A 57,429-nucleotide genomic window follows, 5' to 3' on the forward strand; every position below is an offset into this window, starting at 1 on the left:
CTGAAAATATCAAAAGGCAGTTGAAGAAGAAAAAGAAAATTACCTATACAGACATTTTAGGCATAAAAAACACCGTAGCCGGCGGCGATATCATTCAAGCCCTGGAACCCGCCTTGGACCACTTAACTAAAAGCATAGCAGAGGAAATAATAAGGCTAAACGGGGGTAAACCGCCCAAAACAGTCTTTTGTATAGGCGGAGGTGCTCAATCGCCCCAGTTAAGCGATAAACTGGCCCAATTGTTAAACCTGCCTAAAATGAGGGTGGCCGTTCGGGGCAGGGATATGCTGAGCAAGGTGCTGAAAGTTGAAAAAGACCCCATTGGTGGGCCGGAAGGGGTAACAGTTTTGGGTATAGCCAATATGGCACTTAAAAAGGTATCCCGTGATTTTATCACTGTTAAGGTTAATGGGCAGGACTTTAGTTTATTTAATTTTAAGGATATGACGGTGGCCAACGTACTGGGTTTGGTTGATTTTAACCCCCGTGACCTAATTGCTTCTAACGGCAAAAACCTTACCTTTACGCTGAACGGACAAAAAAAGCAAATATACGGGGCTTTAGGCACACCCGCCCGTATAACCGTTAATAACAAAGCCGCCAATATTCAGACCTTGGTCAAAGACGGGGACCGCATCCAAATTATTAAAGCAAAACCCGGTGCCAATGCAAAACTGACGCTGGGTGAATTGATATCCTCACAAAATTTGCCTAAGGGAAGTTATAAAATAACAGTTAACGGCAAACCGGAAAGTGAAGACTATCAAGTGCAAAATGATGATGCCGTTGAAATTATTGAAGAACAAGAAAGTAGCCGGCCAAATACCCGGCAGGAAAGGGGAATAACCGTAACTGTAAACGGTGAACAGGTAAAATTGGTGGGTGTAGAAAAACCGGTCTTTGTAGATATATTTAACTTTATTGACTTTGATGTGCGGCGCATTAGCGGCCCCGTGAAGATAACGGTGAACGGAAAAGCGGCTGAGTATACCCAACCGCTTATGGAAGGCGATGTGATCCAAATTGACTGACAAAAAACGGAAGGAAATCAAGTCAAGGGCATATGCTTTACCTTGACACTGCGGTCATTCCAGAGCAGCCGTACCACCTGTTCCACCGTTTCTTGAGAAGCACTGGTATAAAATAATTCCTTACCCGGTTTAGTAGTGTCATGGCAGCTGAGCTTCATTTGTTTCAGTAAGCGTGCCGTTTGCCTGGCCACCGCTTTACCGGTGTCGATTATTGTAATATTTGGTCCCACTATGTTTTCAATCAGGGGCCTTAAAAAAGGATAGTGGGTACAACCTAAAACAATGGTATCGGCATTTTGCTCCAATAAAGGATTAAGATATTTTACTAGGAGCTGCTCTGCTTCGTTACCCTGTATTTTTCCTTTCTCCACCAACTCCACTAAACCCGGTGCCGGTTGAGTTATCACAGCGGTCTTGTGGCAATACCTGGCCACCAATGATGAAAACCGGTCACCGGACAAGGTTACTCCCGTTGCCAACACTCCTATGGTGCCTGATTTGGTGGCGGCCACCGCAGGCTTCACCGCAGGCTCCACACCAACCACCGGTACCTGGTAACGCTGTCGGATATCATCCAGCGATACTATTGAAGCGGTGTTGCAGGCTACCACCAAGAGTTTTGCCCCTTGGGAGAGCAAAAAATCACACAAAGAAAAAACCCTTTTTTTGATATCTGCAGGCGGCTTTTCACCGTAAGGGCAATAGGCAGAATCGGCATAATACAGCATATCTTCATTGGGTAATAGATTGCGTATTTCCCTGGCTATGGACAGCCCTCCAACACCGGAGTCAAAAATACCGATGGGTGATTGCTGGGGCATTGATTATACACCTCTTAATTTTCCAGATATTTTATATTATAACCCGGTGCCAGTGTTGTAGCAACTTTAAGCCCTCCTTGCTGAAATTAATCAAAAGATACCAGTTATGGTGATTTAAGATTATGAAGATAATAAATATTGAAAGGAGGCAAAAAATGTACAGCACAAAGGAATTGGGTATCAGAGTAAGGGAAGCCAGGCGGCAGCGCAGCAAAAAAAGCGGAGAAGATTTTTCCCAAAGAAAATTGGCTTATAAAATAGGAGAGACAACCAAGTGGGTAAGAAGGTTAGAAAGCGGTGAATTTTATCCCGACTGGGATGCCTTAAATTTTATTGCAGACGTATGTGGGGTAGATATAGAGTACTTAACCGGAGAAAGTTTCGAAGATGAGATTGAATACGAAGAGGCTACCCAAGGCGGCAGGGTGGCCGGCAGAATAAGCGAGGACCAACTAAGGGTGTAAAAACAGCGAGCTCATGGCTCGCTGTTTTACGCACACACCGCTTTATTATTTCTTAGCTGCAGTTAAACGTTTATTAACATCCTCCCAGTTAATTAAATTCCACCAGGCCTCCACAAAGGCGGCGCGCTTATTTTGATACTTCAAGTAGTAGGCATGTTCCCATACATCGCAGGCCAGCAGGGGCACTACCCCCCACTGGGTAAGGTTTTGGTGTTTTTCTGCGGTTAGTATTTCCAGCTTACCAAACTGTGGATTCCAGCACAGCAGAGCCCAGCCGGACCCTTCCACTGCCACCGCCGCTGCAGAGAACTGCTTTTTAAAAATTTCAAAACTTCCGAAATCTTTATTGATTTGCTCTGCAACAGAGCCCACTGCCGGTCCACCGGCCTGGGGTGCCATGTTTTCCCAAAAGAGGCTGTGCAGAAGGTGCCCCGAGCCGTGAAAGGCTAACTCCCTTTCCCAATGCTTTATTAGGGCAAAATCACCTTTTTCGCGAGCTTCAGCTAATTTTGCCTCTGCATTGTTTAAACCGTCAACGTAGGCTTTATGGTGGACATCATGGTGCAGGCGTACCGTTTGTTCATCGTAGTAAGGCTCCAGCCCGTCGTAGGCGTAAGGTAAAGGTGGCAGTTGATGTTTCATAAAATCACTCCTTATTGGCATGTAATTCCATTCCAACATATTATATAATAAAATCGGTTTATTCTCCACCGCTGACCTTGCTAATAGGAAAATAAACAGTAAGGGTGAATAGGTGACAGTATAACTCTCAATAATGGTGGTGTAAATAATGGTTGTTATCCTTGCCGGCGGACCTATAAAGGATTACCAAAGGATAAAAAAATTAATAAAAGAGGGCTGCCGTATAATTTGCGCTGACGGCGGCGCAGTGCATGCCAAAGCAATGGGTGTAAAACCGGACCTAATAATTGGTGATATGGATTCTGTGTCGGAAGAAGTATTGCAGCACTATCGATTGAACGGTGTGGAGACTTGCCCTTTTCCCCGGGAAAAGGATGAAGTGGACACCGAACTGGCGATAGAAAAGGCAGTCAAGCTGGGCTGCCGGGAAATACTTTTATTAGGCGCCACAGGGGGAAGAATTGACCATACCCTGGGCAATATCCATCTCTTGGTGAAGGCGGCTAATCTAGGGGTTAAGGCCACCATGGTTGATGAGCGGCATCGCATATCCCTGGCCACAGCCCAGCAGGGGGTGAAAATATGCGGCCCCATAGGTGGCCTGGTATCACTGCTGCCCCTCACCACTGAGGTGACCGGTGTGACCAGCACCGGTTTGAAGTGGGAACTAAATGACGGCAGTTTTAGGATAGGCAAACCCTTTGGTATCAGCAATGAGCTTGTGGATACCGCTGCCCTTGTCAGTGTAAAGGAAGGGATACTGGCGGTGATAGAGGTATTGAATGAAGAAAAATAATCTAGATGCATGATCCGGCGGACTTTGTGTCCGCTTTTTTTATCTCCTTTTTTTCTGTGCCCTTTGGGCCTCCCGGCATATGCCATCCCCAACATTCCCCTGTCTAAAGAATGTGTAAAGCAGTCCTCTGCGGTAACTACCCAATCATTGGAAATTTAATACAGGATATAGCAACATTTACAACCTTCGCAAATATACTACAGAAAACCCCAATTTACATCAGTACCTAGAAAAGACTAAATCGGTTCAATACTTATAAAAATTTAAAGTGGTGATTAAATGATTGGTATTGCATTAATAGGTTGTGGCGCTTGGGGCAGTGCATACCTGCGCACCCTTACTAAAATCAAGGGCGCTAACTTGCTTTATGTTTGTGACAAAAACCTTGCAACTTTAGAGGCTGTGGCCCAAAGACATCCCCGGGTAATAACAACCGATAATTACAAATTGATATTGCGAGACCCCAAGGTGCAGGCGGTGATTGTGGCCACCCCTGCTGTCACCCACTACAGTATTGCAGCGGATTGCCTAGCCAATGACAAGGCGGTTTTGGTGGAAAAACCCATAACCGATAATGTCAAGGACGCAAAGGATTTGGTGCGGTTATCCGTGGCAAAGGATCAAATTCTTATGATCGGGCATTTAATGGAATACCACCCTGCGGTGGAAAGGCTTAAGGAGTATGTAAGGGCTGGCGCCTTTGGCAGCCTAAAATATATACACTGTGAGCGCACCAATTGCAATGTGAGCCGGCAGGATATAAATGTAATATCAGATTTGGCGGTACATGACTTTACCGTATTGCTTTATCTTTTAGACAGCCGGCCAAGATGGGTATCTGCCAGGGGCAGAAAATGGCTTGATGGCTCACCCTTAGCCACTGTACTGATTGATATGGGTTTTCCCAATGACCTGCTGGTACACCTTCATACCAATTGGCATTACCCCCTGAAGACAAGGAAGATCAGCATTATTGGCGACAAAATGATGGCTTTATTTGATGACACCCGCAGGGAAAATGAGAAGTTGACAATTCTAAGGGAGGGCAAAAAGGAACTTGAAAATATAATTCTACCAAGGGAAACGCCCTTATATCGCCAATGTACCCACTTTGTGGACTGTGTTATTGAGCACAGGCAACCCCGCACCTGCGGCAGTGATGCAATAAGGGTAATGGAATTAATAGAGGCCATCGAGCAGGCCATTGAGACAAATAGCACAGTGTATTTGTAAAGGAGAAGCCATGGAGGTTAGATATTTTCAAGCGGAGGATACCGGCCTTTGGGAGCGTTTTGTGCGTGATGCCAGAAACGGCACCATTATGCAGCAGCGAAAATTTTTAACCTATCATCCCCGGGAACGTTTTCAAGACTGTTCACTGTTAGTATTTAACAAGAAAAACCACCTATTGGCAGTTGTGCCGGCGGCAATTAAAGCCGAACAAAAGGGGAACAAGATACTCTGCTCGCACCCGGGAAGCTCCCACGGTGGTCTTATTGTGGGTCATAACACAAAAACGGCTTGTATGTTGGAAATAGTGAGAAACATTAAAGAGTTTTGCCGGCACCGGGGCTTTCAAGCCATTGAGTTAAAGATGGTTCCGAGGATATATCACAGGTGGCCCTGTGATGATGTGGACTTTGCCCTGAGGTATATGGGAGCAAAAATATATAAGACTGAGTTGGCCACAGTACTGCCATTACAGTCTTACCATCATAAAAAGGCCAACAGCACAACGATGCGCAATGTGCGCAAGGCACTAAAAAACAACCTAAAGTTCAAAGAGTCCGCCGACCTAAAAAGCTATTGGTCAATCCTCTGTAATAATCTTAAAGTTCGCCATAACACCTCACCAACCCATAGCTATGACGAAATGGTGGATTTAATGAAAAGATTTAAAAACAAAATCAAACTTTTTGCTGTTTACTTGGGTGAAAGATTAATTGCCGGGTCGGTTGTTTTCATACTCAATGAAAGGGCGGTTAATTGTTTTTATATTGCCCACGATGAAGGTTACCAACAATACCGACCCCTTAACCTGCTCTTTTATCAACTAATCCATTGGGGTAAACAGGAAAACTTTCAATACCTTGATTGGGGAATTTCCACCGAACAGGGGGGAAGCAAAATAAATGAGGGTTTGTTTAATTTTAAGGAAGGCTTTGGGGGCAGGGGAATGCTGCGAGAGACCTACAGGATTGATTTGAAATAGAGAACATTTGGATGAACGGAGGTCGCCCTATGCGCATATTGTTTGTGGATTGTGACCCCCAGTATGTCAATGGTTTGCCAAGCGGCTTAAGGCAGCTGGGGTGCGACGTAATGGTTTTAAGTTCATTGGAGAAAGATGACTTTAAATTGACATTTGACTTGTTTCAACCCCATGTATTGTTTACGGCAGGTTGGACCAAGCTCCACACCCGTACCAACTTAGAAATGCTTGGTGAATACACCGTTAATAAAAATATCATTCACGCCTATTGGGCCACCGAAGACCCCCGGTGGACAGAAAAATGGTCCGTGCCCTTTGTGAAAAGGGCTAAACCGACCCATGTCTTTACCATCGACCCTGATTCGGTATCCCTATATCAAAAAATGGGCTTGGTGGCCTCATATTTGCCCTGGGCTTGTAATCCGGAATACCACCGTCCCGTTCCGCCTAAGGAAGAATATAAATGCGACCTTGCGGTGGTGGCCACCGCAGGGATAACCTGGCAAGGCTTTAGGCGTAAGGCAGTGAAATTGCTCATTAAGCCCTTGGTGGAAAGAGAATACAACATAAAAATATGGGGTGCCCGCTGGGAACAATTGAACAGTGACATAGTGGGCTTTAGTGTGCCGGATAAATACCTGTGCGGCAAACTTCCTTACCATGAAACCAATGCCGTATATAGCTCGGCCAAAATTGTGCTGGGTATACAAAACCGTACCGACGAGCTTAATTCCCGCACCTTTGAAATAATGGCAGCCGGAGGTTTTATGCTGGCCCCGGATACTGAAGCCATTAGGGCTCACTTTACCCCTGGGCAGCACCTGGCGGTTTCGGGCTCTGAAGAGCAGACAATTGAAACGGTGGACTACTACTTAAATAATGATGCCTTACGGCATAAAGTTGCCCGGCAGGGCCGGCAGAAGGTCATTACAGAGCATAACTACCGCAACCGCGCCAAAGAGGTGCTGGCAGTTTTAACCGGAGGGTAATAAGGTGCAAACCACACTGAAGAAGCCTGTGTGCTGTGAGGGTATAGATATTACCGGCACCACCTGGGCAAGTGTAACCCTTAAACCTGCGCCTCCGGATCACGGAATAGTTTTTTATCGCGATGACCTTCCGGCCAGCCCCCCGGTGCACTGCAATGCCCGCAATGCCACAGTGGACAGCCGCTGGACCTCCCTGGAGGAAAAGGGTGTCAGGGTGGAGCATACCGAGCACCTGCTTGCGGCAATTGGGGGTTTAGGTATAGATAACCTGGAAGTGAGGATGAATTGTGCCAGCATCCCGGTGGTTGACGGTTACAGTTGCAGTGATTTTGTGCGGAGCATACTAAAGGCCGGCCTAAGAAAACAGCGGGGATCTGAGCGCTGCATAGAAATTAAGGGACGTTACCTGCTGCAGGGCCAATTTAGCTACAATGGCAAAAATTACGACCGCTACCTGGCGGTATTGCCGGCAAAGCATTTGGAGTTGACCTATATACTGGACTACCCCGACCGCTCCCTGCCCACCCAGCTGGCCCACAGTATAATCACCCCAGAGGTCTTTACCGAGGAACTGGCCAATGCCCGCTCCTTTATCAGTGAGAGGGAGTACCGAGAGGTGTCGGCAATGATTGGTAAGGGCACCGAATCCTTGCTGGTTTTTTCTGCCAGGGATGGCGGTCTTGGCAGCTTAAGGTGGCCCAATGAGCCTGCAAGACATAAGTTGGTTGACCTGTTAGGTGATTTAAGGGTTGCCGGTCAAAGGATTAAAGGAAAATTCATTGCCTTTCGCAGTGGTCACCAATTAAACATTGAAATGGTGAAAGAAATTATAAAGAATGAAGGTGGTAACATATGATTCCCATTGCACAACCTCAATTGGGTGTAGAGGAAATGCTAAAGGTGGTTGAAGTTATTAACAGTGGCATGCTGGCCGCAGGCTCGTATGTAAAAGAGTTTGAAAGGGAATTTGCCCGCTACCATAATATCAAACATGCGGTGGCCACTTCCTCGGGAACGGCCGCACTGCATGCCATTTTGCAGGCCCTTGGCATATCTAAAGGTGATAAAGTCTTAACCACACCTTTTTCTTTTGTGGCATCTGCTAACTCAATAATATACTGCGGTGCCAGGCCAGTTTTTGTGGATATCGATGCCGAAAGCTACAGTATTTCCCCTCAAGCCCTGGCCCAGGCCATAAAGGATAACCCGGATGCCAAAGCCCTTTTATTGGTGCATATTTTCGGTCAGCCGGCAGAGATGGATGAAATCGTACAACTGGCAAAAGGCAACAAGCTTCTTCTCATTGAAGACTGCGCCCAGGCCCACGGTGCCAGCTATGAGGGAAAAAAGGTGGGCACCTTTGGGGATGCCGCAGCATTTAGTTTTTATCCCACCAAAAACATCACCTGCGGTGAAGGGGGCATGGTGATAACTGACAGGGAGGATGTTGCCCATAGGGTGCGCATGTTTATAAACCATGGTCAGCGGGAGCGTTACCACCATGAAAGCTTGGGCTATAATTTTCGCATGACCAATATCCATGCTGCCATTGGCATAGAGCAGCTTAAAAAACTGAACCATTTTAATCAAAAGAGAATTGAAAATGCTGAGTATTACTTAAAAGAAATAAAAAATCCTGAAATAAAATTGCCCAGCCCATCGGTAAAGGGCACCCATGTGTATCACCAGTTTACCATACAAGTAAATCAGCGGGATGCCTTTATTGCCTACTTGAAAAATCAAGGCATAGGCTGTGCTGTGCATTATCCTATTATTATACCCAAACAAAAACTGTATCGGGAAAAACTTGCCTATACCGGGAGCTGGCCGGTGGCAGAGCAGTTGGCTAAACGGTGCGTATCTATTCCTATCCATCCCGGGGTAAGCCCACAGCAAAGAAAATATATTGCGGAGGTTGTTGATAATTATGGCTAAAATCTTTGCTATCCATCAACCAAACTATTTACCCTGGATAGGGTTTTTTCATAAAATGATGAGCTGTGATTTATTTGTCTATGCCGATGATGTGCTAATGTCCTCAAAATCGGTAACCCATCGCAACAAGATTAAAGGGGCTAACGGTATCTTGTTGCTAAGTGTACCCTTATCCTTGAAAAAGGTTGAAATAAATAGGGTATTGATATGCAATACAGAAAATTGGGCAGAGCGGCATTACCAGACCATGCAGCACAGTTATGCCCGTTCTCCTTACTGGAACGACTACAAAGAACGGTTTAGGGATATTTACAGTAAAAAATGGCTTAGGCTGGTTGACCTAAATGTGGCCTTAATAGATTTGATTAGAAATATATTGGATATCGATACCCCCACAGTGTTTTCATCACAACTGCCCGATTTACAGGGGAAGAAAAGCGAGAGAATAGTAAATATCAGTAATATATTGGGGGTAAAGACTTATTTATCCGGCCAAGGGGCCAAGGTGTATAATGACGAAGAAATTTTCAAACGACATGGCCTTGAGTTAGTATATCAGCAATTTAATCATCCCATTTACCCCCAATTGTGGGGAGATTTTGTTGATAAACTGTCGGTGGTGGATTTAATCTTTAATTGCGGGCCTGGCAGTAGGGAGATAGTGGAGATGAGTACCAATGGGTAAAGTTAATATACTGGTTACCGGTTCGGGTTCTTTATACGGGGTGGCCATTATTAAATCCTTGCTGGATGGGCCCCTTCAATGCAAAGTTATAGGCTGTGACACAAACCCGATGACACTGGGTTTGTATCTGGCTCACCGGGGCTACTTGGTTCCCCTGGCTAAGGAGGAAGAGTCCTGGCTGAAAAGAATTATTGAGATCTGCAAAAAAGAATCCATTGACGGCATTTTTATCGGCTCCTCCCACGAAATTAAATTATTTGCCCGCCATAGGGATATAATTAAAGAGGCAACCGGGGCAACGGTGTTTGTTCATCCGCCGCAAATGGTGGATACCTGCAGTGATAAATGGCATACCGTTTTATTCTTAAAAAACAAGGGTTTCTATTATCCCCAAACAATACCTTACCCTGACCACCAAGCAAAACTGGCTGATTTTATTAAAAGAGTGGGTTTTCCCCTGGTGGTTAAACCAAGGACCGGCGCCGGCTCCCTTGGAGTGGAAGTGGTAAAGACACCTCGACAATTGGCAGAAGCAATTGCCGGAAAAGAAAATTACATCATCCAAGAGTATTTGCCGGATCAGCAGGGTGAATATACTGTGGGTGTATGTATAAATAAAAAGGGTGATGTTCTTTCCAGCATAGCATTAAAACGCAATTTACAAGATGGCATGAGTGTTTCTGCATTGGCGGAGGATTACAGTGATATCTGCGGTTATTGTGAGCAGGTGGCCCGGGTGCTGGGGGCATTTGGCTCCTGTAATTTACAGTTAAGAATAAAAAACGGTTTACCATATATTTTTGAAATCAATCCCCGGTTTAGCAGTTCCACCGGGATGCGTATAGCCCTGGGGGTAAATGAGGCTGAGCTCTTGATTAAATCTGATTTAATGGGCCAACAAACGGAAAAGCCGGCGATCCCCAAGGCAGGGGTGATACGTCAATACATTGATTTTGTCATACCCATAGAAGATATTAACAGAATTACCTCCTCATAGGTGTTTTGAATGTTGTTTACCAGGGTAGACTAACATTATAAAATGTATGGCTCTTAAGATGAGGGGGATGCATATGGATTCTTTCCAATGTGAATATTTAACTGCCTATGTGGCGATGGATAACGAAGATATACTGCTTAACGAAATGAAAAAGTTTAAGGAGATGGCCCAGCGGGCCAGGGAAAGGGGAATGTTGAGCGCAACGGAATTTGAGTTTAAACTGCTGAAAAAAGCCCTGGAGGAAGGACCGGAAAAATTGGTGCAGACCATTAAACACATTACTCCGGAACCGGTACAGCAGAAAATGATGCGCCTAGGGGAACAGGCCCAAAAATTTTTACCCTTTGTTGTACCGGATGCAGTCTTGTCTGATTGGGCAATAAAACAAATCAACAGGTACTACGTAAAGGGACTGCTGCGGGGGGAATGCGAGATAAAATTGCAAAACATGGTGCAGGCCATGACTGACTCTTTTGTGGTCAATGCCATGATTGAATCCACCAAAGAGCAAGATGACTGGAATAACATGGTGGAGCACATAAAGAAAAACTTCAACAAGTTTAGTTTATTAAGAAATTGCAGGAGCAGAATTGGCTCTCACAGGAACTAAAAAAACAAGAGTGAGCAAATCTTATTGTAAATAATGCTGAAAAAATAGATATATTGTCGATAATACTATTTTTTGCGAAAATACCGGACGAAACCAAGGATGACATTATTGCGGAAACAATGTTACAATTTTCGAGGAAATTTTTATAGCATGGAGGTAAAAATGGAACATCCTACACACACTGAAATAATTTTTGCAGACAATGCAGAGGAGGCTGCCAAAAAGTATTTATCGCTGGGAATAGAGCCGGATCGTGATGAAAATCCCAGATTAGAGGTATTAAAGGCCTTAGAGGAAGAAGATTTTGATCTTGAATCGGACATTAATTTAATTGGTGAAGTGTCAGTGGGACCGCCAATTATGGAAAGGATCAGAACCAATCCGGAAAAGGCATATGTTGTTTATTACATGGAAAAACATTAATAAGGAAAGCTCGCCAGGTTACGGTGAGCTTTCAGTATTTTTAGGAAACTTTTTTAGGCCCCATTTTTTTCGAATGGTGGGGGACAAGCGATAAAAGGCGGCCATGTAAGATACTTGTATCACTGGCATAATTGCGGTCACCAATACTGTTTGCGGATTAAAAAACACTGTGGCCAGCGCCAAGGTAACGGCGATATTTTTCCCCGTCACGCTGTAGGAAACTGCTGCCAAGTCAGGGTAATCAAGACCGCCAAGCCGGCACACTGCCGCTGCGGCTAAAAACAAGGTTGGGTAGAATATCAAAGAGGGTATGAGCATTGCCTTTATGTATTCAGGGTGATTAATTAATTGATGTGCTCCACTGGAAAGGGCGATGAAAAACAATAGGTACATACAAAATGACGATATGGCCGGCAGGGTAACTTTAATTCGATCAAACTTTGCTTGCCCCCACCTTTTTGTTAGGTACAGCCGCAATAAATTGCCAACGGCCAGGGGCAGGGCAATAATAAGCACTACGCTCTTTACCATCCCGTAGGGGCTAACGGTTACATATTGGCCGGCCAGGATTAACACCCAAAAGGGGATTAAAAAAATGCCAAACAGATAACTCATCGCCATAACAACAACGGATATGGGAGCATTTCCCCTTGCCATGGCGGTCCAGGCCACCGTCATTCCTGCACAGGGTACTGTGCCCAATAATATTAGCCCCACTGCAAAGTCCGGGTGGTGGGATAAAAAGTAATATGCCAATATACCTGCCAGCACCGGGGATAATAAAAAGTTGATTATCAAGACAATACTTAAGAGCTTAATACGTTTAACTGTGTGAACTAATTCTTCTAACTTAATGCCCATCATCATGGGTACCAACATGAAGAACAAACAAAAGGGAGCTAAGGGCTGCAGTCGGTGGCCCACATCAGGAAAATAGTAACCAAAGGCCAAGGAAAACAAAATAACACAAACCAGCAGTTGTAAAACATGCCGGTTTATAAACCCTGTGATGGAGAAAAACACCTTTTCTCCCTCCTAAACAAATTGATATATTTATTTTACAGCTGCAGTTAGTAACTGGCAACCCGCCCAAAACCTCTCTCTTACCCACAGGTACAGCCGGGCAAAAAAAATGACCAGCGTTTTCGCTTGGTCCAAGTAAATTAATGCAGGCGCGGTGTATATTATACACCACCTTAATAGTAGCATATTTCGCTAGAAAATAATAGAACCTTGTCAATATTTCGCAATAGGAAAAAAATAAAAAATTTTCACTATAGTCAAAAAAGGGTTTTCAGGCAGGAGCATGGCACTTTTAATCGAATGTTGTTTTGTGGAATAATATATATAATGTATAAAAATTCATTCAAGGAGCATTGGTATGCCTGCGATTTTGGGTAAAAAAATAATAGTTGTGGGCGGCGGAGCCGCCGGTTTAATGGCAGCCCTGGCTGCAGCCAATAACGGAGCCCAGGTTAAGGTGCTGGAACGTATGAATAGAGTGGGCAAAAAAATACTGGCCACCGGAAATGGGCGTTGCAATTTTACTAATATAAGCTCTAACATAGAGCGTTATTATCACGGAAAAAATCCCAGGTTTGTTTACGGAGCACTAAACAAGTTTAATGTGCAGCAAACAATGGAGTATTTTGAGTACCTGGGAATAGCGGCCAAAGTTGAGGAAGGCGGTAAAGTTTACCCCATGTCAGATCAGTCTTCCAGTGTATTAGATGTTCTGCGCTACCAACTGGAAAAACTGCATGTAACCACCGTTACCGATGCTGAGGTTGAAAATATCCATGTCAGTGAGGGTGAATTTATCGTAGACACCAAAGAAAAGGGAAGGTTTATTTCCCAGCGCCTAATATTGGCAACGGGCGGCAAAAGTTATCCCAACTTAGGGTCAAACGGCAGCGGCTACCAACTGGCAAAAAATCTGGGGCATCGCCTTGTGGAACCATTTCCTGCACTGGTGCAAGTGAAGCTGGCAGAAAAATTCTATAAACAAATTAAAGGCATAAAGTTTGTAGGAGACCTTGAAGTGGTGGTCAACGAAAAAACTATAATTAAGGCCACCGGGGAAATTTTATTTACCGAATATGGTATTTCCGGCCCGCCGGTACTGGCGGTGAGCAGAAAAGTTAATGAGATGCTGCGGAGCAATAAAAAGGTATATTTAAAACCGGTTATTTTAAAACAATTTACTCCTGGGCAGTTAGAACAAATGCTGCTTTATCGCTTTCAAACCCAGCCCCAGAAAACCTTGGCATTTAGTTTTGTGGGCCTGATTAATAAGCAGTTGGCCCCTGTGCTCTTGAAAGAGGCAGGTATAAAAGATATTAATAAACCGGCAGGGGACGTCACTGCCTCCGAAATTAAACAAATAGTATCAATATTGCAGGACTGGAGGCTTAAAGCCACCGGAACCAAAGGTTGGAATTCTGCCCAAGTTACTGCAGGGGGTGTTGATGTTCAGGATGTAAACCCAAAGACAATGGAATCTAAACTTGTACCCGGTTTATTTTTTGCCGGTGAACTGTTGGATATAGACGGAGATTGTGGTGGATTTAATTTGCAATGGGCCTGGTCATCGGGATATGTGGCAGGTGAAAATGCGGCCGTTTTATAGAGTTAACAAAAGTAAAATAAAAATTGAATATTATAAAAGGAATTCTTTGTTTTTTGGTGTAATATGTAAATATTTGATTATCCTGATGGGGGGGTAGTAAAATGGGAGAAAAGGGAGATTTGCGACAGTTAATTCTTAACGAGCTGAAAGACCTCAAAGAGTATCAAGAAAAAGTTAAGGACCACAAATATTTTAGTGCCAATGAAATAGATTATTTGCACTTTTATGATCAGTTTATTAAACAATTTTCAAAGGAGCAAATACTTGAGCAGTTAAACAAGCTGTACGATGAAGGGATTATTTCTGCGGTAAGAAACCCTAGGGGTGAGTTATTTGATATTCGCCTAAAGTAAAAAAAGCCGGGTGATTAAACCGGGCTTTAGTTTGCGTTCAGCATATGCCTTATGGCTAATTTTAAGTCCGCCAGCTCATGGTCGCTTAACGAACAACTGCAATGGGGGCAACCAATTAAATCTTCTTTTAGAATATCATGGGGGTTAAGACTAAATTGCATTTGGCAATTGGGGCAAGTAAAGTCAACCTTTATTTCCTTCAAAAGCAGCACCTCCTAAGTGTTATTATACACTTATATGCTAAAAGGAAAACTCCTTCCCCAAAACGAAGAATATTATTTAATAATTGAGGTAGCAATGAATGGATTATTAAGGGATGAAGTAATTAAATACATTAGAGACTTGATGCCCCCAAGGGATGAACTGTTGGTAAATATGGAATTGGAAGCAGCCCAAAAGATGGTGCCTATTGTTGAGCCGGAAGTGGCACAAATGCTTTATTGGCTGGCCTTGTCCCACAATGTTACCCGGGTGCTGGAAGTTGGCACTGCCATAGGTTACTCTACCCTTTGGCTGGCCAAAGCCGTTTTACCCAGGGGTGGTAGCATTACAACCATAGAAATTAATAAACCCCGTTATGAATCGGCCAAAAGCAACTTTAAAAGAGCGGGAGTAGAAGATGATATTAATTTAATCTTCGGTGATGCCAGAGAGTTAATTTATGAAATGACCGGTCCCTATGATTTTATATTTTTGGATGCTGCTAAAGGGAAGTATTTAGATTTTTTAGAGCAGTGCATAAACATTTTAACTCCCGGCGGTTTGTTGGTGGCTGATGATGTCTTTATGCGGGGAATGGTAATATCAGGGGAGGTGGATAAAAAAAGAAACAAAACAGCAGTTAAAAGGCTGCGGGATTATTTAAAGGCAGTGACAGGGCATCCGCAATTGGAAACGGTGATCATTCCCTTTAGCGACGGGTTGGCGTTGAGTTATAAAAAATAAAAGGGGCTAAAATGCTTTACTGATGGGAACTAGATGATTTTACAAACATGTTATCGGTTTCTTATATGTTGATTAATTAAATAAACTAAATTATAATTATTGTCGAATACCTATTTAAAGTGTCGTTTTTAGGTATTATTCCGGCAAGAACAGACACTGCCGGGAAAAATAACAAAATATAGTATTTTAAGGGGGGTATCTTAGTTGTTTTTGACGGTCTTTATTTATCTATCCATTATTGCATTTGTAGGCTTATCTTTATACAAAGCCTACCAGTTTTCTAAAATGCCTATGCATGGGCGCTGGGAACTGTATCCGGTGCCAAAGGAGCCTGACGGAAAAGGTCATTATGGCGGTTCTTACTATGAGGATTTAGAGTGGTGGAATAAGCCCAGGAGAGTTTCCTATGTTGGCGAACTAGTGGACATGGCCAAAGAAATGCTCTTCATCAAAAACTTGTTTGTTAACCAAAGGCGTCAATGGTGGATTTGCTATGCAATGCACCTAGGTATTTACCTGCTGGTTTTATGGGCAGTTATGCTCTTGGTGGGTGCCATTACCATACTGTCCGGCGGTGCTGTGGCAGCCGATGCCGGTAGCTGGGGTGCCCTGGTATACTACGTAACATTTCTTTCCGGTGCTGCCGGTGCTATTTTATTGGCGGTGGGCTCCATCGGTATGTACCTGAAGAGAAGCTTTAGTGAAACCTTAAACAAATACACCACTCCACTGGAGTATTTTAACCTGTTCTTCCTGTTTGTTGTGGCACTGTCCGGTATAATAGTATGGGCCGGAGATATTGGTTTCAATTATGGTAGGGAAATTATGGTGGCACTGCTCACATTCTCTCCCATCCAGGCTGATCTTGCACTGACTGTTCATATTTTGCTGTTAGGTGCAGTAATGATTTACATTCCGCAAACCAAGATGAGCCATTATGTGGGCAAATACTTTGCTTTCCACAAGGTGCTGTGGGAAAATGAACCTAACTTGAGAAACTCTAAGATGGAACGTATCGTTAAAGAGGCTCTTAGCTATAAGCCCAAGGCATCCTGGTCTGCACCGCACATAAACCCGGGTGCTGCTGCTAAAAAAGATTAATTATACTATCTGGATTGGAGGATAGATACTAAATGAAACCACAAGATTTTGGTAAGCCCTCTGAGCAGTTGTTTAAGCTGGACAAGCTGATGCCACTGCCGGCACCTTACGATAAACCGGGAATGGAACCGGACTTTAAAGAGTTAAGGGATTCATGGAAAGAAGGATATTGCTCTACCTTAGATGGTTTTGTAGGAAACGATACACTGGTGAGGCCGAAAACCAAAGAGGAAGAGGATGAAATGGTGAAGAAGTTTCTCAGCGGCCTTGAGAAGCTGTTTTCTGATGAAACTAACCGTGTTTACTTACAACCTTTGGCCTTGTCCTTTGAATACTGTGCTAAGTGCAATACCTGCTCTGAAGCCTGTCATGTTTTCAAGGCCAGCGGTGGTGTAGAAGCCTACAGGCCAATTTTCCGTTCAGAGGTATTGCGCAGCATTTATAGAAAGCATAAGCAGGGTGGAAGTCTTATCAGCAGGTTTATTGGCGGAGATATTGACATTAACTATGAGACCGTTATGCGTTTGGGCGAACTGGCATACCGCTGTAACCTCTGCCGTCGTTGTGCTCAAACCTGTCCACTGGGATTGGATAATGGTTTATTAACAAGGGAAATCAGAAAAATATTCAGTATGGAAATGGGTATTGCTCCTAAACCGCTTCATGAGAGTGGTACAGTAAAACAACTAGAGACCGGCTCCAGCACAGGCATTACCAAAGAGGCATTTATGGACCTAATTGAATTCATGGAAGAAGATATTGAAGAAAGAACCGGCAAGAAATATAAGGTACCGGTGGACAAAAAGGGTGCAGATATTCTCTTGGTACACAACGCCGGTGAGTACATGGCATGGCCGGAAAACCCAGCAGCCTTTACCATCATTTTTGAAGAAGCCGGCTTAGATTGGACGCTAAGCAGTGACATGATCGGCTATGACAACGTTAACTACGGTCTCTTTTACGATGATGCCCAAGGAAGAAAAATTGGGGCGGCTCAATTAAAAGCTGCTAAGGAGCTTGGGGTTAGAAGAATAGTTCAAGCTGAATGTGGACACGCCCACAAAGCTTCCTTGGTAAGTATGGACCGCATTATGGTTGGGGAGGACAACATCCCCCGCGAAAGTTTCTTGCCGCTATTGGCTGACTTAATTAAGAAAAATGTGTTTAAATTGGACCCCACGAGAAATAACTTCCCTGTTACCTTGCACGACCCTTGTAACATGGCGCGTATGATGGGAATTATAAAGCCCCAGCGGGAAATATTAAAGGCTATAGCTCCCCAGTTTAGGGAAATGACTCCTCATGGGGTAAACAATTATTGCTGTGGTGGTGGCAGTGGTTTTGCCATCATGAACTCCTTTAACTTCACAGATTTTAGAAACAAGGTATCCAGCAGAATGAAATTTAAGCAAATACTGGAGGCATTCCAGGATTCCATTGAAGATGTGGAAACTCCCAAATATGTGGTTGCACCTTGTTCGAACTGTAAAGGTGCCATCAGGGACATCCTGGCATATTACCAAGCCACTGCTAAATTCAATGTGCATTACGGTGGCCTGGTTGAGCTAGTGGTAAATGCCATGGTAGACCTGGATAAGCCATTCTTGGAATTCTTACTGGACGATGAAGATATGATGTTTTAAAATTAACTGACTATTTTACAAATGTGCCCGGGCTTAATGCCTGGGCCTTTTATTGCTTATTGCAGTATGGCCCCTGGATTTTCTACGGCTGATGTAAGATTATGGGCCAGTTCCAGCAGCTCTTGGGCAGAGTCAAGCAAAGGGAATGCCTTATTGTGGCCAAGGGCTGTACAAATAAAAGGAAAAGCAGAAAAGTAAATGTCTGCCAGCCGCACCAGTAGCATAGAGGCTGCCACCAATTCTTCTTCATCTAATGCTGAATAGATGGTCTCAATTAGTTCGCCCATGGCTACAAAATAAGTGTGGTACCTTAAATGCAGTTGATTGACTGACATATCCGGGTTTATATTAAAGAAGTTCATTAGGTGATAAATATAGTCATGATAGTACCTTTCGCCCATGGCTATATATCGTATTCTGGGGTTGGCTCTATGGCCGGCAATGGCCAGGGCATCACTGAGGTGGTAATATGCTTCCCTGTTTTCTTTGGGATCCTTTATACTAAGGTTTTCAGCTATAATTAAACTGGCCTTGATTTCAAAGTCGGCTTGTTTATCAATAGTATCATATTCCTCCTGACAGATGCTTTGGCTGCAGCTATAGCTTGTTGTTTTGATACCGAATTGTCTTTCCCTTTCTTTTTTTACAGCTAAATCCATGGCTTCGGAATTATAAAACTTCTCAATACGTTCAGTTACTTCTTTATAAGGAAGCTGAAATTGCTGCAGATATAAAAACTCCATCCCGCTTATAACGGCATTTTCAAATCGTTCTCCGGACTTATCCAGTTTGTTAGACAAGTGTATGTTTAAAGAAATGGTTTTTTGTTCTCGCCAGCCGGGGTTTGTTTTTTCCAGTATTTTGTAAACATATTCTTGGGTTAAGAGCCAAAAGGCAGCTTTTCGCGTAACATCAACTACAATTAAAAATACCGGTATTTTAACTTCATGGTAGTAATATGACAGTAAGTTTGTTTCCATTGGAATACTTAAATAATCACGACCGTACGATGGTTTCTTTGTACCTTTAACATTTACTCCGAAAAACACCCCGGTGGATTTGTTGTTTTTCATAATTTCAATATTATAATCAATGGCGTAATCTGGGCATTTTTCCCGTGGAACCCATGAGTTAGGGAGAGCACCAAGAAAAATCCTGTGTGCCAGGGTAGAAGTTAATTGTGCATTTCCTGAGGGTTCACCTGTCATTTGGTCTGCATAATCCACAATACGACACGTCACATCGCAACCCCCCTTGGATATAGCGAATGGTAAAAGAAATAGATTTACGCTAAAACTATAATGCGATATCGCTATACCTATCTTGTAGCAATAATAACAAAGTATAGTGGTAATTGTAAAGTGTTTTCTGAATAATATTATAATTTTTTAAACTACCTCAATGTGACATGTGTATTATTGTGGCAAAAGAAACTTATAACTAACTTAATGAACTATCACCATGAAGCCATTTTCAAACTCTTTACTAATCCTATTCATAATATCGTTGGGAAGCAGAATACAACTGTAGGCCCTGGGCAGCGATAACCGGCGGTGGTTATCTTCCTGGGAATGGGTTGTGGCGTGTAACAGTATATCGGTATTCAGTTTCACCCAGGGTAAACTTTCTTTATTATCATGGGCAATGGCTCTTCCCCGGCCGCTTTCGTACATGGTTACCCGGGGTAATTTATCAAGCTCCCCGGTGAACCAAGCTTCTGCCTGGCCTAACTCTTTCTTACCTTCCATCAACCAGACCAAACAGGGGTTACCTGCCTTTATCTCTAACCACCGCTGGTTTCCGATGTTGGTGGTTTTAAAAGATAAATGAAAATCAATTTTTTCCTGGTAAATAGAGGTGATGCGGGCTTTAATTTGATACTGGGTATTTGGCGAAAGAATTCTCCGTGGCTTATACTGCAGGGTGTACTTATCTATTTGTATTTCCCCGTCTAAATTGCCGGTTACTGCTGCTTCTTTAATGGGTTGGTTGGTGGTGATTTTTATGGTCCTGCTTAACCATAGGCTATTGTCCCCTCCCCTGGGATAGGTTTCGGTCACTTTAAACTGTGGTGCAGTGGTAAAGGATGCTTGATATTCTTTATTGCTGGTTAGACGGTATTTGCTTTTTATACCCGGTTTAACAGTAATCTTGTAAATTTTTTGATATTGCAGCTGCTCATCCGGTATAAACTGCCAACGGGAGCTGTCATTTTCTAAAGGATAAAATTTACCTTCAGCATCTATGGTAACCATTTCGTTAAGGCTCTTTTGTTCTATTGGGGTATTAAAGGTGAGTGTAATCGGTCCCTTGGTAGGTGCATTTTTCTCCGGATATATTGACACCAATTCAGGTATAACTTCGCTCAATACAGTTCCCTTTTTTGTAACGGTAAAGGGCGGTATTAAAGCTTTGGCCTTTTTAAATGAGTAATGGTATTTTATTCCCCGCGGATAATCTTCATTAATTAGAACCTTTAAATGAAAGGGTGATTGCCAGCTGTATGAGTAATTAACCCCTTTGCCCGGTATTTCAGAGGTAATGGTGAAGCCTTCCATTGCCTTGCTGCCCATGGGTGATAAAAAATAGTATTCTAGACTAATTTGATCAGCACTGACCCGCTCAGTCTTTACCCAAACCAAATGGCCCATTATTAGCCATAGGGTAAGCATTGATACTATAGCAAGGGCATATAGTTTCATTTGCCTAAAGGTAATATGTAAAGCCATTTTTAACCCCCAATTGTTACACCATAAGGGCACACCGTCCCGTATTGACAACCGGCGGGTACGGTCATCTGCCCAAGAAAAAACGGTGTCACAGGCTTTTATATTTTTATTTTTTACTAAGCTTATGACAAGTGGGGTGCTAAAATTACCATGAGAAAAAATGACAAAAGGGCGGTAAATAAATGAAGCCACTTTGATAATGGCGGTTTTACAACATTTGTTAAAATATGACGCTTATTGTCGCCTGCATGACTTAAATACCTTATTAGTATATGTTATCATTATTAGTATATGTTATCATTTAACTGCTATCAGAGATGTTCTCGACTTGTGATTTTTTTCCATACCAAGGGGCAAAAGGGGAGAAAAAAGATTGGAAAATCCTAAAATGACCGGCGTGAGGCAAATTTGGGGCAGTCTTAAGTTCAGGTTGATTTTTACCTTTTTAGCGGTGGCTTTAATACCTTTAATTGGAGCCTCATACTACAGCGTAACTAAATCTGAAGAAGTTTTGCAACAGCAGTTCGAAGCTCAAACCCAACGCCTATTGGAAACAAACTTAAGGGATGTTCTTACCGCCGAGCGAAATTTAATAGTGGAATTGTCTAAAAACCCATACATTACAGCAATGGACTACACCTTATCTGAGCCATATTTCCAGGGTTTTTTAAAAGACAACCCACAATACTCACACCTGCTGATTTGTGATTCAGAAGGCGTTGAAATAGCTCACTCTGAAGGGGAAGAGCATCACGGGGTTAGTATAGCGGACCGTGACTATTTTTATGTGCCCTGGGAGACCGGTGAACCGGTAATATCCGAGGCCACCTTTTCCCGAAGCACCGGCAGAAAAATTATTGGCTTGGGTGTACCGATATTCAATAATGACAATGAAAAGGTTGGCGTGCTGGTAGGATTTATTAAATTGGGGCATATTTCAGCAAGCATCAGCCAAAACAGTGTTACAGAGTCCGGTTATTCATTTATGGTTAACAAAGAAGGGTTTTATATCAGTCACCCCGATGAAAATAAGCTCTTGGTGGAAAATCCTTTCACCGATGCCAGTGATGACCGATTCAGAGAAGTGGCTGAAAAAATGATTGATCAGCAAACCGGTTTAGATCAAGTGCTTATCGACGGTGAAGAGATGGTAATTGCTTACGGCCCTGCCGGGTTAAACAACTGGTCCTTGGCCATGGTCAGCCCCGCAAGTGAAGTGTACGCAGTGGCCAACGGGTTAAAGGTGGATACATATAAAATACTGGCTTTAATTGCAGTATTGGTATTGGCGGTTGTAATGGTAGTTACCGGCAGAATAATGAAGCCAATTAATAGTTATATGCATTTAATTAATCAACGGGATTTTTCAAAGAGTATCCATGGCAGCGATGAATTGGGCCAGGCCTTTAATAAAATGGCGACTGAAATTAAAGGTTTGCTATCTAATATTAGCGGCGGCATTGACAATTTAAACACAGCATCTAACCAATTTAAAGAAGTATCGGTGCACTCTGCAGACGCCGCCAATGATGTTGCCTCTAAAGTTCAACAAATTGCTGAAGCTTCATTAACACAGCAGGAAAAAGTGCAAGAGGTATATACCTTTATTCATAATCTTAATGAACAGATTGTTAAAATTAAGGATGATTTAGATCTTACCAAAGATAATTCGGAGCATGCCTATTCATCTGCCCGTGATGGCCAGCAGTTGGTGGAAGCGATGGCTGTTTCCATTGATACCTTAGGGCGCAAAACCAATGAAATCAACAGTATTGTTGAAACCATCAGTAACATTGCAGAGCAGACAAACCTGTTGGCACTGAATGCAGCCATAGAAGCTGCCCGTGCCGGAGACCAGGGCAGAGGTTTTGCGGTGGTTGCTGAAGAGGTGAGGAAACTGGCTTCCCAAAGTGCTGAAGCCACCACTGAAATAAGTTCACTTTTACAAGAGATTAAAGCAGACGTTGGTAATGTGGTTAAGTTGGCAACCGCCGACAGCAGTGCAAATAACGTAGTAAAAGCCTTTGAAGAAATTCTGGATAAAACTCGGCTGGTATCTGATAATGTTCTTTCGGTGGTATCCGAGGCCCACGCCATTGAAAGGGAAAGCGAAGCCATTAAGTCAGAAATTAGTGCCGTTGCGGAATTGGCAGCAAACACCGCAGAGAGCGTGGAGGGCATAGCGGCCTATACCGAGGAACAGTCGGCCACCGTTGAAGAATTGTCCAGCTCTGCCGAGGAACTAAATGTCATGGCAGATAAGATGAAAAGTGTGGTTGATAAATTCAAATATTAAATCAGTAGAAAATAGAAATATATACTTGACACTAAGGTTGCCGTGCACATTTTTCTTGTATGACTGTGAGGGTTAAGAGCTGCTCTTAACCCTTTTTTACGCTTATTACTAGCTGGTTTAGTATATTTGCCGCTTATCTTATTGTCAGTTTTTAATACTTATAAAAGCAATTAAGAAAATAGACACTAGCAATAACACAGCTAAGCTATAAATAATAAGCCGGGTGTAAGCTGTAAGAATTTACAAATTTTGTATAATTCCCTTGACTTGCATTTTTAAAGGTAATACAATGTAAAATGAATTGCATGAAAACAATTGTATCAGTGACAATGAAAGGTGGTGGTCTTTTGCATATTAAAGGTACAGCAAGGCTTGATAGAAGAACTAAAAATCTGGTAAAGCGTCTGCAGCCCGGTGATATTGCAGTGATAAACCACCATGAGCTGGATAAGGTAGCTGCGCAGTCATTGGCCGGTGTTAAGGTTAAAGCTGTAATTAACGCTGCGCCCTCATTAAGTGCAGACTATCCCAACTTAGGTCCTTTAACCCTATTAGATTCTGGGATCCCTTTGATAGATGATGTAGGAGAAGACTTGTTCGAACTATTGGCCGAGGGCGATAAGATTGAGATAATAAATGATGAGATTTACCACGGCGGCAAGCTGATTGCTAAAGGAAAATTGTTAGATAGGGAATATGTTTGTAATGTAATGGAGCAATCTAAAAAGAATGTTAATGCAACACTATATAAATTTGTCCAAAATACGCTTGATTATGCACATAATGAAATAGATTTGATATGTAAAGACTTGCCGATACCCAAGGTTAATGTTGATTTTAATAACCGTCATACGCTAATTGTTGTGCGAGGGCATAATTATAAAGAAGATTTGGCGGCAATTAAATCATATATAGATGAAGTGAAACCCGTTTTAATAGGTGTTGATGGTGGTGCGGATGCACTGCTGGAGTTTGGCCATCAGCCTGACATTATTATTGGCGATATGGACAGCATTAGTAATTCCGCCCTTAAGTGTGGTGCAGAGCTAATTGTTCATGGCTACCCTGATGGACGCGCACCTGGCTTAGAACGGGTTCAAAATTTGGGTTTAAAGGCCCAGGTCTTTGCTGCCCGCGGTACCAGTGAAGATATTGCAATGCTGCTTGCTTACGAAAAGGGAACAGATTTAATAGTTGCTGTGGGTACACATTCAAACATGCTTGAGTTTCTGGAAAAGGGCCGTAAAGGTATGGCCAGTACCTTTTTAGTACGTCTAAAGGTGGGATCAATTCTTGTTGATGCCAAGGGCGTAAATAAATTATATAAAAACCCGTTAAAGGCCAGGTATCTTGCTCAAGTTGTACTGGCAGCCATGGTTCCCTTGGCTGTGGTAATGGTTATTGCCCCTCCCACAAGAGAACTATTAAGACTTATATATATCCAGTTCAGAATTTTATTAGGAATCTAGGGGGCGTTTTAAGTGATAATAGATTTCCGCTATCACGTGGTTACCCTTGTGGCGGTATTTTTAGCACTGGGCATAGGCATTATTATAGGTAGTGCTTTGTTAGGCAGCGAAGCTATTGTGCAACAACAAAGGGAAATGACTGACCGATTAGAAGCACAGCTGCAAGAAATACGCATGGAAAACAAAACGGTGCAGGCCCGTATTAATGAACTTGAGGTTGACGGGACCATACAAAAACAATTTGAAAAACAGGTGCTTCCGGTGCTTGTTTCCGGAAAACTTGCTGAGCAGAATGTGGTAATTATTGAAACCAATAATTATGGAATGAGGGATGAACTGTTAAGTACCTTGGAGATGGCCGGAGCCCAGGTATCATCCGTCACAACCCTGTTAAACGGCTTAAATCCCGGTGCCCAAGGTGATGAATTAAGGTCAAGTCTGGGATTGGAAGAAGGGGATGAAGGCCGGATCACTGAGCAATTGGCCCGGCTCATTGCCGAAGGAATAGTGACAGGGGATAAACAAGCAGCCTTTAATACTTTAGCCCAGTCGGATATGATAAAGAATGTCGGTGAATACGGGGTACCCCTTAATGCGGTGATAATTATCGGCGGAAGCCACGATGAATCCTTGGTAAAAACAGATGTAATAGATAATGTAATGATAAGTTACTTTTTAGACAAGGGCATCCCTGTGTTTGGCTTGGAAGATTCAAATGCAACCATTTCATATATGGAAGAGTATCAAAAGTTTAACATTAGCACCGTTGACAACATAGATACTGTACCTGGCCAACTGGCGCTGGTGATGGCAATGTCCGGAAAATCCGGACACTATGGGGTAAAACCCACAGCCCAGAGGCTGCTGCCCACACTGGAATAACGGGGAGTATTTGTTATGATGGATACAAAAGTTGTGTCGGTGGTTATACCGGCTTATAATGAAGGGACGCGCATTTACCAAACAGTCTTAGGTGCTATCAAAATACCGGAAGTTAATGAAGTGGTGGTTGTGGATGATGCCTCCCAGGATGATACCGCTGTAAAGGCCCAGCAGGCCGGCGCCCGGGTGATTAGGCTAAAGAAGAATCTGGGCAAGGGCGGAGCCTTAACCCGGGGTGTTCAGGAGGCAAGCGGAGATATTATTTTGCTCTTAGACGGTGATTTAGGGGAAACCTCTTATTATGGCCGGGAGCTGCTGCTTCCGGTATTAGAAGGGGCAGCTGATATGACGGTGGCAAAATTTCCGCCGTCAAATAAAAAGGCAGGCTTTGGCTTAGTAAAGGGCCTGGCCCGGAGGGGAATTAAACATTTTGCCGCTTTAGAGGTGGAAGCACCCCTGTCCGGCCAACGGGCCATGACCCGGGCGGTGGTTAATGATGTTGTCCCCTTTGCCTCCGGTTACGGGGTTGAGGTTGGCTTGACCATAAAGGTGGCCCGCCTGGGTTACCGGGTGATTGAGGTTCCGGTGCCCATGGCCCATGCTGAGACAGGACGAAACTGGGCGGGTTTTAAACACCGGGGCAAGCAGTTTATTCATGTGGCAAAAGAGTTGGCCATATGCATGTTCCGTTATTCTAAAATGCCCGGCGGCTAAAAAGGGAAGGTGTATTATTTGTACCCGGTTACCGATGTGGATTTCAGTATTCTTTTCATGCTCAACATGGTGGTTGGTGCTCTGATAACTTGGTTAGTAACCGCACCGGTGGTGGAAATGATTAGCCATTCCGGTTTTGTAAGGCCTAATTTCAAGGGTGAGTCTATACCCGTTGGAGTGGGCTTTATTTTTCTGCTGGTGGTCATAGGGGGTTTAACAATAGATTATCTCTTCTTGCCGGGCCTGTTGGGGCAAGGGGCAATGTTAATGTTGATGGGCCTTGCCGTGATCACCTTTTTAGGGTTGGTTGATGACTTTCTGGGCTCCAGGGACTATTCCGGTTTGAGGGGCCACCTAAAGGCGCTGCTAAAGGGTAAACTTACCACCGGCGGCCTGAAGGCAGTGGGGGGCGGTGTGCTGGCCTTGCTGATTACCTTGGCATATCTTCGCCCGGAAACATGGACCTTTTCAGTGGCCCTAGATATTATCGTCAGCACCTTGATAATGGCACTGTCAATTAATACCATCAATTTATTAGATTTGCGTCCGGGGCGGGCCGCAAAAGGTTTTTTACTGCTGGCGGTTATTTTTTCAGCCCTCTTGTGGGGCAGCGATAATATACTGCCCTTGGCTTTAATAATGGGCAGCCTTGTGCTTTATTTGCCCTGGGATTTAAAGGCAAGGGTGATGATGGGGGATACCGGTTCAAATGCCCTGGGTTTGGTGATAGGTATGGTGGCGGCCTTATCGCTGCAAGGTGCCGTTAAATTATTCTACCTATTGTTTCTGGTTTTGTTTCATGTTCTTACCGAAAAATATTCCTTAACCCAGCTTATAGCTAACAATAAAATACTAAACTATTTAGATCAACTGGGCCGGAAATAGTGTTCGGATGTGTCAGACATTCGGACATTTTTTTACTGTCAAAATAAAAAGGTATTTTCTGAATAAATGTCGAAGTACTATTAGCTGTGCAATAAGGGGCTAAATAATTACTATATTAACCCTATGTTTCCTTGAATTGTAGGGGCGCCATTTATGGCGGCCAATATGGGTGTTATGTTATAAGGCCGATTTTTTAGCATATGGAAGTGGGTGTAGTTTAATGCTGGATGTACCTACCCGTCCGGTCACAATCTTCACCGGTAACCTGGGAAGCGGTAAGACCGAGATTTCAATTAATTTTGCTGTTAACCTATCCAAAGGGGGTAACAAAGTATCCCTGGTGGATTTAGATATAATAAACCCTTATTTTCGCACCCGGCTGGCCAGGGATTGCTTGGCAGACAGTGGATTAAAGTTGGTAATACCACCGCCGGATTTGGCCAATGCTGATGTGCCGGCACTTTCTCCGGCTATTCGAGGGGCTTTGCAGATGGAAGACGGTTATTGTGTTTGTGATGTTGGCGGAGATGATGTGGGCGCCATTGCCCTGGGCAGGTTTAAACCTTTTTTGCCGCCGGAGCGATTTAATTTATATTTTGTGGTTAATGCTTGCCGCCCGCTCACAGGTACAGTTGACGGTATATTAGACATGCTGCAGGGCATTGAAAGGAACTCCCGCTTGAAAGCCACTGCCTTGGTAAACAATACCAATTTGGGCGCTGAAACTGATGTCACTACCGTGCTTGCCGGTGAAAAAATTGTCAGTGATGCAGCCGATGCCTTGGGCCTGGAGCTGGTGTTTACCGCTGCTCGCAGGGAAATAATTCCACAGTTAATTGAATCAGGCTTAAAAACCCCTGTGCTGCCACTTAACTTTTATATGTTGCCGCCGTGGAAAAGAGAAGATTAAGTCTTTAAAAACAGAGGAGGTTGAAAATGGGGCGAGTTACATTTCGTGAAGAACGCTGTAAGGGCTGTGAACTGTGTATCTCAGCCTGCCCTGAAGGGATCATTGAATTGGCAGAACATTTCAATGCCATGGGCTTTCACCCAGCCACAGTGATTAAACAGGAAAAATGTAAGGGGTGTGCCATGTGTGCAAGAATGTGCCCCGATGTTGTAATTGAAGTGGAAAGGGAGGTAGCCGCAGGTGAAAAAAGTATTAATGAAAGGTAATGAAGCAATTGGGGAAGGTGCAATCAGGGCAGGTTGCCGTCACTTTTTTGGCTACCCCATTACTCCCCAGAGTGAACTACCCCATTACCTAGCCAAGCGTATGCCTGAGGTAGGTGGGGTTTTTTTACAGGCCGAAAGTGAAGTTTCTGCAATAAACATGGTTTATGGGGCTGCCGGTGCAGGGGTACGGGTGTTAACATCTAGCTCCAGCCCGGGTCTTTCACTGATGCAAGAAGGTATCTCCTATCTTGTGGGTGCTGAACTGCCCTGTGTTATTGTAAATGTAATGCGCGGTGGCCCCGGTTTAGGGAACATTGCTCCGGCCCAAAGCGATTATTTTCAATCCACCAAGGGCGGCGGGCACGGTGACTATAAACTGATTACTTTGGCGCCGGCATCGGTGCAGGAAATTATCGACCTGATGGCCAAGGCCTTTGACCTATCGGACCATTACAGAACTCCGGTAATGATTTTAGGGGACGGTATACTGGGACAAATGATGGAACCGGTGGAATTGGATAAGGTGCAGGAGGTAAAGCAAGCTGAAAAAAGCTGGGCTGCATCCGGTATGAGGGGACGCAGCACTCCCAATATCATCAATTCCTTATACATTGTGCCGGAAGATTGTGAAGAACTAAATAAGAGGCTTTTTGCCAAATATCATGAAATATCTCAAAAGGAGAAAATGTGGGAAGAGTACCGTTTGGAAGATGCTGAAGTGGTGTTAGCGGCCTTTGGCACATCCGCTAGGATTTGTAAATCGGCGGCGGATAAGGCCCGGGCCAAAGGCATTAAAGCGGGTGTTATAAGACCTATTACCTTGTGGCCCTTCCCCAGCGAAGTTTTTCAACGGGCTGCTAAAAGTGCAAGGTGTTTCTTGACCGTGGAAATGAGTATGGGCCAGATGGTGGAAGACGTACGTTTGGCTGTAAACGGTGCTAAACCGGTGCACTTCTATGGCCGCAGTGGCGGCATGGTACCGATGGTAAACGACATCTTAGCCCAGATAGAAAAACTGGCGTCAGGGGGTGAGCAGTAAATGATGAAGAAAGTATACACCAGACCAAAAGCTTTAACCGATAAGCCATTTCATTACTGCCCCGGCTGTACCCATGGTATCATCCACCGTTTAGTGGCGGAGGTTATCGATGAGTTGAATATAGCCGACAACACAGTGGGTGTTTGTCCGGTGGGATGTGCGGTTTTTGCATATAATTATTTTAATGTGGATATGTTTCAGGCCTCCCACGGCCGTGCCCCGGCAGTGGCCACCGGCATAAAGCGCTCTTTGCCGGACAGGGTGGTATTCACATACCAGGGCGACGGAGATTTGGCATCCATTGGTACCGCAGAAATCATACACGCCGCCGCACGGGGGGAAAAGCTTACCACCATATTTGTCAATAATGCAGTATATGGGATGACAGGCGGGCAAATGGCCCCCACAACCCTCTTAGGTCAGATAACAACAACCACACCCAAGGGGCGGGATAAGGAGCAAGCCGGTTTCCCTGTTAAAATGGCCGAAATGCTAACCACCTTAGAAGGTGCTGTTTATGTGGCCAGGGTATCGGTGCACGATCCCATTCATGTTAATAAAGCCAAAAGGGTTATCAAAGAGGCCTTTGAGGTGCAGTTAAGGGGAGAGGGCTTTGCATTGGTGGAGGTGCTTTCCACCTGTCCTACCAACTGGGGCTTGTCTCCTAAGGAAGCCTTAAAATGGCTGCAAGAAAATATGATTCCCTATTATCCATTGGGAATATACAAGTCCCCGGCGGAGGTGAAGTAAAATGCTTGAGGAAGTGTTAATTGCCGGTTTTGGCGGCCAGGGCGTATTGTCCACCGGGCAACTGCTGGCTTACGCCGGAATGGTGGAAGGAAAACACGTGGCATGGATACCGTCCTATGGGCCTGAAATGCGGGGAGGCACAGCCAATTGTGGTATTACTCTTTCAGATGAACCCATAAGTTCTCCCCTGGTAACCGAGCCCACCACCCTAATAGTAATGAATAGGCCTTCACTGGATAAGTTTGAAAATGCCGTGGTGCCGGGCGGACGGATATTAATTAACTCGTCAATTGTAAAGCAAGATGTCAGCCGTGATGATGTGTTGGTAATGAAAATACCGGCAAACGAAATAGCCGAAGAAATCGGCAATGCCAGGATTGCAAACAATGTTATTTTAGGTGCGCTAATAAAATTGACCGGTGTGGTGACCATTGATTCGGTTGTTGAATCTTTAAAGGTTGTACTACCGCCAAGGAGGCATAACTTGATCCCTGCCAACCAGCAAGCACTGGAGCGGGGTGCCCAACTGGCTGAAGAATATCTTAATAAACGGTAATAAAAGGGGCGATAGTCGCCCCTTTTTTAACTCATCATGGCCTCAGCCTTTGCCAGCGCTAATTTTACAAAATAACCGCATTCCCTTGAAGTTAAATTGCCATAGTCCGAATTCTCACCGATGATTTTGTGCTCAATTCCCATTTCCCTGGCCAGCATATGTTTCATTTCAGATGACATTATCTTTCCCATGCTGTCAACTCCTTTTTATTTTTTTATTATTATCACAAATAAAGGGGTATAATATATTACTATTTATTTGGTTTAAAATATAATGAATGGCATGTTTGTTAAAACCGTTGAATTAAGCAATAAATAGTGTTAACATTTTCCTGATGATAAACCTTTAAAGACCGCCGGTGTTGGTTTTGTTTATATCTTACTTTACAGGGTTATGTTAGTATATATGATTCTTAATTTTTTACAGGGGTGATGTTTTTGATTAATAGGGAGAGATTGGTTGAAGAATTTTTACAATTGGTACAAATTGACAGCCCGTCCGGCGATGAATGGGAAATTGCTGCAATTTTAAAAGGAAAGCTGGAAAGTTTGTCTTGTGAAGTTTATGAGGATGATGCCGGTAAAGAAGTGGGAGCCAGTGCCGGAAACCTAATTGCAAAATTGCCCGGCAGCGGCAAGGGGCCGCTCTTGCTGTTCAGCGCCCACATGGATACAGTGGAGCCCGGTAGGGGTATTAAGCCGCTAATTAAAGACGGCGTAATATACTCTTCGGGGGACACAGTGTTGGGTGCAGACGATAAGGCGGGGATAGCGGCGATACTGGAGGCGGTGAGGGTGATCCAAGAGAAGAAGATTGCCCATGGAGGACTGGAAATAGTATTCAGTATTTGGGAAGAGGGCGGCCTTAGGGGGGTTAAAGCCCTGGACTACAGCAAATTAAATGCAAAAATGGGCTATGTTCTTGACAGTGACGGTGAACCAGGAACCATAATCACTTCGGCTCCCATGCAAAATTCCTTGGTGGCAACATTTAAGGGCAGGGCTGCCCATGCGGGGCAAAGCCCCGAGAAAGGAATAAACTCCATTCAGGTGGCTTCCAGGGCCATAGCAAGGATGAAGCTGGGCAGAATAGACGAAGACACCACAGCCAACATTGGTATTATCCGGGGTGGCAAGGCGACAAATATTGTGCCGGAGGTTACGGTAATAGAGGGTGAAGCCCGCAGTAAAAGTCCGGATAAATTAGAAGCCCAAACTAAACACATGTGTGAAGTGATGCAGCAGGAGGCAGATGCCGCCGGAGCGGAAGTTGATATAAGAGTGGATAAAGAATATGACTTAATTAACATAGACCACCGGCATCAGGTGGTCCAATATGCTGTCAGTGCCGCCCGTAATTTAGGGTTAGAGCCGCAGTATAAACACACAGGCGGTGGCAGCGATGCTAACGTATTAAACGGCAAGGGTATTTACTGTACAATACTGGGCATAGGCATGAATCAAGTTCACACCACCCAAGAAAACATTGCCATAGATGACCTCTGTAAGGTGGCTGCAATGGTGGTGGAAATAGTGAAGGTAGCTAATATGGAGGCAGGCCATTGATACGCATTAGGCAAGGTAAGGTAATAAAAGAACTTAGCCACAGGCCCGGGGTGGATGAGGTGCTGGTGGAAGTTGACGGTGTACAAGAAAGGGCTGTAAACTACCATCATCTTACCGGGCCGGTGCGTGTGGGAGACACCGTTGTGCTTAATACCACTGCGGTGCATAAAAGGCTGGGCACCGGCGGAAACCATTTTCTTATGGCCAACCTTTCTACAGAAAGCCATGACTGCCGGGAAGCCGGCCACATTATGAAATTAAGGTATACTCCCTGCCAGGTAAAGGTGCTGGCAGTTGAGGAAGAAGATAGCGAACACAGCCAAGTCATGCGCCAGGCCAGCTCATTGGAGAAAATGCCGGTGGTGGCAGCCACCTTGCACAGCATGCTCCCTGCGGTGGCAGCTGCCATTAAATCAGTGGATACTAAATTACGGGTTGCCTATGTGATGACTGACGGTGCTGCGCTGCCAATTTCCTTTAGCAAGTTAGTGAAGTTACTAAAGGATAAAAACTTAATTGACTCCACTATTACCAGCGGCCATGCCTTCGGCGGAGACTATGAGGCGGTAAACATTTACAGCGCCTTGTTGGCTGCCAAGGCGGTGGCAAAGGCAGATGTGGCGGTTGTTGCCATGGGGCCTGGTATTGTGGGCACGGGATCAAAATACGGTTATACGGGCTTGGAACAGGGCCAGGTGGTAAATGCGGTTTACTCACTGGATGGCCGAGCCCTTGCTGTTCCTCGGATAAGCTTTGCAGACCCCCGGCCCAGGCACCGCGGGCTGAGCCACCATACCGTTACCGCTTTAGGCAAGGTGGCCCTGGCCCCCTGCACGGTAACGGTGCCTAAATTAGAAAAGGAACGGGCCCAGCTCTTGCAACAGCAGCTGCAGGACAGCGGTATCTTAGAGAAACACCGGGTGGTCTACCTTGAGGCGTCAAAGGGTATTGACGCCCTAAAGGCTGCCGGGATAAAGGTAACCACCATGGGGCGAACCCTGGAGCAGGACAGGGAATTCTTTCTTTCGGCTGCCGCAGCCGGCTTAAAGGCCGCGCAAATGGTTCATCAACAAAACTAACTAAGCTTAGCATTAATTAAGTCTTTTACGCTCTGATAGGCCTTAGCATATTCAGCAATAATGCGGCGGACGTCTTTTACTTTACCAAGAAAATAGACGCTGTTTTTATAAATATAAATTTGGGCAGGCTCCATAGATAACTCCTTTCAAACATTAGATATTAGAAACGGTTTAACCCTAGTATATGAAAGAGGCTTTAATATTAGTAAAAAATAATTGTCCACCTCTATTGGGCGCGCTAAAATGTACCCTAGACACAGGCGCCCTATGGGGTGCCATTGGAGGAAGATAGATGATTCCTACCGTTACCATGACAGTTAACGCCAGCGGGGCGGCAGCTGCGGCCAAAAACGGGCAGGTGGTGGTGATAGTTGATATTATCGATATGTCCACCACCTGTGAGTCGGCCATAGATGCAGGGGTTCTTGCTGTATACGGCTCTGCCCCTGATAACGCCAATTGTCCGGTAAAAACCAATCCGAAGCAGATAGGTTTAATTGCAGGGAAAAGGGCGGTGGAGGAAAGAACCGATCTGGTGTTGGTGTCTGAGCCCAGGGTGGGCAGCGATGCCGAGAGAATGCAAAATATCACCAAGCTGCTTGATGGAATAAAAGAATCAGGAGCCAAGGTGGGTGCTGTTTTACCCAATCTGGGTGCTGAAACCAGCAAACTGGCAGATTTAAAGGGGCGGGTCCTGGTTGCGGCCACAGGCACAGGCGGAGTTGCCTATGATGCTGCGGTGGCTGCCGGTGCGCCGGCAGTATTAACAGCCACCGTTGCCCGCACCTTGCATAAAAAAGGCCCAGATCCTGCTGCGGCCGGTGCTGAAAGGGCCATATCCCTTGCTAAATCGCTGGATTGCGGTATTGCTGTGGTGGCCGCATCGGCTAATTCCCTGGAAGACATACTGGCTGCTGAGTACTTAACAAGAATAATTGTCTCTAAGTTCTAGTGGGCTATGCCCGTGAGGAAGAGCCAACTATGAAAATACTATTTTCAAACTAAAAGTTCTATAGTTTAGCCCTCTGCGCATAACATGTATGGACAGGTATATGCACAGGGGGCGTTTCTATGTCCGGAAGCTTTTGCAAGGTGTCGCTTGCCTCATTGCGCGCCAATTGGCTGCTCTTTGGCCTGGTTATGCTGGTTTTCAGCGCAGGCTCTTGTTTAGGTGTACTGGGGGTAGACTTTTTAAAAACCGAACAAGCCAAGGAGTTAAGTGATTATTTAGAGAGCTTTATAAAGCAGACAAATGCCCTGCAAATTGACTCCAAGCAAACGGTAAAGCTGGGTATTGCCAACAATGTTGCGGTGCTGGCAATTATATATTTTGCGGGACTGACGGTATTAGGCCTACCCCTGGTGTTGGCCTTGATATTTGTCAGGGGCTTTGCCTTGGGTTTTGCCTTTGCCTTTTTAACCAAACAAAGGGCTTGGGAAGGTGCATTGTTGGCCGCTGCTTCCATGTTGCCCCACAACATTTTTTTCATTCCGGCCCTAATCATTGGGGCCATGTCATCCATTGCATTCTCAATACTGTTAGTAAAGAGGTACTTTAATAGCAGGTTAGCTGTCTGGCCGGCTTTTTTGGGTTACACCCTATTAATGACTGCCCTTTGTACTGTGGCAGTGGGGGCAGCATTTGTGGAGGCATATATAACACCTTGGTTTATTAAAGGCTCGGCAATGCTCTTTAGGGGTTAAGAGGGGGCTTTACAATGATTATTGTGGTAATGCATAAATTGAAAAGGCGGCTGCTACAGGCGCTGCGCTTAATGTTTGTACTGGCAATTTTAATACTTTTGCTTGTTCAACTTTTAAATGTAATAAAATCGACGGCTGTACCCGGGGACATAAAAAATGAACAACCCGGCGGTATGCCGGTGAGGATAGAAAACATTTTACCCGTTCATAGGCATGACGATAACTGTCAAGGGCAGGGTGACCTTATAGATAAACTAAAGGACTATTACAGGGGTTCAAAATCAGGCAACTGACAAGGATTTATAAAAACAGTGTGGAATTAATTACTAACCGCCATACCCGGTGGCATAAGCTTTTAGTTTATATATTATGTTAAGTTTTTCTTGAAGGGGGTTTTTGGGTGGACAAGACTATTAATGTATTTATTCAGTATTTAGCGGTGGAGAGGGGTCTGGCAAAAAATACCCTGGCATCATACCAATTGGACTTAAAACAGTATACTAAATACCTAGGCCAGCAGGGTATCACTACACTTACAGCCACCTCAAAGAAAGATGTTATTGGCTATTTAATGCAGCTGCAGAAGTCCGGCCGTGCCCCAGCCACCATTTCCCGCAGGTTGGCGGCATTAAAGGCGCTCTACAAATTTATGCTCAATGAAGGCATTATAGCATTAGACCCCACCGTCAATCTGGAATCACCGCGATTAAGCCAAAAACTGCCCCGTGTCTTAACCTTTCAGGAAGTAGAAAAACTGTTAAATCAACCGCAAATGGCCCAGCCGGCGGGTCAGCGGGATAAGGCTATGCTGGAGCTTTTGTATGCCACAGGCATAAGAGTAACCGAACTGGTATCCCTTGATGTTGAACATGTAAACTTAGAGCTTGGATATGTCAGATGCTTAGGCAAAGGTTCTAAAGAAAGAATTGTACCCCTGGGCTCGGTTGCCACAAAGCATGTCCAAGAATACCTAACCCAGGGCAGGGTAAAATTAACTAAGGGTAAAAAAACTGAGAAAGCCTTATTTGTTAATCAACACGGTAGAAGGCTTACCCGCCAGGGTTTTTGGAAAATAATAAAGAAATATGCCCGGGAAGGGAGAATAGGAAAAGAGATTACCCCCCATACCCTGCGCCATTCCTTTGCCACACACCTGCTGGAAAACGGTGCCGATTTGCGTTCGGTACAAGAGATGTTGGGACATGCCGATATAACCACAACGCAAATATATACACACCTTACCCGCAGTAGGCTAAAAGAGGTGTATTCTCAGACACACCCAAGGGCTTAATGAATTATGATTTATTAATTTTAAATTACCAATTGCATAAGGGGTGTAGTGTATATGTCCAATTATGGTATTAATCGCATTACCTTAATTATTTTAGACAGCGTAGGCATCGGTGAATTGCCCGATGCCCATGAATACGGGGATGAAGGCAGCAATACCTTGGTCAATGTAGCAAAGGCAGTTGGCGGGCTGAATTTACCGAACATGGCTAAGATTGGACTGGGCAATATCTTAGAAATACCCGGTGTTGCCCCGGAGCCTTCGCCGATAGGCGGTTATGGCAAGATGAACGAACGGTCACCCGGCAAGGATACCACCACTGGGCATTGGGAATTGGCAGGCATAATTTTAGACCGGCCCTTTCCGGTCTTTCCCAATGGTTTTCCCACTGAATTGATAGAGGAATACCAAAGACGTATTGGTCGTAAGGTACTTGGAAATAAGGCAGCTTCCGGAACTGCAATTATAGAAGAATTGGGTCAGCAGCATATGCAAACCGGCAGTCCCATTGTGTACACATCTGCTGACAGTGTGTTTCAAGTGGCTGCCCATGAGAATGTAATTCAACTTGACGAACTATATAGAATTTGTGAAATAGCCCGGGAGATGTTGACCGGTGATTATGCGGTGGGCAGGGTGATTGCCCGGCCCTTTGTGGGGCAGCCCGGCAAATTTAAAAGAACCGCCAACCGTCATGATTACTCCTTACCCCCGGTAAAACCCACTGTTTTGGACAGGTTGGTGGAAAAAAATATTAATGTTTGGGCTGTGGGAAAAATTGAAGATATCTTTGCCGGCAGGGGTATTACAAAATCCATGAGAACAAAAAGCAATGTGGAGGGCATAAATACCACCATCGAGTGTTTACGGCAAAATGAGAGGGGTATAATTTTTACTAACTTGGTGGAATACGACCAAAACTATGGTCACCGCAAGGACCCCCAGGGCTATGCCAAAGCGCTGGAGGAATTTGACCAAAGGTTGCCGGAAATTATGGCAACACTAAAAAATGATGATTTGCTGATAATAACGGCAGATCACGGTTGTGACCCCACCACCGCAGGCACTGACCACTCCCGGGAATATGTGCCGCTGTTGGTTTACAGCCCCCAAGCCCAAAAAGGAATAGACTTGGGAGTAAGAACGACATTTGCCGATGTGGCAGCCACCATTGCAGACCTATTTAACTTAAATGCAGAGGTGGGTGTCAGCTTTGCAGCCGAGGTGTTGGAGCGTGATAAATAATGCGCATGTATGATTTAATTAAGAAAAAGCGTTTAGGTGAAGAACTGACCACCGAAGAAATAAAATTCATCATTGAGGGTTACACCGCCGATACCATTCCCGATTATCAAGTATCTGCCTGGCTAATGGCGGTATTCTTTCAGGGCTTGACCCCCCGGGAGACAGCCGATTTAACAATGGCCATGGCACAGTCCGGCGAGGTGCTTGATTTAAGCGAAATACCGGGCCCTAAGGTGGACAAGCACAGCACCGGCGGTGTGGGAGATAAAACCACCCTGGTGTTGGCTCCGCTGGTTGCAGCGGCCGGAGTACCGGTGGCCAAAATGTCCGGCCGTGGGCTGGGTCACACCGGCGGCACCATCGACAAGTTAGAGTCCATTAGAGGTTTTAATGTTGCAATTGACCGTAAGAGTTTTATAGAACAGCTAAAGACCACCAAAGTGGCAGTGGTGGCACAAACGGGAGAGTTAGCCCCGGCAGACAAAAAACTCTATGCATTAAGGGATGTTACAGCCACTGTGGACAACATTCCGTTAATTAGCTCGAGCATTATGAGTAAAAAAATAGCCGCCGGCGCCCAATCAATAGTGCTCGATGTGAAGGTGGGCAGCGGTGCCTTTATGCGCAGCCTGGAAGATGCCTTTGCTTTGGCCAGGACCATGGTGGAAATTGGCAACAATGTGGGCCGAAACACTGTGGCACTGGTAACTGATATGGATCAACCACTGGGTTTTGCAGTGGGCAACGCCCTTGAAGTGGCAGAAGCTATCGACACCTTAAAAGGCCAAGGGCCCACCGATTTACGCACACTCTGCCTTGAGTTGGGTGCCTGGATGATTACCCTGGCCGGTGTAACAAAAAGCGCGGCAGAGGGCAAAAGCTATTTAGCCAATCTGCTTGATGATGGAACTGCATTAAGCAAGTTTAAAGAGTTTTTAGCGGCCCAAGGGGGAGATGTTGAACTGGTTGAAGATTCGGAGCTTTTGCCCCAGGCGAAACATAAGCTGGATCTGCTTGCCCCCCGCAGCGGCTATGTCCAAGCCATAGCCGCCGATGAAGTGGGTACAGTGGCCATGCTTTTAGGTGCAGGCAGAGTTACCAAGGAAGACTGTATTGATGCCGCTGCCGGTTTAATACTGCATAAAAAAATGGGCGACCCGGTAAAAATCGGGGACAGGCTGGCCTCCCTTTATACCAACAATGAAGACAGATTGGCACAGGCCAAAGAAATATTAATGAACAGTTTTAAGATCGGTGAGCAGCAGCCGCCTGCCAAAAAACTAATTCATGGCCTGATAACGGTGGAAAATATTTAACAAAATATGCTAAACATTAACTGGGCCCCATTGAAACATAATAATTGGAAGTAGAAAGAAGATTCCAAAGGGGGAAGGTTAATGTTAAAAAGAGCTATTTCAATAGTAGTAACAGTATCGCTATTGACCGGTTTAATGATTTCTGCTGCCTGGGCGCAGCCGGAACAGCGGGCCGAAAGTAAGCCGCCATTGGAAACCACTGCGGAAGCCGCCTTTCTGATGGATTATCATTCCGGGTTAGTGATATTCAGCAAAAATCCGGACAAGCCCTTACCCATGGCCAGTGTTACAAAATTAATGACTATGCTGCTGGCCTGTGAGGCAGAAGCCAAGGGTCAGGTTAAATTAAGTGACATTGTTACAGCCAGTGAGTATGCCGCCGGCATGGGCGGCTCGCAGATATATCTTGAACCCGGTGAGGAACTTACATTTGAAGAATTGCTTATTTCCATCGCCACCGGGTCAGCCAATGATGCCAGTGTGGCAGTGGGTGAACACCTGGCCGGAAGTACAGAGGCCTTTGTGCAAATGATGAATGAAAGGGCCAAAGAGCTGGGATGTAAAAATACTAACTTTGTTAACCCAACGGGCCTGCCTGCCGAAAACCACTACACCAGCGCCAGGGATATGGCCCTTGTCATGCGTGAGGCATTAAAATACCCCTTGTTTAGAAAAATTTCAAGTATTTACGAGTATGATTTACGCGGTGGGGATTTTAAACTTTGGAATACCAATAAATTACTAAAGTGGTACCAGGGCTGCGATGCCGGTAAAACCGGATGGACCAATGAGGCCAAGTATTGTTTGGCGGCTTCTGCAGAACGGGACAAGCTGCGCCTGATATCTGTGGTATTGGGAACTGAAGAACCCAGAAGCCATTTTAGAGAGACAATGAAACTTTTCAACTATGGATTTGCCCGCTACCAGGCGGTGGTGCTGGCAGAGCAAGGTGAAAAAATTCAATCTGTGGAAGTTGATAAGGCAATGGCAGATACCGTTGATGTGGTGCCGGCAAAACGGATTTCCGTGGTTGTGCCCCGGGGCCAGGATAAAGGTATTAAAGGGGAGGTTCAGCTGCTGCCGACCCTGGTGGCCCCCATTGAAAAGGGACAGGTGGTGGGCACCTACCTTGTTACCCAAGAAGGGGATGAGTTATTGAGAGTAGATTTAGTTGCGGCAACAGATGTAGGCAAAGCATCACCTTTCCAGCTGATGGGCAAGGTGATAAACGAAGTATTTACAATGGATAAATAAACATTAAACCCAGTGCCCTTTTTAGTAGGCACTGGGTTATTTATATGCCGGGAGAGCATACAAAGTTTTAGCCTTTTAATTTGTAAGACTGTTGTGCATCTCAATAAAAGCCTTTAACATATCTGCCGATGCATGCATCAATTCCTCTGTATGTTCGGACTTGCGAGCCATTGAAAGCTTTTTGCCGGCTTGGTGTACCCTTATATGGGGCTCTTCCACTGCCACAAAGGCCTTATTGTTACTGTACTTATCCCTGTTGGCATCATACCACTTACCCAGGGCACACTCGTGGTGATTGGGCACCTCGAGCCCTTGGCCTGCTTCGGACATGACTTTTCTTAGGAAGTTTGCATGGTGTACTAATAAGCCGGCAAGTTTGGTAGAAAGGGAATCGTCATCTGAAATTTCCAGGTGCGGGTTTACAATGCTGCAGAGATAATCGCCCTCATGGGCCAGCATTTCACTGATATACTTAGAGTTTTTTTCCAGCGCATCTGATATGTCGGCTAAATTTTCGGCCATGGCAGCCTGTTCTTCCATGGCGCCGGTGATACTTTCGACCATCTTTCCGGACTCATCAAATTGTGCTGTTATATCTCTAATGGTATTAGCTACACTGTTAGAGTTTTCTAAATACTGCTCAAAGGATTTCTGTACATTTGAAATGTTGTCGCCTGTGGTGGAAAATTGGGTGTTCATTTCATCAGAGGTCTGCTTAACATTACTGACGGCTTCCTTGGTTTGGCCGGCCAATTTACGCACTTCTTCGGCCACCACATTAAACCCCCGGCCGGCATCTCCGGCGCGGGCAGCTTCAATGGCAGCATTTAGGGCCAGCAAGTTAGTTTGATCCGCAATGTCTGATACATTTTGACTGATGCTGTCTATATGTTTTATTTGATTGCTTAACTGATTGGCGTTTTCCACCATTTCGTTTAACACTGATTTAGCATGGTCGCCGATTGTGTTTAACTCATTGATTTTATTTATGCTTTCCTCTGTACTTAACATAACTTGCTCCATGGAGCTATTAATTTGTTGTATTGAGGCCGAAACTTCTTCTGTCATGGAAGCCATTTCTTGACTGGTGGATGCCACTTCAGATGACTTTTCATTTATTTCTTCCACCTTGAGCATGGCCAAAAAACAGATTAGCTCTGTGTGCGCCAGAGAAAAGGTGGTAATGGCAGAAACAAAATCTGCACGGCAGTCTGACATCCGTCTCCCCACACTGTTGTCAGCAACTGGTTTTTTAAAAAACATGGAAGAACACTCCCTTATTAAATAATTGTGGCGGCACTTAAGCTTATGTAATACATATAAGTTGGTTTGCCAAGTTTTGCTATCCAACTCATAATACTATTGTAACTACCAAAAATCAACATAAACAGCTAATTTTTATCAGTACCCTTCAAACTTGGGATACATAATTTTTAAAAACCACAAAATCCAACTGATAAATTATTGCCATTCGACATATATTGTGGTAATATATGGAAGGAAATAGCGCTTGCAAACCGAATACTATATAAATCCATCAATTAATAATTGGGGGGCTTTATTATGTATTGGAAACATGAACTGGAGGAGAATACTCTTTTTGTCAGATTGTCCGGTGAGTTTGATATTGCCGTTGCCGATAAGTTGAGGGCTGATTTAGACAATATACTGGACCAATCCCAGGTAAGGCATATGATTTTCAATCTTGCTGACGTAAACTATATTGACAGTTCCGGGCTGGGTGTGATTCTGGGTCGCTACAAAAGATTAAATAAGCAGGGTGGAAAAGTGGCCTTTGTCAGCCCACAACCCCAGGTGAGAAGGGTATTAGAACTTTCGGGTTTACTAACCATAATCAGTGAATATAGCGATGAGGATGAGGCTTTGAGGAAAATCGGGTAAGGGGTGTTTGGGTTGAGACTAATTAATCAGTTTAGATTACAGTTTAAAAGTACTGTAGACAATGTGGCCTTTGCCCGGGTGGCGGTGGCAGCCTTTGCCTCCCAACAGGACTATACGCTAAATGATCTGGAAGAGATAAAAGTTGCAGTTTCCGAGGCAGTAACAAATGCTATTGTGCACGGCTACGGGGGGGATGAAGAGCAAGAGGTAGAGCTTAGGGTGTCACTGACAGAAGACGGTATTGAAATAAGTATATCCGATACGGGAAGGGGCATTGAAGATATAAATACGGCACTGCAACCGGCCTATTCCTCTGATCCGGAGAGAATGGGCTTGGGTTTTGTTTTTATGCAGTCTTTTATGGATAAATTCCAAGTTGAATCTACGCCCGGTGAAGGCACAACGGTTCTCCTATTTAAAAAAGTAAATTATATTTCCGATGGCCCGGAAAATTAAGGCGGGGCACATAATGAGCGGAAGACTGCTGGAAATGAACCTGCCCCGTTTTCCCCTATTGAAAGATGAAGAGATGCGCAAATTAATAAAGAGAGCCCAATCGGGGGATAGTGAAGCCAGAGACAGGCTGGTTAATTGTAACTTAAAATTGGTTTTTAACCTGGTACATCGGTTTCAAAACCGTGGCTATGAACTGGAAGACCTTTTTCAAATAGGAACAATTGGGTTAATGAAAGCAATAGACAAGTTTGATTTAACCTATGACGTCAAGTTTTCTACCTACGCCGTGCCCATGATAGTTGGGGAAATAAGGCGTTTCTTGCGTGATGATAATCCGGTTAAGGTAAGCAGATCGCTAAAGGAAGCGGCTTACCGTATTCAGGTTACCAAAGATCGCCTGACTGCTAAAATGGGTAGGGAACCGAATATTGGGGAAATAGCGGAAGAGCTTGGCTGTACCCGGGAAGAGGTGGTCACTGCACTGGAAGCCTCACAAGCCCCCACCTCAATTTATGAGACCCTGCATCAAGACGATGGCGACCCCATCTATATCTTAGACCAGCTAAAAAGTGATGATGATGGGGACAGCCCCTGGTTAGACCACCTGGCGGTGAAGGAGATGTTAATAAAGCTGCCTGAACGGGACAGAAAAATTATTTTGTGGCGTTTCTTTGAGGATTTAACCCAATCAGAGGTTGCCCGACGTCTGGACCTATCTCAGGTGCAAGTATCAAGATTGGAAAGGCAGGCACTAAAAAAACTTCGCCAGCTGGCGGCAAATAATTAGACAAGGCATATATTTTTGTACTTTTAAAGGCGGACCTTCCTGTCCGCCTTTTTACTTATATTCCTACTTATGACGGTAAATTACATGCTCCATAAAAAGCACAGCCAGGGTCCCTATTACAAAGCCATTACCAAGGATGGGTATTAATAAAGGGGGAAAGACCTTAAGGGCATGGCTTGGCAGAAAAGACACTATAATCCCCAACATCAAAGGCAGACCGATTATTAAGCCATCCTCAAAGGTAAAAGTTTTGCTGCCAAAGGCTACAATTAGGCCTGCAGCAATCTGAGAACACATGATATACAATAAGACTATGCCTATGATTAAGACAGGTATGTTTCCTAGAAAAGCAACAAGCTTTGGTAAAAAGGAGATTACCAAAAGTCCAATGGCCGCAGGAACCAGGGTAAAACGGGAGGCGATGCCATTGGCTGCAATAATTCCTGTGCTTAGGGAGAAGTTGACAGTGCCAATCACATTTAAAAAACCCGCCAGCATATTGGATAAACCGGTCACAGCAATCCCCACTGTAATTCTCTTACTCATGTTGGAAGGGTTAATTAACTTTCCAACGGATTGGATAGAGCCCAGGTCATTTATTGAAAGGGCTAAAAAGCAAATTAAAAAGGAAATTAGCACCCCAAGATCTAAAGAAAAGCTAAATTCTGTTCCCCTTAAAAAGTTAGAGAAAGTATTATACTCAAAGCTACCCACCCATTCATATTGGGGCACAAAAGCCAAGTAAATTAAACTGCCCGCAATCAAAGCCCAAACAATTAAGGTGGATTTCCAGATGCCCGTTAATAACTTGTTAGCCAAAAACATTCCCATTATAAATATCAAGGCAAAACAGAGGTGAAAAAGCTCCATGCCGGCCTGGGGTACCGTTAAGATCAAATTTAAGATGGTGGGTGTCAGGGTGAGGGCAATTAAAATCAAAATGGCAGCAACCACCCTGGATGTAAATAGTTTTTCTAACTTAGCGAATAAACCGGTAATACTCAGCAGTGCTAAAATAGCTCCCCCCAGCATAATGGCAGAATAAATATCTTCAATGGTGCTATTTTGGCCGGCAACGATTGCTACTAATAAAACGGTTGCCGGACCGACAACCAAGGGTAATTTATGTCCTAAGAAGATTTGTATTAACAAGCTGACAGCAACCAGAAAAAATAATTTTTGCATATAGTGAACTTGGGTTCCGAGGTCACCGAAATGTAATCCTGCCACCACCTTGCCCACTATAATCACCGTCGGTAAGCTGATGGCAAACCACAGTAAGCCATATAAGAGGCTGTCTATTAAGGGAGGCTTTTCATCTAAACCATACTTTAGTTTAATACCGGCCAAATTAGCTACCACCTTTTCTGGGTTTTTATTTATTTTATCATAAAATTTTGACAAAGACGGAGATATATAGAATATGACTTTACAAAAATTTCATTGTTTTCCTTGTGCAGTATATTTTTTTCATAATGACACATAATACCATTGGTCTTACTATCTGCACATAAGGGAGGAAAATATTATGCACCATTCATTTGTCATTGAATTAAGTGGGGAATCCCCTGACGGCTGGCGTTCCGCTGTGCAAAGTGCCGTTACAGAGGCCAGTAAAAGCTTTGACAATATTACCGGTGTAGAAATTACCAGCCTAAAGGCAAAGGTTGAACATGGCCGCCTAACAGGGTACAAAGCCAACATGAAGATTTCATATTCTGAGTAACACAATGTTTTGGAGGTGGCAGTTTGGCGGACAAAAAAAGAGTTATTCTGATTACAGACGGTGACAGAATAGCAAAGGAAGCAGTGGAAACTGCCGCCAAAAACATCGGTGCCCGGTGTATCTCTTGCTCGTGGGGCAATCCCACCAGATTAACAGGTGAACAACTGTCTAAAGAAATAATGCGTGCGCCCCATGATCCTGTGGTGGTAATGCTGGATGACAGGGGCTTTCATGGGGAAGGCCCCGGTGAAAGCGCCCTGCGCTATATAGCAGAGCATCCGGATATAGAGGTTTTGGGGGTGGTGGCGGTGGCCTCCAACACTGAAGGGGTGGAAGGTGTGGTGGTGGATCAATCCATCACCAATGACGGAGAAATAATAGAGGGTCCGGTAGATAAAGACGGCTTTAGGTGTCCGGGGAATGGTACCATGCACGGTGATACAATTGAAATACTAAAAGAGCTGGATTTTCCGGTGGTAATTGGCATTGGCGATATTGGCAAAATGTGCGGTTACGATGATGTTTGTTACGGAGCGCCGGTCACAACAAAAGCGCTGCAGGAAGTTTTAAACAGGAGTGGTTATGGTGGCGACAGAATCGGTAAATAAGGAGGTCCGACTGGCAAAAAATATCGACATAAATATTAAGGTATTAAATGAGAAGTTGGGTGTGGACAAAAGCTACGATGTTATTTGCCGAAAAATGTCGGTGGCCGGTAAAAAAATTGCCCTCTATTATATCAACGGTATGGTTAAGGACGAGATTATGGCGCTTATACTGCGCAATCTTGATGAACTACAGCGTAAGGATATTGCCGTTAATACACTGGAAAAGTTGCTGAGCGCCCATATTAATCATGTTCAGGTACAATCAGAAGACGAAATTGATACCATTATCTTAAATATCATGTCAGGTCCCCTGGCGCTGCTGGTTGACGGGGAAGATAAGGCACTGGTACTTGATGTGCGCAACTATCCTGGGCGCATGCCGGAAGAGCCGGATTTGGAGAAGGTGGTGCGTGGTTCCCGGGACGGGTTTGTAGAAACCCTGCTTTTTAATTCCTGTTTAATTAGACGCCGTATTCGGGACCCCAGACTTCGCTTTGAGGTAATGCAAAGCGGTGTGCGTTCTAAAACGGATATTGTAATTGGCTACATAGAAGAGGTGGCCAACCCGGATACCGTTGAGGAGATTAAAGAACGCCTTGGGGCCATTAAGATTGACGGTTTGCCCATGGCTGAAAAGGCGGTGGAGGAACTAATTACCCCGGGCAGTTACTGGAATCCTTTTCCGAAGGTGCGCTATACTGAACGCCCCGATGTGGCAGCTGTGCATCTGCTGGAAGGAAGGGTGCTGGTTTTGGTGGATACCTCCCCCAGTGTAATCATCGCACCCTGTACACTGTGGGATCACATGCAGCATGTTGAAGAATTTCGACAAAACCCCACCGTCGGTATATATGTACGGTGGGTAAGGTATGTGGGAATTATAGTATCTGTGTTTTTGTTGCCCCTTTGGTTTTTGTTTGCCGTCCAACCGCAATTATTGCCCCCGGCACTAAAATTTATAGGGCCCAGCGAGGTCGGTAAAATACCCTTGTTTGTGCAGTTTTTAATGGCAGAGCTGGCTGTTGATTGGATAAGAATGGCAGCTATCCATACCCCTGCACCCTTAACCACCTCGCTGGGTATTGTGGCCGCCATATTAATTGGTGATATGGCAGTTGAAATAGGACTGTTTAATGCTGAAGTGGTATTATACACTGCGGTGGCAATGATTGGCCTCTTCCTCACCCCCAGCTATGAACTGTCTTGGGCCAATCGTTTAGTGCGCTTGTTTTTGTTGCTTGCGGTGGCGGCGCTGGGTTTGCCGGGGCTAATTATTGCCATGTTAATAGTAACGGTATATTTAATCAAAACCAAGTCCTTTGGCATTCCCTACCTATGGCCGGTTATTCCCTTTAATTTCAAATTTATAAAAACAATATTTTTACGCACCCCGGTATCAGTACAGAATACCCGGCCAAGTATTTTGAAACCAAAACAATGGAAGAGGCAGGAAAAGGGCAAAAGGAATGAGCAGTAGGCCCCCATGGAAAATAAAACTCCCACCTTTTTAGATGGGAGTTTTCTTGCTTCTTATCTGCATGGGCCTGGATAGTAACCACCGGGATTACCCATCAAGAGCAAAATAAGAATCAGGAAAATTAAAAAACTGTTGTCATTGCAGGGGCCGGGCATGGGGCCAGGGCCGGGGCCGGGATAGCATCCGCTCATGAAGCAAAACCTCCTTATTATTTGTATTCCCTGTATATTATGAAAGCAGTGGGTTTTTGGTGAATAATAAATATCCTTTAAAGGTGGCATATTTTGGCTTGTAAATGTTCATACTACAAAAAACTGTCTTTTTGGGAGGGAAGTTTATGCCTATTAAGGTGGGTATACCACGGGCATTGCTATATTACTACTACTACCCAATGTGGAAGGAATTTTTTGAAACCCTTGGCTGTCAAGTGGTGCTGTCAGACAAAACTACCAAGGGTATTTTGAATGAAGGGGTTAAGTCAGCGGTAGATGAGGCTTGTTTACCGATAAAACTGGCATTTGGACACCTGCTTAACCTGTCTAAAAAGAAGGTAGATTACATTTTTGTGCCCCGCTTGGTAAGTGTGGCCCACCGGGAGTATATTTGTCCTAAATTCTTAGGTTTCCCCGACATGGTGAAACAGAGTTTGGTAATAGAACCGACAATAATAGATGTGACCTTTAACCTGAGAAGGGGCAGGGATGAAGAAAAAAGGGCCTTTAGGCAAGTGGCAGTGCATTTTACCGGCAACCCCTTTAAAATATGGCAGGCCTACCGGCGGGGAAAAGGGGCCCAGCACACCTTTGATCAACTGCTGTTGGAAGGGTATTTACCCGAAGAGGCTTTTGATATTATGTATGGCGGTAAAAGGCCTAAAGGCAATAGGGATGATAAAGAGTTAAAGGTGGCGGTAATTGGTCATCCATATAACATTTATGACCCTTATATCAGCATGAATTTGATTAATCGCCTAGGTGATATGGGTGCCAAAGTGGTCACAGCGGACAACCTGTCTGCCGCAGATATTGAGCGGGAAACCAGAAAGTTGCCAAAAAAAATTTTCTGGACCCTTGGCCGGCGCATGATTGGGGCAGGCTACTATTATGGTGAAAACAAAATAGACGGTATTATTCACATTGCAGCCTTTGCCTGTGGGCCAGACTCCATGACCGGCGAACTAATAGAAAGAAGTAATCGGCAAAAGCGGCGGGTGCCGTTTTTAAACCTGACGCTGGATGAACACACCGGGGAAGCCGGTGTAATAACCAGAATAGAAGCCTTTTTAGATATGGTCCGTTGGCAAAAGGCAAAACAGGCGGCACAAACCGGCAGTTAACAGCTCTTGTAGAAAAAGGTTTTGATGACAGATGTTTTACTTATAAATTTAATTGGAGGTAGAGATGAAGGTTACTTTTCCACACATGGGCAATCTTTATATTTGCGTCAAGGGCATGTTGGAGTACCTGGGCATTGAAGTGGTGCTGCCTCCACCCTGCAGTAAGCGCACCCTAACCCTGGGGGCCAAATATGGCCCTGAGTTTGCCTGTATGCCCCTGAAACTCAACCTAGGTAATTTTATTGAGGCATATGAGCTGGGGGCTGATACCATAATGATGGCCGGCGGTTGTGGCCCCTGCCGATTTGGTTACTACGCCCAGGTGGAGCATGCCATTCTAAAGGATTTGGGTTATCACTACAAAATGGTGGTGTTAGAACCGCCGGATAAACACATCACTGAATTGACAGCTCGTATAAGTGAAATAACAGGAAGAAAATCCTGGTTGCAGGTAATAAGGGCCATTCGCTATGGCTACTTAAAAAGCCGGGCGGTGGATGAGGTGGAAATGCTGTCATATAAAATTCGACCCCGGGAGCTGCGCATGGGAGAAACAGACCGGGCATTGGCCCAGGCATTGAAAGAAATTGAAAAGGCCGATAATCCCCAAGAACTAAAGGCGGCAGCACTGCGGGGTAAAGAAATTATGTACAGTGTTGCAGTTGATCCCCACCGCCCGGTAATAAAGGTGGCCTTGATTGGCGAAATTTACACCCTATTAGAGCCCTTTGCCAACTTTAACATTGAAAGACATTTGGGGCGCATGGGGGTGGAAGTGGATCGTTCCTTACACCTCAGTGAATGGATAAATGACCACCTCTTTATGGGCTTAATTAAGGGCATCCGCAGCAGCAAGGCCTATCGGGAAAGTGCAAAACCTTTCTTAAATCATTTTGTTGGCGGCCACGGCATGGAAACCATAGGCAGTATTTCAGTGTACGCCCGCCAGGGTTTTGACGGTGCCGTGCAGGTATTTCCCTTTACCTGTATGCCGGAAATTGTGGCGCAGAGCATAATTCCCAAGGCGGCGGCAGCGGCAGATATGCCGGTACTCACCCTAATAGTTGATGAACACTCGGGCGAAGCGGGACTGATTACCCGTCTGGAAGCATTTATCGATTTATTGGCACGCCGTAAACACCATAGAGCCATGGGGCAGTAGTTGCCTTTGGGTATTGCTTTAATACTTCTATATATAATAAGGAGGATTATTTGAACAGGTGACAGGATATTTGGGAATAGATGTGGGTTCTGTAAGTACAAATATAGTTTTTATCAATGAAGATAACCAAGTGCTGGAGGCAATTTATCTGCGCACCCAGGGCCAGCCTATCCGAACGGTACAGCATGGTTTGCGCGAACTGGCTAAACAACTGCCGGCCAGTACAATAATAAAGGGTGTGGGCACCACCGGCAGTGCCAGGCACTTAACATCGGTGGTTGTGGGTGCCGATGTGGTGAAAAACGAAATCACTGCCCATGCCGTGGCAGCCTCTCAACAGGTGCCGGGTGTGCAAACAGTGCTGGAAATAGGCGGGCAAGATTCAAAAATAATTATACTGCGCAACGGCGTGGTGGCAGACTTTGCCATGAACACTGTTTGTGCCGCCGGCACAGGGTCATTTTTGGATCAACAGGCCAGCCGACTGAATGTACCCATAGAAGAATTTGGTGATTTATCGCTGCGCAGTAACACGGCGGTGCGCATTGCCGGCCGCTGTGCGGTCTTTGCAGAGTCTGATATGATTCATAAACAACAAATGGGCTTTGAACTGCCGGATATACTGGCCGGCCTGTGTGAGGCATTGGTGAGAAACTACCTAAACAACGTGGGTAAAGGCAAAGAGATATTGGCTCCGGTGGCATTTCAGGGAGGCGTTGCAGCCAATATTGGCATGCGCAAGGCCTTTGAAAAGGCCTTGGGTGTGGAAGTACACGTTCCCAAGCATTTTGACGTTATGGGTGCACTGGGTGCGGCCCTGCTGGCCAAAGATGCAGTGGCAAAGGGCAAGACCACCAGGTTTAAAGGCTTTGGTGTGGCAGACAGCAGTTTTTCGGCAGGAAGCTTTGAGTGCGACGGCTGTCCTAACCTTTGCGAGGTGATAGAAATTCTGGAACAGGGAGTAACAATAGCCCGTTGGGGTGACCGATGCGGCAAATGGGCCAACGCCCTGGCCAGGGAGGAAGAAAAAATCAGCTAGTTTAAACATTTGAATTGGCTTGCGCCTGGTTTTTTGCTCGACGCAAGCCATTTTTTTTGCAGGTAAATGTCCTTTGGGGCTTGTATATATTTAATTAACCAGTTAGCCTTTACATTGTCTATAATTGTTGATAGGCTATAATATATGCCAACTTATAAAAAATGATTAAAAATTATTAATGAGGTGATTTAAAAAATGGCTGCTGTTTTACAAGCAACGGCAAGAGAGGGCATGAAAAAATCCAGACTTACGCAACTTCGTCAACAGGGTAACGTACCCGGTGTGGTATACGGCAAGTCCTTTGGCAACCAACCTGTCTTTGTGGATGAGAAGGCCTTTATTAAGACTTTGCGGTCAGAAGGGAAAACAGGTGTTATCAGTTTAGATATTGAAGGTAAGAAAACAAATGTCATGATTTATGATACGCAATTCGATCTGGTAAAAAATCAATTTGTTCATGTGGACTTTTATGCTGTGGATATGAATGTGGAAATGGATGCCAATGTGCCTGTTAGATTGATTGGCGAAGCAGAAGGTGTAAAAATGGGAGGCTTATTACAGCAGATGTTGTACGAGCTTTCTGTGCGGGCATTACCGGTGGACATCCCCGATGCCATAGAAGTAGATGTATCGGAACTGGCCATTAATGGTTCAATAATGGTAAAAGATTTAACGGAGGGAGCAAATTACAAGTTCAATAACGAACCGGACGAAGTTATTGTTTCTGTTCTTGCTCCGGTTCAAGAACAAGGAGCCGAAACAGAAGAAGAAACCGAGGCCGGCGATGCGGCTGTTTCTGACGGAGAAGGTGCGGAATAATAAAGAGAGAAGATATGTGTATTCTAAGGGTATAATCGTCACAGGTTATACCCTTTTTACCTATTGTCTTGACCTTTAACTTTTTGCTGTGTTAAGATATCTTAAATAGTTGTATATGTTGCCTCATCTTCTTAACCGAGGGTGTGGTAGAGGCTGCGAATGGCAAGAGTACTCCCAAGGAGAAGCGGTTTGATGAATTGGGAGGAAAGGGTTATTCGCCGAAGTGCGGCAGTAAACCGTAACCTGCCGGGCTGGGTCGGCATTCGAACAGAGGCCGAACTGTCACGCAGCGACTAACTGCTGTGTGGTGCGCTATCTCACAGGTCTAAGAGGTATTCTAAGGTCAAGTATATGCGATCCACAGGATACCATTAGGGTTACTGTAGGATCGCTTCTGTTTTTATTTTAACTGACCACACCCACAGGCACTGGCAACTTGCCTTTTTTTTCTTTTATATGCACAAAGGAGCACCTCAATGGCGTAATATTTACTGAGGAGGTTTATTGAGATGAAGTTACAGGGCACAATGCGCATAAATGATAAAGGGCATTTAGAGATTGGTGGCTGTGATACGGTAAAGCTGGCCCAGGAATACGGTACGCCCCTGTATGTGATAGATGAGCAGCACTTTCGTCAAAATTGCCGGAGCTTTTACCAAGCCTTTACCGAAAAATACGGGGCCCATGTGCTGTATGCCGGTAAATCCTTACTTACTTTAGCAGTGTGCCGTATTATTGATGAAGAAGGACTGGGATTAGATGTTGTTTCCGGCGGTGAACTTTACACTGCCATAAAGGCTAATTTTCCCATGGAACGGGTATATTTTCACGGTAATAACAAATCCCCCGAAGAACTAAAGCTGGCCTTGGAATATAAGGTGGGCCGCTACATGGTGGATAACCTGTATGAACTGGACTTATTAAATAAACTGGCCGGTGAAATGGCTACCGAAGCCAATGTTATGCTCAGGCTAACCCCAGGGGTGGATGCCCATACCCATGAATACATCAGAACAGGCCACATCGACTCTAAATTTGGCCTGGTGATAGAAAACGGTCAGGCTATGGAGGGTGTGCGCCGGGCCCTGGAGTTAGAACATATTAATTTACGTGGCTTCCACTGCCACATTGGATCTCAAATATTTGAACTGCAGTCTTATGCCCACACTGCCAAAGTAATGATGGAATTTGTACGGCAGGTGCGGGATGAAACCGGTTTTGAGGCCACGGAGCTTGATTTGGGAGGCGGCCTTGGCATTTACTATGTAGAAGGTGATGAACCCGGTTCAGTGGCCAACTATGCAGATATTGTGATGACCACGGTAAGGGAAGAGGCTGGGCGTCATAATCTTCCCATGCCCAAGGTGATGGTGGAACCGGGCCGTTCAATAGCAGGGCCGGCCGGTACTACCTTATATAGGGTTGGCTCAATTAAAAATATCCCAAATGTGCGCAAGTATGTGGCCGTTGACGGCAGCATGGGTGACAATCCCCGCCCGGCCTTGTATCAGGCTAAATACGAAGGATACCTGGCCAACCGCATGAAGGAACAGGCAACGGAACTTGTATCTGTGGCCGGAAAATGTTGCGAATCCGGGGATATGCTCATTTGGGACTTGCCGCTGCCGGAAGCGCGTCCGGGAGACCTTTTAGCCGTTGCCGCCACCGGTGCCTATAATTACACCATGTCCATGAATTATAATCGACTGCCCCGCCCTGCCATGGTATTGGTATTTGAAGGAAAATCCAACCTAATATTAAGGCGGGAGAGCTACGACGATCTGTTGAGAAACGATATCATTCCTGAAAGATTAAAAAATAGGAGTTAAATTGTCGCTTATAAAATTGCTTTGGTTCCCTGTAGCACCCGTACGGGTGCTTTTTTTCAACCCTTTATTATGTTATAATGTAAAGTATTGCAAAATGGGGAGGAGTGCAACTGTATGGAGATTATTACTTCTCACAACAATACTGATTTTGATGCACTGGCAGCCATGGTAGCTGCGCAAAAATTATACCCCGATGCTGAGTTGGTTTTTCCGGGAAAATTGTCACGCAACGTGGAAGAGTTTTTGGCTTTACATAAAGATATGTTGAAAATAAAACCGGTAAAACTGATTGACATGAAAAAAGTACGCCGGTTGATTATTGTAGATAACCACAGTGCCAAGCGGATAGGAAAAATGGGCCAGTTGATGAAGGATCCCAAGGTAGAAATACATGTATACGACCATCATCCGGCCACCGAGTGTCATCTAAATCATCAGATATCGGTTATAGAACCGGTGGGAGCTGCAGCCACCCTTTTGGTGGAACGAATCAGGGATAGAAATATACCGATTACCCGGTTGGAGGCTACTATTTTAGCCCTTGGTATCTATGATGATACGGGCTGTATGGTGTTTTCCAGCACTACCCCCCGGGATGTGGAAGCAGTGGCCTATTTGTTGAGCAAGGGGGCCAATCTCAGTGTGGTGGCTGAATTTTTAGGCCGTCCACTTACCGGCGACCAGCAGGCACTGCTTAAAAAATTACTAGTTACTTCAGAACGCCATAATATAAATGGGGTTAAGATACTGGTTGCCCATGGCAGTAGCGATGATTTTATTGACGGATTGGCACTTCTAACCCATAAGCTGGCAGAAATAGAACAGGTTGATGCGGTTTTTGTTGCTGTGGAAATGATAGACAGGGCACACCTGGTATGCCGCAGTTCGCTGCCTGAGGTTAATTGCCAAGATATTATGGCTTCCTTTGGGGGCGGCGGCCACATTGCTGCCGCTTCAGCCACTATAAAGGGCACTGAACTGCAGGCCCTGGTGGAGCAATTACTGGCGGTAATTAAAGAAAAGGTGCGCCCCATGATGGTGGCGGCAGATATAATGTCCAGTCCTGTTAAGACAGTATTTCCGGAAACAAAAATAGAAGAGGCTAACCGGGTAATGCTGCGCTACGGCCATACCGGCTTGCCGGTGGTGCGGGGTTTAGAAATGGTCGGTGTAATATCCCGCCGGGACGTAGAAAAGGCAATGCACCATGGCTTGGGCCATGCCCCGGTAAAGGCATATATGAATGTTAACGTACACACCACCAAGCCCGATGTGCCGCTTTCTATGGTGCAAGATATGATGATTGAATTTGACATTGGCCGGCTGCCGGTGGTTAATGATGAAGGCAAGGTGGTGGGCATTGTATCCCGCAGCGATGTGCTGCGCACCCTACATAGTGATTTTCAAGACAGGTATCAAACTACCTTTAAACAAAGCAACTACAGCCATGCACGTTTTAGAAATATGATGAAAAGAACCCTGCCCGAAAGAATTATGCAAATCCTGTACCTGGTGGGCGAACTGGCCCAGCAGCATGATTATAGGGTATATGCCGGCGGGGGAATAGTGAGGGACGTATTTCTTAACGTGGAAAACTTTGATGTGGACCTAATCGTGGAAGGGGACGCCATAACACTGGCTAAGGCTTTGGGCAAGGAGTTGGGCGGCAAAGTGCGCACCTATGAAAAATTTGGCACCGCAGAGGTTTCACTGTTAGACGGTTCATGGGTGGATATGGCCACTGCCAGGGTGGAGTTTTATGAATATCCTGCGGCCTTGCCCACTGTGGAAACATCTTCACTGCGCCATGACCTATACCGGCGGGATTTTACCATCAATGCCATGGCCATATCTTTGAACCCCGGCTCCTTTGGTGAACTGGTGGATTACTTTGGGGGCCGTGACGACCTTTATGCCGGCATTGTAAGGGTGCTGCATAACTTAAGCTTTGTGGAAGACCCCACCCGCATCTTGAGGGCGGTGAGATTTGAGCAGCGGTATCAAATGCACATGGATCCCCAGACCTTGCACCTGTTAAAAGAGGCAATGCGGCAAGAGGTGCTCTCCAGAGTCTCCGATGACCGGATATGGCATGAGTTAAAGATAATCTTAAATGAGCCTGAACCTGCTGACATATTACACCGGCTTGCAGACCTGGGTGTGTGGGATCAAATCTTTCCTGACATTACCTATTGGGAGGTTCAGCCCATCCTTGAAGAAATGCCCCAGGCATTAATGGTGCTGCGCAATTGGGGCTGGGCTGAACCGGCAGAAAAGTGGTTACCATATTTTATAACTATAGTACATTGGAGCAGTCTGGACACTGCAGCCAAAACATGTAAGCGGTTTATGTTGGGCCGCAGGCAAACAGAGAAGGTACTTACCACCATTGAACACTGGCGGGGTGCATTGGCTAAGCTGTCCTCACCGGAGGATATGAGGATTTCCCAACTGGCACAAATACTGCAACTGCTGCCCCGGGAGGCCTACCCAATGTTTTTGGCGCTGATGGAAGATAAGGTAGCCATTAAACGCTTCCGTAAAGTAATGGAGATGGTGAGAGATAATAAGCCCACAGTAAATGGGAGAGATTTAAAGGAAATGGGCTTTAAACCCGGACCCTTCTACCGCAAAGCACTGGATGCACTGTGGCAGGCAAGACTGGACTCTGTAGTTAAAACCCGGGAAGAAGAGCTGGCTTTCGTAAAAGTATATATGCAAAAGCTGCAAAAGGAGGAAAAAGCCAGTGTTTAGTTTTCCATCTCCGTATGATATTGCCATATTATTGCCGGCAATTGTTATCGGTTTGACTTTCCATGAATATGCCCACGCCTGGGCGGCAGATAAACTGGGAGATCCCACCGCAAGGTATATGGGGCGCCTTACCCTTAATCCGGTGCCGCATATTGATCCCATAGGTTTAATCATGCTGTTTTTATTCAAATTTGGTTGGGCCAAACCGGTGCCGGTAAACCCGGTCAGGCTGAGGGGAAATATGCGGCGCAGCATGATGTTAGTTTCTGTGGCCGGGCCCGCCACCAATATTATTATTGCAACGGTGGCATCATTATTTTTTGGTTTGATACTCTTATTTGAATCGATACATTTAGTTCATATTATGAATAACATAATTTTAATTAACGTTATTTTAGCAATATTTAATTTACTGCCTGTACCGCCCCTTGACGGGGGAAAAATATTGGCAGGTTTACTGCCCGGTGAACAAACTTGGCTAATATATTTGGAGCAGTATGGAGTAATTGTAATACTGCTGCTTATGTTTACAGGTGTGCTGGCAAAGGTGCTTTGGCTAGTGATAGGGCCCTTACTGACAGTAATGGAAACACTAAAGGCAATAAGCATAGGTATTTTTGGTATTATTTTTTAGGTCTAACAAAAGAAAGGAGCATTACCAGTGACAAAGGGTACCATTTTAAGCGGCATGCGTCCTACCGGAAGGCTGCACATTGGACACTTAAGCGTATTAGAAAACTGGGTACGCTTACAGGAAGAATATAACTGTTATTATGCAATTGCCGATTGGCATGCGCTGACCACTGCCTATGATGAAACAGAGCATATAAAAGAAAACATTAAGGAAATGCTAGTGGACTGGTTGGCTGCGGGCTTAGATCCTGAAAAATGCACCATCTTTGCGCAGTCACAGGTGCCCCAGCACGCTGAGCTGCATTTAATGTTTTCCATGAGTACGCCCCTTTCTTGGTTAGAGCGGGTACCCACCTATAAAGATCAAGTACAACAGTTGGGCAAAATGGGTAAAGACATAAACACTTACGGTTTTCTTGGCTACCCATTACTACAGGCTGCCGATATTCTGGTTTACCGTGCAGATGCAGTTCCGGTGGGAGAGGATCAGCTGCCTCACCTGGAATTGACTAGGGAGGTGGCTCGCCGCTTTAATCACCTGTACAAACCGGTTTTTCCCGAGCCAAAGGCGCTACTGTCCAAGGTAAAGCTTTTGCCTGGGGTAGATGGCAGAAAAATGAGTAAGAGCTATTTAAACATTATCACACTGGCAGCGGATCAGGAAGAACTAAAGAA

Annotated in this window: 61 protein-coding genes and 1 riboswitch (2 of these 62 cut by a window edge); of the genes, 50 read left to right on the top strand and 11 right to left on the bottom strand. The window is 44.9% G+C overall.

Going from position 1 to position 57,429, the window contains the following annotated elements:
- Positions 1-1,031, top strand: the 3' portion of a protein-coding gene (locus BR02_RS0105740) for a cell division protein FtsA (protein ID WP_031515085.1). It extends 775 nt beyond the left edge of the window; 1,031 of the gene's 1,806 nt are visible here — the last part of the coding sequence; its start codon lies beyond the left edge, outside the window; the stop codon is at positions 1,029-1,031.
- Between the two features lie 17 nt (positions 1,032-1,048).
- Here BR02_RS0105740 and murI read toward each other — a convergent pair whose 3' ends face one another.
- Complete coding sequence (gene murI, locus BR02_RS0105745) at positions 1,049-1,852, bottom strand: glutamate racemase (protein WP_031515087.1); 804 nt, start codon at positions 1,850-1,852, stop codon at positions 1,049-1,051.
- A gap of 155 nt (positions 1,853-2,007) precedes the next feature.
- On the opposite strand from murI, the gene BR02_RS0105750 reads away from it, so the two are divergent.
- Positions 2,008-2,316, top strand: coding sequence for a helix-turn-helix domain-containing protein (locus BR02_RS0105750; RefSeq protein ID WP_031515089.1), 309 nt, complete (start codon positions 2,008-2,010; stop codon positions 2,314-2,316).
- A 45-nt stretch (positions 2,317-2,361) separates the two neighbouring features.
- Here BR02_RS0105750 and BR02_RS0105755 read toward each other — a convergent pair whose 3' ends face one another.
- Positions 2,362-2,958, bottom strand: coding sequence for a superoxide dismutase (locus BR02_RS0105755; RefSeq protein ID WP_031515091.1), 597 nt, complete (start codon positions 2,956-2,958; stop codon positions 2,362-2,364).
- Positions 2,959-3,106: 148 nt separating this feature from the next.
- Between BR02_RS0105755 and BR02_RS0105760 the strand changes: the two genes are divergently transcribed.
- The 10 genes from BR02_RS0105760 (at position 3,107) to BR02_RS0105805 (ending at position 11,605) form a co-directional block, all read left to right on the top strand.
- The gene (locus BR02_RS0105760; protein WP_051688148.1) at positions 3,107-3,754 is read left to right on the top strand and encodes a thiamine diphosphokinase; all 648 of its coding nucleotides are present in this window, start codon (positions 3,107-3,109) and stop codon (positions 3,752-3,754) included.
- 279 nt (positions 3,755-4,033) lie between these two features.
- A complete protein-coding gene (locus BR02_RS0105765; protein WP_031515095.1) occupies positions 4,034-4,987 on the top strand; it encodes a Gfo/Idh/MocA family protein in 954 nt (317 codons plus the stop codon).
- Positions 4,959-5,966: a GNAT family N-acetyltransferase gene (locus BR02_RS0105770; protein ID WP_169738574.1), complete on the top strand. Its 1,008-nt coding sequence runs from the start codon at positions 4,959-4,961 to the stop codon at positions 5,964-5,966. Before BR02_RS0105765 ends, BR02_RS0105770 begins: the two co-directional genes overlap by 29 nt.
- 29 nt (positions 5,967-5,995) lie before the next feature.
- Positions 5,996-6,955, top strand: a complete 960-nt coding sequence (locus BR02_RS0105775) for a CgeB family protein (protein WP_031515100.1) — start codon at positions 5,996-5,998, stop codon at positions 6,953-6,955.
- A 4-nt stretch (positions 6,956-6,959) separates the two neighbouring features.
- Positions 6,960-7,811: a UDP-3-O-acyl-N-acetylglucosamine deacetylase gene (locus tag BR02_RS14745; RefSeq protein ID WP_051688149.1), complete on the top strand. Its 852-nt coding sequence runs from the start codon at positions 6,960-6,962 to the stop codon at positions 7,809-7,811.
- Complete coding sequence (locus BR02_RS0105785) at positions 7,808-8,890, top strand: DegT/DnrJ/EryC1/StrS family aminotransferase (protein WP_031515104.1); 1,083 nt, start codon at positions 7,808-7,810, stop codon at positions 8,888-8,890. Before BR02_RS14745 ends, BR02_RS0105785 begins: the two co-directional genes overlap by 4 nt.
- Positions 8,883-9,575: a WbqC family protein gene (locus BR02_RS0105790; RefSeq protein ID WP_031515106.1), complete on the top strand. Its 693-nt coding sequence runs from the start codon at positions 8,883-8,885 to the stop codon at positions 9,573-9,575. Before BR02_RS0105785 ends, BR02_RS0105790 begins: the two co-directional genes overlap by 8 nt.
- Positions 9,568-10,572, top strand: coding sequence for an ATP-grasp domain-containing protein (locus BR02_RS0105795; protein ID WP_031515108.1), 1,005 nt, complete (start codon positions 9,568-9,570; stop codon positions 10,570-10,572). Before BR02_RS0105790 ends, BR02_RS0105795 begins: the two co-directional genes overlap by 8 nt.
- Positions 10,573-10,645: 73 nt before the next feature.
- On the top strand, positions 10,646-11,182 hold the full coding sequence (locus BR02_RS0105800; protein WP_031515109.1) for a hypothetical protein: 537 nt from the start codon (positions 10,646-10,648) through the stop codon (positions 11,180-11,182).
- Between the two features lie 162 nt (positions 11,183-11,344).
- Positions 11,345-11,605: a hypothetical protein gene (locus BR02_RS0105805; RefSeq protein WP_031515111.1), complete on the top strand. Its 261-nt coding sequence runs from the start codon at positions 11,345-11,347 to the stop codon at positions 11,603-11,605.
- 18 nt (positions 11,606-11,623) lie between these two features.
- Here the strand turns inward: BR02_RS0105805 and BR02_RS0105810 are convergent, their stop codons facing one another.
- Complete coding sequence (locus BR02_RS0105810) at positions 11,624-12,628, bottom strand: arsenic resistance protein (protein ID WP_051688150.1); 1,005 nt, start codon at positions 12,626-12,628, stop codon at positions 11,624-11,626.
- 358 nt (positions 12,629-12,986) lie between these two features.
- Between BR02_RS0105810 and BR02_RS0105815 the strand changes: the two genes are divergently transcribed.
- Complete coding sequence (locus BR02_RS0105815; protein ID WP_031515114.1) at positions 12,987-14,234, top strand: BaiN/RdsA family NAD(P)/FAD-dependent oxidoreductase; 1,248 nt, start codon at positions 12,987-12,989, stop codon at positions 14,232-14,234.
- A gap of 101 nt (positions 14,235-14,335) precedes the next feature.
- The gene (locus BR02_RS0105820) at positions 14,336-14,587 is read left to right on the top strand and encodes a hypothetical protein (protein ID WP_031515115.1); all 252 of its coding nucleotides are present in this window, start codon (positions 14,336-14,338) and stop codon (positions 14,585-14,587) included.
- A 26-nt stretch (positions 14,588-14,613) separates the two neighbouring features.
- Here BR02_RS0105820 and BR02_RS15595 read toward each other — a convergent pair whose 3' ends face one another.
- Complete coding sequence (locus BR02_RS15595; RefSeq protein ID WP_169738575.1) at positions 14,614-14,790, bottom strand: hypothetical protein; 177 nt, start codon at positions 14,788-14,790, stop codon at positions 14,614-14,616.
- 34 nt (positions 14,791-14,824) lie between these two features.
- On the opposite strand from BR02_RS15595, the gene BR02_RS0105830 reads away from it, so the two are divergent.
- From BR02_RS0105830 to BR02_RS0105840, 3 genes are all read left to right on the top strand, one after another.
- Positions 14,825-15,532 (top strand): O-methyltransferase, encoded by a 708-nt coding sequence (locus BR02_RS0105830; RefSeq protein WP_238442411.1) that lies wholly within the window; start codon positions 14,825-14,827, stop codon positions 15,530-15,532.
- 204 nt (positions 15,533-15,736) lie between these two features.
- Complete coding sequence (locus tag BR02_RS0105835) at positions 15,737-16,633, top strand: nitrate reductase gamma subunit (protein WP_031515119.1); 897 nt, start codon at positions 15,737-15,739, stop codon at positions 16,631-16,633.
- A gap of 32 nt (positions 16,634-16,665) precedes the next feature.
- Positions 16,666-18,276 (top strand): (Fe-S)-binding protein, encoded by a 1,611-nt coding sequence (locus tag BR02_RS0105840; RefSeq protein WP_031515121.1) that lies wholly within the window; start codon positions 16,666-16,668, stop codon positions 18,274-18,276.
- 56 nt (positions 18,277-18,332) lie between these two features.
- Here the strand turns inward: BR02_RS0105840 and BR02_RS0105845 are convergent, their stop codons facing one another.
- Positions 18,333-19,517: a DUF4365 domain-containing protein gene (locus tag BR02_RS0105845; protein WP_051688151.1), complete on the bottom strand. Its 1,185-nt coding sequence runs from the start codon at positions 19,515-19,517 to the stop codon at positions 18,333-18,335.
- 204 nt (positions 19,518-19,721) lie between these two features.
- Positions 19,722-21,005, bottom strand: a complete 1,284-nt coding sequence (locus tag BR02_RS0105850) for an Ig-like domain-containing domain (protein WP_031515125.1) — start codon at positions 21,003-21,005, stop codon at positions 19,722-19,724.
- A 373-nt stretch (positions 21,006-21,378) separates the two neighbouring features.
- Here BR02_RS0105850 and BR02_RS0105855 point away from each other — a divergent pair, with 373 nt between their 5' ends.
- From BR02_RS0105855 to BR02_RS0105900, 10 genes are all read left to right on the top strand, one after another.
- On the top strand, positions 21,379-23,301 hold the full coding sequence (locus tag BR02_RS0105855; protein WP_031515127.1) for a methyl-accepting chemotaxis protein: 1,923 nt from the start codon (positions 21,379-21,381) through the stop codon (positions 23,299-23,301).
- A gap of 347 nt (positions 23,302-23,648) precedes the next feature.
- Positions 23,649-24,770 (top strand): putative cytokinetic ring protein SteA, encoded by a 1,122-nt coding sequence (gene steA / locus BR02_RS0105860; RefSeq protein ID WP_031515129.1) that lies wholly within the window; start codon positions 23,649-23,651, stop codon positions 24,768-24,770.
- 12 nt (positions 24,771-24,782) lie between these two features.
- A complete protein-coding gene (locus BR02_RS0105865; protein ID WP_031515131.1) occupies positions 24,783-25,652 on the top strand; it encodes a copper transporter in 870 nt (289 codons plus the stop codon).
- 15 nt (positions 25,653-25,667) lie between these two features.
- Positions 25,668-26,366 (top strand): glycosyltransferase family 2 protein, encoded by a 699-nt coding sequence (locus BR02_RS0105870; RefSeq protein WP_031515133.1) that lies wholly within the window; start codon positions 25,668-25,670, stop codon positions 26,364-26,366.
- 9 nt (positions 26,367-26,375) lie between these two features.
- Positions 26,376-27,251: a hypothetical protein gene (locus BR02_RS0105875; RefSeq protein ID WP_238442412.1), complete on the top strand. Its 876-nt coding sequence runs from the start codon at positions 26,376-26,378 to the stop codon at positions 27,249-27,251.
- A gap of 220 nt (positions 27,252-27,471) precedes the next feature.
- Positions 27,472-28,161 carry a nucleotide-binding protein gene (locus tag BR02_RS0105880; RefSeq protein ID WP_031515137.1) on the top strand — a complete coding sequence of 230 codons (690 nt, stop codon included), beginning with the start codon at positions 27,472-27,474 and terminating at the stop codon, positions 28,159-28,161.
- Positions 28,162-28,187: 26 nt separating this feature from the next.
- A complete protein-coding gene (locus BR02_RS0105885; protein WP_034638937.1) occupies positions 28,188-28,427 on the top strand; it encodes a 4Fe-4S binding protein in 240 nt (79 codons plus the stop codon).
- Positions 28,402-29,466, top strand: a complete 1,065-nt coding sequence (locus BR02_RS0105890) for a 3-methyl-2-oxobutanoate dehydrogenase subunit VorB (protein ID WP_031515141.1) — start codon at positions 28,402-28,404, stop codon at positions 29,464-29,466. Before BR02_RS0105885 ends, BR02_RS0105890 begins: the two co-directional genes overlap by 26 nt.
- 3 nt (positions 29,467-29,469) lie before the next feature.
- The gene (locus BR02_RS0105895; RefSeq protein WP_207640987.1) at positions 29,470-30,216 is read left to right on the top strand and encodes a thiamine pyrophosphate-dependent enzyme; all 747 of its coding nucleotides are present in this window, start codon (positions 29,470-29,472) and stop codon (positions 30,214-30,216) included.
- Between the two features lies 1 nt (position 30,217).
- On the top strand, positions 30,218-30,772 hold the full coding sequence (locus BR02_RS0105900) for a 2-oxoacid:acceptor oxidoreductase family protein (RefSeq protein ID WP_031515145.1): 555 nt from the start codon (positions 30,218-30,220) through the stop codon (positions 30,770-30,772).
- 26 nt (positions 30,773-30,798) lie between these two features.
- Here BR02_RS0105900 and BR02_RS0105905 read toward each other — a convergent pair whose 3' ends face one another.
- Positions 30,799-30,963: an alpha/beta-type small acid-soluble spore protein gene (locus tag BR02_RS0105905; RefSeq protein ID WP_031515147.1), complete on the bottom strand. Its 165-nt coding sequence runs from the start codon at positions 30,961-30,963 to the stop codon at positions 30,799-30,801.
- Between the two features lie 240 nt (positions 30,964-31,203).
- Between BR02_RS0105905 and BR02_RS0105910 the strand changes: the two genes are divergently transcribed.
- Positions 31,204-32,337: a M20/M25/M40 family metallo-hydrolase gene (locus BR02_RS0105910; RefSeq protein WP_337999123.1), complete on the top strand. Its 1,134-nt coding sequence runs from the start codon at positions 31,204-31,206 to the stop codon at positions 32,335-32,337.
- On the top strand, positions 32,334-33,416 hold the full coding sequence (locus BR02_RS0105915; protein ID WP_031515151.1) for a DUF3866 family protein: 1,083 nt from the start codon (positions 32,334-32,336) through the stop codon (positions 33,414-33,416). The genes BR02_RS0105910 and BR02_RS0105915 overlap by 4 nt, the downstream gene beginning before the upstream one ends.
- On the opposite strand, the gene BR02_RS15600 is transcribed toward BR02_RS0105915, so the two are convergent.
- Entirely contained in the window at positions 33,413-33,550 is a 138-nt protein-coding gene (locus tag BR02_RS15600) for a hypothetical protein (RefSeq protein WP_169738576.1), read from the bottom strand. The two genes, BR02_RS0105915 and BR02_RS15600, sit on opposite strands and share 4 nt — an antisense overlap.
- A 158-nt stretch (positions 33,551-33,708) precedes the next feature.
- Here BR02_RS15600 and BR02_RS0105925 point away from each other — a divergent pair, with 158 nt between their 5' ends.
- The 7 genes from BR02_RS0105925 (at position 33,709) to BR02_RS0105955 (ending at position 40,226) form a co-directional block, all read left to right on the top strand.
- Positions 33,709-34,368 carry a hypothetical protein gene (locus BR02_RS0105925; protein WP_031515153.1) on the top strand — a complete coding sequence of 220 codons (660 nt, stop codon included), beginning with the start codon at positions 33,709-33,711 and terminating at the stop codon, positions 34,366-34,368.
- Positions 34,369-34,487: 119 nt separating this feature from the next.
- A complete protein-coding gene (gene spoIIM / locus BR02_RS0105930; protein ID WP_031515156.1) occupies positions 34,488-35,120 on the top strand; it encodes a stage II sporulation protein M in 633 nt (210 codons plus the stop codon).
- 14 nt (positions 35,121-35,134) lie between these two features.
- Positions 35,135-35,413 (top strand): hypothetical protein, encoded by a 279-nt coding sequence (locus tag BR02_RS0105935; RefSeq protein WP_031515158.1) that lies wholly within the window; start codon positions 35,135-35,137, stop codon positions 35,411-35,413.
- A gap of 107 nt (positions 35,414-35,520) precedes the next feature.
- On the top strand, positions 35,521-36,411 hold the full coding sequence (gene xerD, locus BR02_RS0105940) for a site-specific tyrosine recombinase XerD (protein ID WP_031515160.1): 891 nt from the start codon (positions 35,521-35,523) through the stop codon (positions 36,409-36,411).
- 54 nt (positions 36,412-36,465) lie between these two features.
- A complete protein-coding gene (locus BR02_RS0105945) occupies positions 36,466-37,656 on the top strand; it encodes a phosphopentomutase (protein ID WP_031515162.1) in 1,191 nt (396 codons plus the stop codon).
- Positions 37,656-38,972 (top strand): pyrimidine-nucleoside phosphorylase, encoded by a 1,317-nt coding sequence (locus BR02_RS0105950; RefSeq protein WP_031515164.1) that lies wholly within the window; start codon positions 37,656-37,658, stop codon positions 38,970-38,972. Before BR02_RS0105945 ends, BR02_RS0105950 begins: the two co-directional genes overlap by 1 nt.
- An 81-nt stretch (positions 38,973-39,053) precedes the next feature.
- A complete protein-coding gene (locus BR02_RS0105955; protein ID WP_031515166.1) occupies positions 39,054-40,226 on the top strand; it encodes a D-alanyl-D-alanine carboxypeptidase family protein in 1,173 nt (390 codons plus the stop codon).
- A 75-nt stretch (positions 40,227-40,301) separates the two neighbouring features.
- On the opposite strand, the gene BR02_RS0105960 is transcribed toward BR02_RS0105955, so the two are convergent.
- Complete coding sequence (locus BR02_RS0105960) at positions 40,302-41,489, bottom strand: methyl-accepting chemotaxis protein (RefSeq protein WP_034638944.1); 1,188 nt, start codon at positions 41,487-41,489, stop codon at positions 40,302-40,304.
- Positions 41,490-41,789: 300 nt separating this feature from the next.
- Between BR02_RS0105960 and spoIIAA the strand changes: the two genes are divergently transcribed.
- The 3 genes from spoIIAA to sigF are packed head-to-tail and all read left to right on the top strand — an operon-like array spanning position 41,790 to position 43,371.
- Positions 41,790-42,128, top strand: coding sequence for an anti-sigma F factor antagonist (spoIIAA, locus tag BR02_RS0105965; protein ID WP_031515170.1), 339 nt, complete (start codon positions 41,790-41,792; stop codon positions 42,126-42,128).
- Positions 42,129-42,140: 12 nt separating this feature from the next.
- On the top strand, positions 42,141-42,584 hold the full coding sequence (gene spoIIAB / locus BR02_RS0105970) for an anti-sigma F factor (protein WP_031515172.1): 444 nt from the start codon (positions 42,141-42,143) through the stop codon (positions 42,582-42,584).
- A 13-nt stretch (positions 42,585-42,597) separates the two neighbouring features.
- A complete protein-coding gene (gene sigF, locus BR02_RS0105975; protein ID WP_031515174.1) occupies positions 42,598-43,371 on the top strand; it encodes an RNA polymerase sporulation sigma factor SigF in 774 nt (257 codons plus the stop codon).
- A gap of 63 nt (positions 43,372-43,434) precedes the next feature.
- Here sigF and BR02_RS0105980 read toward each other — a convergent pair whose 3' ends face one another.
- Positions 43,435-44,721 carry a uracil-xanthine permease family protein gene (locus tag BR02_RS0105980; protein WP_031515176.1) on the bottom strand — a complete coding sequence of 429 codons (1,287 nt, stop codon included), beginning with the start codon at positions 44,719-44,721 and terminating at the stop codon, positions 43,435-43,437.
- 178 nt (positions 44,722-44,899) lie between these two features.
- Here BR02_RS0105980 and BR02_RS0105985 point away from each other — a divergent pair, with 178 nt between their 5' ends.
- The 3 genes from BR02_RS0105985 to BR02_RS0105995 are packed head-to-tail and all read left to right on the top strand — an operon-like array spanning position 44,900 to position 47,182.
- A complete protein-coding gene (locus tag BR02_RS0105985; RefSeq protein WP_031515178.1) occupies positions 44,900-45,097 on the top strand; it encodes a dodecin family protein in 198 nt (65 codons plus the stop codon).
- A gap of 23 nt (positions 45,098-45,120) precedes the next feature.
- Positions 45,121-45,705, top strand: a complete 585-nt coding sequence (gene spoVAEA / locus BR02_RS0105990; RefSeq protein ID WP_031515241.1) for a stage V sporulation protein SpoVABEA — start codon at positions 45,121-45,123, stop codon at positions 45,703-45,705.
- Positions 45,680-47,182 carry a spore germination protein gene (locus tag BR02_RS0105995; RefSeq protein ID WP_031515181.1) on the top strand — a complete coding sequence of 501 codons (1,503 nt, stop codon included), beginning with the start codon at positions 45,680-45,682 and terminating at the stop codon, positions 47,180-47,182. Before spoVAEA ends, BR02_RS0105995 begins: the two co-directional genes overlap by 26 nt.
- A 53-nt stretch (positions 47,183-47,235) precedes the next feature.
- On the opposite strand, the gene BR02_RS15395 is transcribed toward BR02_RS0105995, so the two are convergent.
- On the bottom strand, positions 47,236-47,373 hold the full coding sequence (locus BR02_RS15395; RefSeq protein WP_157834931.1) for a hypothetical protein: 138 nt from the start codon (positions 47,371-47,373) through the stop codon (positions 47,236-47,238).
- Between the two features lie 146 nt (positions 47,374-47,519).
- On the opposite strand from BR02_RS15395, the gene BR02_RS0106005 reads away from it, so the two are divergent.
- The 8 genes from BR02_RS0106005 to trpS form a co-directional block, all read left to right on the top strand.
- The gene (locus tag BR02_RS0106005; RefSeq protein ID WP_031515183.1) at positions 47,520-48,518 is read left to right on the top strand and encodes an acyl-CoA dehydratase activase-related protein; all 999 of its coding nucleotides are present in this window, start codon (positions 47,520-47,522) and stop codon (positions 48,516-48,518) included.
- Positions 48,519-48,582: 64 nt separating this feature from the next.
- Positions 48,583-49,680 (top strand): CoA protein activase, encoded by a 1,098-nt coding sequence (locus tag BR02_RS0106010; RefSeq protein ID WP_031515185.1) that lies wholly within the window; start codon positions 48,583-48,585, stop codon positions 49,678-49,680.
- Positions 49,681-49,738: 58 nt separating this feature from the next.
- On the top strand, positions 49,739-50,719 hold the full coding sequence (locus BR02_RS0106015; protein ID WP_031515187.1) for an acyl-CoA dehydratase activase: 981 nt from the start codon (positions 49,739-49,741) through the stop codon (positions 50,717-50,719).
- A gap of 195 nt (positions 50,720-50,914) precedes the next feature.
- A complete protein-coding gene (locus tag BR02_RS0106020) occupies positions 50,915-51,538 on the top strand; it encodes a 50S ribosomal protein L25/general stress protein Ctc (protein ID WP_034638945.1) in 624 nt (207 codons plus the stop codon).
- A 139-nt stretch (positions 51,539-51,677) separates the two neighbouring features.
- Positions 51,678-51,861: riboswitch (Lysine riboswitch) on the top strand.
- A gap of 186 nt (positions 51,862-52,047) precedes the next feature.
- Positions 52,048-53,367 carry a diaminopimelate decarboxylase gene (gene lysA / locus BR02_RS0106030; RefSeq protein ID WP_031515191.1) on the top strand — a complete coding sequence of 440 codons (1,320 nt, stop codon included), beginning with the start codon at positions 52,048-52,050 and terminating at the stop codon, positions 53,365-53,367.
- A 114-nt stretch (positions 53,368-53,481) separates the two neighbouring features.
- Positions 53,482-56,121, top strand: coding sequence for a CBS domain-containing protein (locus tag BR02_RS0106035; RefSeq protein ID WP_031515193.1), 2,640 nt, complete (start codon positions 53,482-53,484; stop codon positions 56,119-56,121).
- Positions 56,114-56,755: a site-2 protease family protein gene (locus BR02_RS0106040; protein ID WP_031515195.1), complete on the top strand. Its 642-nt coding sequence runs from the start codon at positions 56,114-56,116 to the stop codon at positions 56,753-56,755. The genes BR02_RS0106035 and BR02_RS0106040 overlap by 8 nt, the downstream gene beginning before the upstream one ends.
- Positions 56,756-56,782: 27 nt before the next feature.
- A protein-coding gene (trpS, locus tag BR02_RS0106045) for a tryptophan--tRNA ligase (protein WP_084170951.1) crosses the window boundary here: on the top strand, positions 56,783-57,429 show its 5' portion. 337 nt of this gene lie beyond the right edge of the window; only the first 647 of its 984 coding nucleotides appear in the window; the start codon lies at positions 56,783-56,785; the stop codon falls past the right edge of the window.

Origin of the sequence: Desulfofalx alkaliphila DSM 12257 (assembly GCF_000711975.1) — a bacterium.
GTDB classification, from domain to species: Bacteria; Bacillota; Desulfotomaculia; order Desulfotomaculales; family Desulfohalotomaculaceae; genus Desulfofalx; species Desulfofalx alkaliphila.

What these genes read in the sequence shown, in the direction of transcription:
- BR02_RS0105840 (WP_031515121.1), top strand. Translation starts at nt 16,666, where the DNA reads ATGAAACCACAAGATTTTGGTAAGCCCTCTGAGCAGTTGTTTAAGCTG.
- BR02_RS0105945 (WP_031515162.1), top strand. Translation starts at nt 36,466, where the DNA reads ATGTCCAATTATGGTATTAATCGCATTACCTTAATTATTTTAGACAGC.
- lysA (WP_031515191.1), top strand. Translation starts at nt 52,048, where the DNA reads ATGAAGTTACAGGGCACAATGCGCATAAATGATAAAGGGCATTTAGAG.
- BR02_RS0105795 (WP_031515108.1), top strand. Translation starts at nt 9,568, where the DNA reads ATGGGTAAAGTTAATATACTGGTTACCGGTTCGGGTTCTTTATACGGG.
- BR02_RS0105830 (WP_238442411.1), top strand. Translation starts at nt 14,825, where the DNA reads ATGCTAAAAGGAAAACTCCTTCCCCAAAACGAAGAATATTATTTAATA.
- BR02_RS0105785 (WP_031515104.1), top strand. Translation starts at nt 7,808, where the DNA reads ATGATTCCCATTGCACAACCTCAATTGGGTGTAGAGGAAATGCTAAAG.
- BR02_RS0106005 (WP_031515183.1), top strand. Translation starts at nt 47,520, where the DNA reads ATGCCTATTAAGGTGGGTATACCACGGGCATTGCTATATTACTACTAC.
- BR02_RS0105870 (WP_031515133.1), top strand. Translation starts at nt 25,668, where the DNA reads ATGATGGATACAAAAGTTGTGTCGGTGGTTATACCGGCTTATAATGAA.
- BR02_RS0105775 (WP_031515100.1), top strand. Translation starts at nt 5,996, where the DNA reads ATGCGCATATTGTTTGTGGATTGTGACCCCCAGTATGTCAATGGTTTG.
- BR02_RS0105995 (WP_031515181.1), top strand. Translation starts at nt 45,680, where the DNA reads ATGGTGGCGACAGAATCGGTAAATAAGGAGGTCCGACTGGCAAAAAAT.
- BR02_RS0106020 (WP_034638945.1), top strand. Translation starts at nt 50,915, where the DNA reads ATGGCTGCTGTTTTACAAGCAACGGCAAGAGAGGGCATGAAAAAATCC.
- BR02_RS0105765 (WP_031515095.1), top strand. Translation starts at nt 4,034, where the DNA reads ATGATTGGTATTGCATTAATAGGTTGTGGCGCTTGGGGCAGTGCATAC.
- BR02_RS0105935 (WP_031515158.1), top strand. Translation starts at nt 35,135, where the DNA reads ATGATTATTGTGGTAATGCATAAATTGAAAAGGCGGCTGCTACAGGCG.
- BR02_RS0105885 (WP_034638937.1), top strand. Translation starts at nt 28,188, where the DNA reads ATGGGGCGAGTTACATTTCGTGAAGAACGCTGTAAGGGCTGTGAACTG.
- BR02_RS0105895 (WP_207640987.1), top strand. Translation starts at nt 29,470, where the DNA reads ATGAAGAAAGTATACACCAGACCAAAAGCTTTAACCGATAAGCCATTT.
- BR02_RS0105905 (WP_031515147.1), bottom strand. Translation starts at nt 30,963, where the DNA reads ATGGGAAAGATAATGTCATCTGAAATGAAACATATGCTGGCCAGGGAA.
- BR02_RS0105900 (WP_031515145.1), top strand. Translation starts at nt 30,218, where the DNA reads ATGCTTGAGGAAGTGTTAATTGCCGGTTTTGGCGGCCAGGGCGTATTG.
- BR02_RS0105755 (WP_031515091.1), bottom strand. Translation starts at nt 2,958, where the DNA reads ATGAAACATCAACTGCCACCTTTACCTTACGCCTACGACGGGCTGGAG.
- BR02_RS0105960 (WP_034638944.1), bottom strand. Translation starts at nt 41,489, where the DNA reads ATGTTTTTTAAAAAACCAGTTGCTGACAACAGTGTGGGGAGACGGATG.
- BR02_RS0105800 (WP_031515109.1), top strand. Translation starts at nt 10,646, where the DNA reads ATGGATTCTTTCCAATGTGAATATTTAACTGCCTATGTGGCGATGGAT.
- BR02_RS0105925 (WP_031515153.1), top strand. Translation starts at nt 33,709, where the DNA reads ATGATTCCTACCGTTACCATGACAGTTAACGCCAGCGGGGCGGCAGCT.
- BR02_RS0105815 (WP_031515114.1), top strand. Translation starts at nt 12,987, where the DNA reads ATGCCTGCGATTTTGGGTAAAAAAATAATAGTTGTGGGCGGCGGAGCC.
- BR02_RS0105950 (WP_031515164.1), top strand. Translation starts at nt 37,656, where the DNA reads ATGCGCATGTATGATTTAATTAAGAAAAAGCGTTTAGGTGAAGAACTG.
- BR02_RS0105750 (WP_031515089.1), top strand. Translation starts at nt 2,008, where the DNA reads ATGTACAGCACAAAGGAATTGGGTATCAGAGTAAGGGAAGCCAGGCGG.
- BR02_RS0105955 (WP_031515166.1), top strand. Translation starts at nt 39,054, where the DNA reads ATGTTAAAAAGAGCTATTTCAATAGTAGTAACAGTATCGCTATTGACC.
- BR02_RS0105820 (WP_031515115.1), top strand. Translation starts at nt 14,336, where the DNA reads ATGGGAGAAAAGGGAGATTTGCGACAGTTAATTCTTAACGAGCTGAAA.
- BR02_RS0105910 (WP_337999123.1), top strand. Translation starts at nt 31,204, where the DNA reads ATGTTTTTGATTAATAGGGAGAGATTGGTTGAAGAATTTTTACAATTG.
- BR02_RS15395 (WP_157834931.1), bottom strand. Translation starts at nt 47,373, where the DNA reads ATGAGCGGATGCTATCCCGGCCCCGGCCCTGGCCCCATGCCCGGCCCC.
- BR02_RS0105850 (WP_031515125.1), bottom strand. Translation starts at nt 21,005, where the DNA reads ATGGCTTTACATATTACCTTTAGGCAAATGAAACTATATGCCCTTGCT.
- BR02_RS0105760 (WP_051688148.1), top strand. Translation starts at nt 3,107, where the DNA reads ATGGTTGTTATCCTTGCCGGCGGACCTATAAAGGATTACCAAAGGATA.
- BR02_RS0106035 (WP_031515193.1), top strand. Translation starts at nt 53,482, where the DNA reads ATGGAGATTATTACTTCTCACAACAATACTGATTTTGATGCACTGGCA.
- spoIIM (WP_031515156.1), top strand. Translation starts at nt 34,488, where the DNA reads ATGTCCGGAAGCTTTTGCAAGGTGTCGCTTGCCTCATTGCGCGCCAAT.
- BR02_RS0105790 (WP_031515106.1), top strand. Translation starts at nt 8,883, where the DNA reads ATGGCTAAAATCTTTGCTATCCATCAACCAAACTATTTACCCTGGATA.
- BR02_RS15600 (WP_169738576.1), bottom strand. Translation starts at nt 33,550, where the DNA reads ATGGAGCCTGCCCAAATTTATATTTATAAAAACAGCGTCTATTTTCTT.
- murI (WP_031515087.1), bottom strand. Translation starts at nt 1,852, where the DNA reads ATGCCCCAGCAATCACCCATCGGTATTTTTGACTCCGGTGTTGGAGGG.
- BR02_RS0105880 (WP_031515137.1), top strand. Translation starts at nt 27,472, where the DNA reads ATGCTGGATGTACCTACCCGTCCGGTCACAATCTTCACCGGTAACCTG.
- BR02_RS0105985 (WP_031515178.1), top strand. Translation starts at nt 44,900, where the DNA reads ATGCACCATTCATTTGTCATTGAATTAAGTGGGGAATCCCCTGACGGC.
- spoIIAA (WP_031515170.1), top strand. Translation starts at nt 41,790, where the DNA reads ATGTATTGGAAACATGAACTGGAGGAGAATACTCTTTTTGTCAGATTG.
- BR02_RS0106010 (WP_031515185.1), top strand. Translation starts at nt 48,583, where the DNA reads ATGAAGGTTACTTTTCCACACATGGGCAATCTTTATATTTGCGTCAAG.
- BR02_RS0105805 (WP_031515111.1), top strand. Translation starts at nt 11,345, where the DNA reads ATGGAACATCCTACACACACTGAAATAATTTTTGCAGACAATGCAGAG.
- sigF (WP_031515174.1), top strand. Translation starts at nt 42,598, where the DNA reads ATGAGCGGAAGACTGCTGGAAATGAACCTGCCCCGTTTTCCCCTATTG.